This is a genomic window from Ilumatobacter sp. (assembly GCF_030065885.1).
Lineage (GTDB): Bacteria > Actinomycetota > Acidimicrobiia > Acidimicrobiales > Ilumatobacteraceae > Ilumatobacter.
On sequence record NZ_JASJCS010000032.1, the window covers coordinates 1 to 48,042 of the forward strand.

The 48,042-nt window shown below is 69.5% G+C and carries 50 protein-coding genes and 2 pseudogenes; 25 read left to right on the plus strand and 27 right to left on the minus strand.

The annotated features are described in order from the left end of the window. The first annotated feature begins 115 nt into the window (after positions 1-115). Positions 116-1,351 (plus strand): IS256 family transposase, encoded by a 1,236-nt coding sequence (locus tag QNJ12_RS09220; protein ID WP_300621968.1) that lies wholly within the window; start codon positions 116-118, stop codon positions 1,349-1,351. Positions 1,352-1,941: 590 nt separating this feature from the next. On the opposite strand, the gene QNJ12_RS09225 is transcribed toward QNJ12_RS09220, so the two are convergent. Next, positions 1,942-3,627: an ABC transporter ATP-binding protein gene (locus QNJ12_RS09225; protein WP_300621971.1), complete on the minus strand. Its 1,686-nt coding sequence runs from the start codon at positions 3,625-3,627 to the stop codon at positions 1,942-1,944. After that, the gene (locus QNJ12_RS09230; RefSeq protein ID WP_300621974.1) at positions 3,624-4,742 is read right to left on the minus strand and encodes a hypothetical protein; all 1,119 of its coding nucleotides are present in this window, start codon (positions 4,740-4,742) and stop codon (positions 3,624-3,626) included. Before QNJ12_RS09230 ends, QNJ12_RS09225 begins: the two co-directional genes overlap by 4 nt. A gap of 836 nt (positions 4,743-5,578) precedes the next feature. Here QNJ12_RS09230 and QNJ12_RS09235 point away from each other — a divergent pair. Both QNJ12_RS09235 and QNJ12_RS09240 read left to right on the plus strand, forming a co-directional pair. Continuing rightward, complete coding sequence (locus QNJ12_RS09235) at positions 5,579-6,916, plus strand: cell wall metabolism sensor histidine kinase WalK (RefSeq protein ID WP_300621977.1); 1,338 nt, start codon at positions 5,579-5,581, stop codon at positions 6,914-6,916. A 34-nt stretch (positions 6,917-6,950) separates the two neighbouring features. Then, the gene (locus QNJ12_RS09240) at positions 6,951-7,613 is read left to right on the plus strand and encodes a response regulator transcription factor (protein ID WP_300621980.1); all 663 of its coding nucleotides are present in this window, start codon (positions 6,951-6,953) and stop codon (positions 7,611-7,613) included. A gap of 65 nt (positions 7,614-7,678) precedes the next feature. On the opposite strand, the gene QNJ12_RS09245 is transcribed toward QNJ12_RS09240, so the two are convergent. Both QNJ12_RS09245 and QNJ12_RS09250 read right to left on the minus strand, forming a co-directional pair. Beyond that, on the minus strand, positions 7,679-7,996 hold the full coding sequence (locus QNJ12_RS09245) for a hypothetical protein (RefSeq protein WP_300621983.1): 318 nt from the start codon (positions 7,994-7,996) through the stop codon (positions 7,679-7,681). Between the two features lie 35 nt (positions 7,997-8,031). Continuing rightward, positions 8,032-8,160 (minus strand): hypothetical protein, encoded by a 129-nt coding sequence (locus tag QNJ12_RS09250; protein ID WP_300621986.1) that lies wholly within the window; start codon positions 8,158-8,160, stop codon positions 8,032-8,034. Here QNJ12_RS09250 and QNJ12_RS09255 point away from each other — a divergent pair. Further along, on the plus strand, positions 8,110-8,385 hold the full coding sequence (locus tag QNJ12_RS09255; RefSeq protein WP_367281771.1) for a DUF6880 family protein: 276 nt from the start codon (positions 8,110-8,112) through the stop codon (positions 8,383-8,385). The two genes, QNJ12_RS09250 and QNJ12_RS09255, sit on opposite strands and share 51 nt — an antisense overlap. Positions 8,386-8,599: 214 nt before the next feature. On the opposite strand, the gene QNJ12_RS09260 is transcribed toward QNJ12_RS09255, so the two are convergent. Then, positions 8,600-9,298 carry a hypothetical protein gene (locus QNJ12_RS09260; RefSeq protein WP_300621992.1) on the minus strand — a complete coding sequence of 233 codons (699 nt, stop codon included), beginning with the start codon at positions 9,296-9,298 and terminating at the stop codon, positions 8,600-8,602. 383 nt (positions 9,299-9,681) lie between these two features. On the opposite strand from QNJ12_RS09260, the gene QNJ12_RS09265 reads away from it, so the two are divergent. Continuing rightward, positions 9,682-10,176, plus strand: coding sequence for a hypothetical protein (locus tag QNJ12_RS09265; protein WP_300621995.1), 495 nt, complete (start codon positions 9,682-9,684; stop codon positions 10,174-10,176). Between the two features lie 52 nt (positions 10,177-10,228). Here QNJ12_RS09265 and QNJ12_RS09270 read toward each other — a convergent pair whose 3' ends face one another. Continuing rightward, entirely contained in the window at positions 10,229-12,655 is a 2,427-nt protein-coding gene (locus QNJ12_RS09270; RefSeq protein WP_300621997.1) for a winged helix-turn-helix domain-containing protein, read from the minus strand. Between the two features lie 204 nt (positions 12,656-12,859). Here QNJ12_RS09270 and QNJ12_RS09275 point away from each other — a divergent pair, with 204 nt between their 5' ends. From QNJ12_RS09275 to QNJ12_RS09290, 4 genes are all read left to right on the plus strand, one after another. Beyond that, on the plus strand, positions 12,860-13,447 hold the full coding sequence (locus QNJ12_RS09275) for a hypothetical protein (protein ID WP_300622000.1): 588 nt from the start codon (positions 12,860-12,862) through the stop codon (positions 13,445-13,447). Positions 13,448-13,527: 80 nt separating this feature from the next. Beyond that, a complete protein-coding gene (locus QNJ12_RS09280; protein WP_300622003.1) occupies positions 13,528-14,361 on the plus strand; it encodes a phytanoyl-CoA dioxygenase family protein in 834 nt (277 codons plus the stop codon). A 46-nt stretch (positions 14,362-14,407) separates the two neighbouring features. Beyond that, the gene (locus QNJ12_RS09285) at positions 14,408-15,364 is read left to right on the plus strand and encodes a homocysteine S-methyltransferase family protein (protein WP_300622005.1); all 957 of its coding nucleotides are present in this window, start codon (positions 14,408-14,410) and stop codon (positions 15,362-15,364) included. A gap of 202 nt (positions 15,365-15,566) precedes the next feature. Continuing rightward, positions 15,567-15,923 carry a hypothetical protein gene (locus QNJ12_RS09290; protein ID WP_300622007.1) on the plus strand — a complete coding sequence of 119 codons (357 nt, stop codon included), beginning with the start codon at positions 15,567-15,569 and terminating at the stop codon, positions 15,921-15,923. 7 nt (positions 15,924-15,930) lie between these two features. Here QNJ12_RS09290 and QNJ12_RS09295 read toward each other — a convergent pair whose 3' ends face one another. The 3 genes from QNJ12_RS09295 to QNJ12_RS09305 all read right to left on the minus strand — a co-directional run bounded on the left by QNJ12_RS09295 (position 15,931) and on the right by QNJ12_RS09305 (position 20,507). Continuing rightward, complete coding sequence (locus tag QNJ12_RS09295) at positions 15,931-16,908, minus strand: hypothetical protein (RefSeq protein ID WP_300622010.1); 978 nt, start codon at positions 16,906-16,908, stop codon at positions 15,931-15,933. A gap of 68 nt (positions 16,909-16,976) precedes the next feature. After that, positions 16,977-17,981 carry a M14 family zinc carboxypeptidase gene (locus tag QNJ12_RS09300; protein WP_300622012.1) on the minus strand — a complete coding sequence of 335 codons (1,005 nt, stop codon included), beginning with the start codon at positions 17,979-17,981 and terminating at the stop codon, positions 16,977-16,979. Between the two features lie 60 nt (positions 17,982-18,041). Further along, complete coding sequence (locus QNJ12_RS09305; protein ID WP_300622014.1) at positions 18,042-20,507, minus strand: efflux RND transporter permease subunit; 2,466 nt, start codon at positions 20,505-20,507, stop codon at positions 18,042-18,044. Positions 20,508-20,665: 158 nt separating this feature from the next. On the opposite strand from QNJ12_RS09305, the gene QNJ12_RS09310 reads away from it, so the two are divergent. After that, positions 20,666-21,019 carry a potassium channel family protein gene (locus QNJ12_RS09310; RefSeq protein ID WP_300622017.1) on the plus strand — a complete coding sequence of 118 codons (354 nt, stop codon included), beginning with the start codon at positions 20,666-20,668 and terminating at the stop codon, positions 21,017-21,019. A gap of 24 nt (positions 21,020-21,043) precedes the next feature. On the opposite strand, the gene QNJ12_RS09315 is transcribed toward QNJ12_RS09310, so the two are convergent. Beyond that, complete coding sequence (locus tag QNJ12_RS09315) at positions 21,044-21,535, minus strand: hypothetical protein (protein ID WP_300622020.1); 492 nt, start codon at positions 21,533-21,535, stop codon at positions 21,044-21,046. Further along, positions 21,532-22,149, minus strand: coding sequence for a TetR/AcrR family transcriptional regulator (locus QNJ12_RS09320; RefSeq protein WP_300622022.1), 618 nt, complete (start codon positions 22,147-22,149; stop codon positions 21,532-21,534). The genes QNJ12_RS09315 and QNJ12_RS09320 overlap by 4 nt, the downstream gene beginning before the upstream one ends. A gap of 83 nt (positions 22,150-22,232) precedes the next feature. Here QNJ12_RS09320 and QNJ12_RS09325 point away from each other — a divergent pair, with 83 nt between their 5' ends. From QNJ12_RS09325 to QNJ12_RS09345, 6 genes and pseudogenes are all read left to right on the plus strand, one after another. Then, a complete protein-coding gene (locus QNJ12_RS09325) occupies positions 22,233-24,512 on the plus strand; it encodes an arylsulfatase (protein ID WP_300622025.1) in 2,280 nt (759 codons plus the stop codon). Continuing rightward, positions 24,509-25,378: a ribonuclease Z gene (locus QNJ12_RS09330; RefSeq protein WP_300622028.1), complete on the plus strand. Its 870-nt coding sequence runs from the start codon at positions 24,509-24,511 to the stop codon at positions 25,376-25,378. Before QNJ12_RS09325 ends, QNJ12_RS09330 begins: the two co-directional genes overlap by 4 nt. Next, on the plus strand, positions 25,375-25,845 hold the full coding sequence (locus tag QNJ12_RS09335) for an SRPBCC family protein (protein ID WP_300622031.1): 471 nt from the start codon (positions 25,375-25,377) through the stop codon (positions 25,843-25,845). The genes QNJ12_RS09330 and QNJ12_RS09335 overlap by 4 nt, the downstream gene beginning before the upstream one ends. Continuing rightward, positions 25,842-27,671, plus strand: a pseudogene (locus tag QNJ12_RS09340) (sulfatase-like hydrolase/transferase); the annotation flags it as partial. The gene QNJ12_RS09335 and the pseudogene QNJ12_RS09340, both read left to right, overlap by 4 nt. Positions 27,672-27,791: 120 nt before the next feature. After that, positions 27,792-28,412, plus strand: a complete 621-nt coding sequence (locus QNJ12_RS23720) for a type 1 glutamine amidotransferase domain-containing protein (protein ID WP_367281772.1) — start codon at positions 27,792-27,794, stop codon at positions 28,410-28,412. Then, entirely contained in the window at positions 28,409-29,236 is an 828-nt protein-coding gene (locus QNJ12_RS09345; protein ID WP_300622037.1) for a hypothetical protein, read from the plus strand. Before QNJ12_RS23720 ends, QNJ12_RS09345 begins: the two co-directional genes overlap by 4 nt. An 18-nt stretch (positions 29,237-29,254) precedes the next feature. Here the strand turns inward: QNJ12_RS09345 and QNJ12_RS09350 are convergent, their stop codons facing one another. The 8 genes from QNJ12_RS09350 to QNJ12_RS09385 all read right to left on the minus strand — a co-directional run bounded on the left by QNJ12_RS09350 (position 29,255) and on the right by QNJ12_RS09385 (position 34,233). Then, positions 29,255-29,539, minus strand: coding sequence for a hypothetical protein (locus tag QNJ12_RS09350; protein WP_300622039.1), 285 nt, complete (start codon positions 29,537-29,539; stop codon positions 29,255-29,257). A 7-nt stretch (positions 29,540-29,546) separates the two neighbouring features. Further along, positions 29,547-29,759, minus strand: coding sequence for a hypothetical protein (locus QNJ12_RS09355; RefSeq protein ID WP_300622041.1), 213 nt, complete (start codon positions 29,757-29,759; stop codon positions 29,547-29,549). A gap of 97 nt (positions 29,760-29,856) precedes the next feature. Continuing rightward, positions 29,857-30,597, minus strand: coding sequence for an SDR family oxidoreductase (locus QNJ12_RS09360; RefSeq protein WP_300622043.1), 741 nt, complete (start codon positions 30,595-30,597; stop codon positions 29,857-29,859). 99 nt (positions 30,598-30,696) lie between these two features. Further along, positions 30,697-31,281, minus strand: a complete 585-nt coding sequence (locus QNJ12_RS09365; protein WP_300622045.1) for a TetR/AcrR family transcriptional regulator — start codon at positions 31,279-31,281, stop codon at positions 30,697-30,699. A gap of 88 nt (positions 31,282-31,369) precedes the next feature. Further along, on the minus strand, positions 31,370-32,212 hold the full coding sequence (locus tag QNJ12_RS09370; protein WP_300622047.1) for a phytanoyl-CoA dioxygenase family protein: 843 nt from the start codon (positions 32,210-32,212) through the stop codon (positions 31,370-31,372). Between the two features lie 137 nt (positions 32,213-32,349). After that, the gene (locus tag QNJ12_RS09375; RefSeq protein ID WP_300622049.1) at positions 32,350-33,060 is read right to left on the minus strand and encodes a hypothetical protein; all 711 of its coding nucleotides are present in this window, start codon (positions 33,058-33,060) and stop codon (positions 32,350-32,352) included. An 18-nt stretch (positions 33,061-33,078) separates the two neighbouring features. Beyond that, positions 33,079-33,696, minus strand: coding sequence for a maleylpyruvate isomerase family mycothiol-dependent enzyme (locus QNJ12_RS09380; RefSeq protein ID WP_300622051.1), 618 nt, complete (start codon positions 33,694-33,696; stop codon positions 33,079-33,081). A 99-nt stretch (positions 33,697-33,795) separates the two neighbouring features. Next, complete coding sequence (locus QNJ12_RS09385) at positions 33,796-34,233, minus strand: MerR family transcriptional regulator (RefSeq protein WP_300622055.1); 438 nt, start codon at positions 34,231-34,233, stop codon at positions 33,796-33,798. A 66-nt stretch (positions 34,234-34,299) separates the two neighbouring features. On the opposite strand from QNJ12_RS09385, the gene QNJ12_RS09390 reads away from it, so the two are divergent. From QNJ12_RS09390 to QNJ12_RS09405, 4 genes are all read left to right on the plus strand, one after another. Next, complete coding sequence (locus QNJ12_RS09390; protein WP_300622058.1) at positions 34,300-35,367, plus strand: molybdopterin-dependent oxidoreductase; 1,068 nt, start codon at positions 34,300-34,302, stop codon at positions 35,365-35,367. Between the two features lie 95 nt (positions 35,368-35,462). Continuing rightward, positions 35,463-35,801: a helix-turn-helix transcriptional regulator gene (locus QNJ12_RS09395; RefSeq protein ID WP_300622063.1), complete on the plus strand. Its 339-nt coding sequence runs from the start codon at positions 35,463-35,465 to the stop codon at positions 35,799-35,801. Further along, complete coding sequence (locus QNJ12_RS09400; protein ID WP_300622067.1) at positions 35,801-36,313, plus strand: hypothetical protein; 513 nt, start codon at positions 35,801-35,803, stop codon at positions 36,311-36,313. The genes QNJ12_RS09395 and QNJ12_RS09400 overlap by 1 nt, the downstream gene beginning before the upstream one ends. A gap of 86 nt (positions 36,314-36,399) precedes the next feature. Then, positions 36,400-37,719, plus strand: coding sequence for a 3-hydroxyacyl-CoA dehydrogenase (locus tag QNJ12_RS09405; protein ID WP_300622070.1), 1,320 nt, complete (start codon positions 36,400-36,402; stop codon positions 37,717-37,719). 23 nt (positions 37,720-37,742) lie between these two features. Here the strand turns inward: QNJ12_RS09405 and QNJ12_RS09410 are convergent, their stop codons facing one another. Then, positions 37,743-38,516, minus strand: a complete 774-nt coding sequence (locus QNJ12_RS09410; protein ID WP_300622072.1) for a trans-aconitate 2-methyltransferase — start codon at positions 38,514-38,516, stop codon at positions 37,743-37,745. A gap of 72 nt (positions 38,517-38,588) precedes the next feature. Here QNJ12_RS09410 and QNJ12_RS09415 point away from each other — a divergent pair, with 72 nt between their 5' ends. Both QNJ12_RS09415 and QNJ12_RS09420 read left to right on the plus strand, forming a co-directional pair. Further along, the gene (locus QNJ12_RS09415) at positions 38,589-39,017 is read left to right on the plus strand and encodes a GNAT family N-acetyltransferase (RefSeq protein WP_300622075.1); all 429 of its coding nucleotides are present in this window, start codon (positions 38,589-38,591) and stop codon (positions 39,015-39,017) included. Positions 39,018-39,484: 467 nt separating this feature from the next. Next, positions 39,485-39,898, plus strand: coding sequence for a hypothetical protein (locus tag QNJ12_RS09420; RefSeq protein WP_300622078.1), 414 nt, complete (start codon positions 39,485-39,487; stop codon positions 39,896-39,898). A 105-nt stretch (positions 39,899-40,003) separates the two neighbouring features. Here QNJ12_RS09420 and QNJ12_RS09425 read toward each other — a convergent pair whose 3' ends face one another. Both QNJ12_RS09425 and QNJ12_RS09430 read right to left on the minus strand, forming a co-directional pair. Then, positions 40,004-40,243 (minus strand): HNH endonuclease signature motif containing protein, encoded by a 240-nt coding sequence (locus tag QNJ12_RS09425; RefSeq protein WP_300622102.1) that lies wholly within the window; start codon positions 40,241-40,243, stop codon positions 40,004-40,006. A 45-nt stretch (positions 40,244-40,288) separates the two neighbouring features. Next, a pseudogene (locus tag QNJ12_RS09430) lies at positions 40,289-41,260 on the minus strand (DUF222 domain-containing protein); the annotation flags it as partial. Between the two features lie 192 nt (positions 41,261-41,452). Between QNJ12_RS09430 and QNJ12_RS09435 the strand changes: the two are divergent. Both QNJ12_RS09435 and QNJ12_RS09440 read left to right on the plus strand, forming a co-directional pair. Further along, positions 41,453-41,644, plus strand: coding sequence for a hypothetical protein (locus QNJ12_RS09435; RefSeq protein WP_300622080.1), 192 nt, complete (start codon positions 41,453-41,455; stop codon positions 41,642-41,644). Positions 41,645-41,674: 30 nt separating this feature from the next. Next, positions 41,675-41,938, plus strand: coding sequence for a hypothetical protein (locus tag QNJ12_RS09440; protein ID WP_300622083.1), 264 nt, complete (start codon positions 41,675-41,677; stop codon positions 41,936-41,938). 9 nt (positions 41,939-41,947) lie between these two features. Here the strand turns inward: QNJ12_RS09440 and QNJ12_RS09445 are convergent, their stop codons facing one another. Next, positions 41,948-42,469, minus strand: a complete 522-nt coding sequence (locus tag QNJ12_RS09445) for a VOC family protein (RefSeq protein WP_300622085.1) — start codon at positions 42,467-42,469, stop codon at positions 41,948-41,950. 74 nt (positions 42,470-42,543) lie between these two features. Here QNJ12_RS09445 and QNJ12_RS09450 point away from each other — a divergent pair, with 74 nt between their 5' ends. Next, complete coding sequence (locus QNJ12_RS09450) at positions 42,544-42,960, plus strand: DUF1801 domain-containing protein (RefSeq protein WP_300622087.1); 417 nt, start codon at positions 42,544-42,546, stop codon at positions 42,958-42,960. A gap of 28 nt (positions 42,961-42,988) precedes the next feature. Here the strand turns inward: QNJ12_RS09450 and QNJ12_RS09455 are convergent, their stop codons facing one another. The 4 genes from QNJ12_RS09455 to QNJ12_RS09470 all read right to left on the minus strand — a co-directional run. Further along, a complete protein-coding gene (locus tag QNJ12_RS09455) occupies positions 42,989-43,783 on the minus strand; it encodes an alpha/beta hydrolase (RefSeq protein WP_300622090.1) in 795 nt (264 codons plus the stop codon). Then, positions 43,780-45,072 carry an O-acetylhomoserine aminocarboxypropyltransferase gene (locus QNJ12_RS09460; RefSeq protein ID WP_300622093.1) on the minus strand — a complete coding sequence of 431 codons (1,293 nt, stop codon included), beginning with the start codon at positions 45,070-45,072 and terminating at the stop codon, positions 43,780-43,782. Before QNJ12_RS09460 ends, QNJ12_RS09455 begins: the two co-directional genes overlap by 4 nt. A 284-nt stretch (positions 45,073-45,356) precedes the next feature. Continuing rightward, on the minus strand, positions 45,357-46,736 hold the full coding sequence (locus tag QNJ12_RS09465; RefSeq protein WP_300622096.1) for a hypothetical protein: 1,380 nt from the start codon (positions 46,734-46,736) through the stop codon (positions 45,357-45,359). Between the two features lie 67 nt (positions 46,737-46,803). Then, positions 46,804-48,042: cytochrome P450 (locus tag QNJ12_RS09470; RefSeq protein ID WP_300622099.1), on the minus strand; the 1,239-nt coding region annotated here is incomplete at its 5' end.

The window sequence follows — 48,042 nt, forward strand, 5'->3', positions numbered from 1 at the left end:
GTGGTTGGCGTCTCGTGAGGTGGTGGAAGTAGTGGAGGTGGTCCACCGGTGAGGTGGGCCATCGCGTGACCCTTGGTGAGAACGACCAAGAACTCACTGAGGAAGAGGACACGCGATGACCCAACACGATGATGCCCGCCTTGACGCGCTGCTGGCGCAACTCGGCGACGGTGACACCAAGGATCTGTTCCGGCTGCTACTCGAGCGCGGGATGCAAGAACTGATCGACGCCGAGCTCACCGCCACGATCGGCGCCGAACTCCACGAACGCACCGACACCCGCACGAACCAGCGCAATGGTGGCCGATCGCGCACCCTGTCGACGCCGGCGGGTGACATCGAGCTGCGGATCCCGAAGCTGCGGGTCGGCTCGTTCTTCCCGTCTCTGCTCGAGCCGCGTCGGCGAGTGGATCAGGCGTTGTGGGCAGTGATCATGACCGCGTACATCACCGGCACTTCGACGAGGAAGGTCGATGATCTGGTGCGGGCGTTGGGATGCGAGTCGGGGGTGTCGAAGTCGACCGTCAGCCGGATCTGCAAGGGCATCGACGACGAGGTCGCCGTGTTCCGCACCCGGCCACTCGGCCACATGGCGATGCCCTACGTGTACCTCGACGCCACCTACGTCAAAGCTCGCAACAACCATCGCATCGTCTCCCGAGCGGTCGTGGTCGCCACCGCCGTCACCAGTGATGGGAACCGTGAAGTGCTCGGCGTCGACGTCGGCGACTCCGAAGACGAAGTGTTCTGGACGGCCTTCCTGCGCAGTCTGCGAGCGCGCGGCCTCGACGGTGTTCGCCTCGTGATCTCCGACGCTCACTCAGGCTTGAAAGCGTCAATCGCCCGTGTGTTCACCGGCGCCACCTGGCAGCGCTGCAAGGTACACCTCGCCCGCAACCTGTTGGCCACGGTCAACCACGCCCACAAAGACATGGTCGCCGCGACGGTGCGCACGATCCATGCTCAACCCGACGCCGACGCGACCAGAGCCCAGCTGCACACCGTGGTCGCCATGCTCGAAGACCGGTTCCCGGCCGCCGCTGAGATCCTCGCCGGCGCCGAAGGCGACGTCACCGCCTACGCCGCGTTCCCACGAGCGCACTGGCGCAAGATCTCGAGCACGAACCCACTGGAGCGCATCAACAAGGAACTGAAGCGTCGCTCGAACGTCGTGGGGATCTTCCCCGACGACGCCTCGGTGATCCGTCTCGTCGGTGCCGTCCTGCTCGAACAACACGACGAATGGGCCGTCGCCGAACGCCGCTACCTCAGCGAAGAATCCATGGCCCGCATCGACCAACACCTCCAGGAGGCAACCACCACCGAACAACCCGAACTCCCGGCCGCCTAACATCGGCCAACGAAGCCAAGGGTCAACGACCTACTTCCACCACACCACGGGACACGGCCGCGGCGTGGGAGTGCCGTGGTCCGTACAACACGTGTACAACGCAACGCAGACCGACTTGCGCCGACGAGTGCAGACGAACCCGCGGTTGTCGTGAGCCTGGAGGCTGGCTGAGCAGGACCGATGCCACCGAGCGCCGACGTGGGCAGACAGCAGACTCGTTTCTCATAACCCGAAGGTCGCAGGTTCAAATCCTGCCCCCGCCACCAACTGAAAGACCAGGTCAGAGGCCCTTTCCGAGAGATCGGACGGGGCCTCTTTCTGTTGGACCGCGAACACCGCGCGAACAAGCGAGAGCACGATTTCGCCGGCCAGGACACCCGAGGGGGCGTGTCTGCGTCATCAGGGAAGCCCACACCCTGGGACTTCGCGAATCGACCGTCGTCGCGTGAGGCCATGGCGGGCTGACCTTCGGGTCGACAAACCGCAGCCGGCGGGTGCGCAAAGCGTTGACCAGGGGTGCGTGATCGCGCCCGCCACGTCGGCGACTGCAGCGGGCTGACCTTCGGGCGGGGGACCCGACGCTGTCTCGGTCAGGCTGCGCAGCCGTCCGTCGACTCGTCGAAACCGAAGAGCGCGGCGGTTCGTGTGCCGGGACGGAGGAGGTCGCAGCTGGGTCCGTGTTCGATGAGTTGTCCGTTGTCGACGTGCCAGATGAGGTCGGCGGCGGCGGCTCGTTCGGCTCGGTGGGTGACGATGATGCACGAGCCGTGATGAGCCTCGATGACGCGGTCGACGACGGAGGCGCTGGTGGCGTCGAGGTTGGCGTCGGCTTCGTCGAGGAGCAGGAGCCGTGGCCGGCCGAGAATGGCTCGGGCGAGCATCAGTCGCTGGCGCTGCCCGGACGAGAGGTTGCTGCCGCTCTCGCTGATGCGGTGGTCGACTCCGGCGGGGAGTGCTGCGATGAGTGGTCGCAGGTCGCACAGGTCGATGACGTGGTCGATCTCGGTGTCGGAGGCGTCGCGTCGGCGGTAGGTGAGGTTGCGTCGGAGCGACCCTCGCATGAGCGGGAGGTCGGGTGCGCTGATGCCGACGGCGGTGTGGGCGTCGCTGAAGGTCACGTGGGCGAGGTCGACTCCGTCGAGTTCGATCGAGCCGCCGTCGACGTCGACGAGCCGGGCGATCGCGGCGAGCAGCGTCGTCTTGCCGGCGCCGTTGGGGCCGACGAGCGCGACGGTCTGTCCTGCGTGGAGGGTGGCGCTGACGTCGGCGACAGGTCCGATCGACACGTTTCGCAGTGCGAGTTCGCCGGGTCCGTCGGGGAGAGGTCGGGGGTCTGTCGGTGGGGTGAGCATGGTGGGGCGGTCGACGAAGCGCCCGATGGCGTCGACGGCGACGTTGCGGTGTTGGCGGTACTCCTGCACTCGGGCGAGTCCTCGCAGCTGCGGGACGAGCAGCCCGACGACGGTCATCGCGGCGGCGACTTGCGGTCCGCCGAGACCGGTGGCCAGAGCGACGACGAGCAGGCTGGCGGTGGCTGCCGATGTCGTGGCTTCGGCGATCGCCTGGAGGCGGCCGAGACGTTTGGCCCGGTCGATCATCGCGTTGCGGAGCCGTTCGGAGCCTCGTCGGATACGGCGACGCTCTCGGTCGACGGCGTTGTTGGCGTGGATGGCGCCGACGGCATTGATCGCCTCGGTGACGCGTCCGGCGAGGCGTGCCCGACGTCGTCGCGCCTCGTGGCTCGCTCGACGCAGCGCCGGGCCCTGTGCGATCGCGCCGACCCCGCCGAGAACGCAGGCGGCACCGACCGCGACGGAGAGCCGCCGGTCGATCAACGCAAGCGCGGCGAGGGTGCCCGTGATCATGGTTCCGGCGACGGCGAGGCGTGCCAGGCCGAGGCTGACCCAGTTGCGGATCGCGGTGAGATCACCGACGAAGCGCAGTGCTGTCGCCCCGGTGCTTCTCAGGTGGAGGGACCGCGGCGACATCGCGGTCAGCCGGTCGACGAGGTGCATTCGCAGGTCGTGGCAGTAGCTCTGGCCGAGTCGTTCGGCGTCGATACGTTCGCGTCCTCTGAGCGCTGCGGCGATCGTCGCAACACCGAGCAGTGAGGCGGCGACCTGCGCAACGCTTCCAATGGTCTGGGGTTGACCGAGCTGCGAAAACGCGGACTCGACCACGACCGCGGCGGCGATCGCGGCGGCCGCCTGGCCGATCCCGTTGGCAACGAGGATGGCGAGGAGGCCGACTCGGTGTGCCGTCGAAACGCGGATCACGACGCCAACTTGGCCGGCGACACGCTGACGTTCTCGAGTTTGGTCGCTGCCGGGACGGCCCGGAGCCGATGGGCCCACGCTGCCCGGTCGAGGAGTGTGTGGTCGGCTGCCCAGAGTTCGGGCAGCGTGAGCACCGGCACATCGACGCATGACTGTGTTTCGCGAACGGCGAGGGGCGATGCGGTGAGCAGGCCGGAGACGGCGAGCACGTCGTGGCCGAGAGAGCGGAGGAGGCCGACGCCGTTCTGTGCGCCTGCGGCGTCACCGGCGGCGAAGACGATGCCGTCACAGCGCGCTCGGAGTTCGTCGCTGGCGAGGAGGGCGGCGGTCTCGGAGAGGAACAGTCCGTCGGCGATCTCGATGACAGCGACGTCGACGCCAGCATCGGCGAGGTGGTGGTGGAGCGACACGAAGGAGTCGACGATGCGTTCGTGTCCCATCATGAACGTGGATGGCATACCGACCGCGGTGAAGTCGACGACGGGTCGCGCCCCGGCGTCGGCCATCAACCACAGGTCGTTGCCGGCGCCGGTCCCGGTGACCTTCGCCGCTCCGACTGACAACCCGGTCGTGACGAGCCCCTTGACGATGCCGGCAGCGGTCGTGGTCTTGCCGGAGTCCATCGATGTGCCCGCGATCACGATCGTGAACGGCCGGGCGGCGGCGTCGCCGCACGTGTTCGGCGTCGGCACGGTGCGGTGATCGGCGATGTTGATGCGTCGTCCGTCGTGATCGGTGGCGAAGCCGAGCACGTCGATCGCGGTCGGCTCATCTTTGGAAGCGTGTCGGCTGAGCGCAGTGGCTGCGACGCCGCCCGCAGCGACGAGATCGCAGCGGCCCAGCGTGGTGGGGACGACTGCTTCGTACTGCGCAGGCGCGTACCGGTTGGCGTAGCAGACGACGATCTCGTCGCCGGGGAACAACGTCGCCCTGCGGCTGTCGGTGCATTCGAGACGTTGGTGTTGGCCGATCTCCACCACCCGGGCGATCACGACATCGCCGGCTCGAGGTGACCCCTCGGTCGTCATGCCGGCGACGAGGCCCGGGCGAAGGTGGCGGGTGGTGTAGGCGAACTTGAGCTGCGAGATCCTGGCCGGATCGAACACGATGGACATGGGAGGACTCCGTTCTTGACGGATGGTGGTTGGTGGAACGGACGCCAGAGTGCGGTCCGGCGATGAACCCGCGGTGAAGGTCACGTGAGGGAGCGTTCATCTCGAGACCGGCGGCGCGGGCGGAAGCCCGGCTGACCCACCGACACTCGACAGTGGAGTCGCCGTCCGTGGTCGGGCAGATGAAAGATTCCTCATCTCTGCTTCATCCTCACTGCGTCGTGGCAGGTCATGCTGGCCGAGTGACGACCTGCGATGGTGTCGACCGGCGGCCCCGAGACCGTTGGATGGCTCCGGAGAGCGCCCTGCGATGAGTACGGCCGGGCGAGTCGCGCTCGGGCTGCTCATCGCGGGCTCAGCGTTCGCGATTGGTTGGCTTGCAGCGTCGCTCGGCAGTGATGCGCCGCTGGAACCCATCCCGGCGATCCAACTCGATCCGCAACCACCGACACCGACCCCGACCTCGAGTTCTGCGACGACGACGACCGTCGTCGAGCCCGGCGCTTCGGTCGTGCCGCCGCCGATCATCGGCCCGACACCTCCGACCCCAGCAACGACCCTGCCCCCGCCGAATCAACCTGCCGAGACCACGCCACCGATCTCGACCGCGCCGCCGCCACCACCGACGACGCCGCCAGCAACGACCCCGCCCCCGCCCCCGCCACCGTCAGCGCCGCCCTCGGACGACGACGGCGACGACGGGGACGACGGGGACGACGACGATCATGATGGGGACGACGGAGGCGACGATGACTGACCGGCGCCGTCGGAGTGTCGGGTTCCGGGGACGCGTTCTCGGTGTCGTCGCCGTCCTGCTTGTCGGAGGGACCAGCCTCGCCGTGGTACTGCAGCGCGCCATCCTCCTGGGCGAACTGGCGAACGAGGTCGAGAAATCGCTGGAACAGGAACGCCAGGAGATCATCCGACTCGCCGACGGTCGCAACCCGCTGACCGGTGATCCGTTCGGCTCCGACGTCGCTGCGATCTTCGACACGTTCCTCAGTCGCAACGTCCCCGGCGAGGGTGAGGTGTACATCACCCTCGTCGACGGCGAGCCGTATCGCACCACGATCGCGCCGGAGGGCGTCCGTCTCGATCAGGACGTCGCGTTGGTCGAACAGTGGGCTGCGCTGACCGAGGGTGAGCGGGGCGCGCTCGACACCGACGCCGGCCCGGTCCGCTACCTCGCCGTGCCCCTCGCCGCCAACGGGTCGACCGCCGGGGTATTCGTCGTAGCCAACTTCGAGCGACAAGAACGCGAGGAGGTCGAGAACTTCATCCGCACCGAGGCAATCGTGAGCGGGCTGGTCATGCTGATCGCACTGTCGACGGCGTGGCTGCTCGCAGGACGCCTGCTGCGACCGGTACGTGAGGTGACCGACACCGCGCAGGCGATCACCGAGACCGACCTGTCGCGCCGCATCCCGGTCGAGTCGAACGACGAGATCGGCCGGCTCGCTGCGACGTTCAACGACATGCTCGATCGGCTCGACACGGCGTTCGCCACGCAACGTCGCTTCGTCGACGATGCGGGCCATGAACTGCGCACCCCCATCACCGTGGTCCGCGGTCACCTGGAGCTGCTCGGCGACGATCCCGCCGATCGAGCCGAGACCGTTGCGATCGTCACCGACGAACTCGACCGGATGGCGCGCATCGTCAACGACCTGCTCCTGCTGGCGAAAGCCGAGCAGCCGGACTTCATCACTCCCGAGCCGACCGAGTTGAGCGAACTCACCGCTGAACTCGTGATGAAGGCGCGAACACTCGGGGACCGGCGCTGGCGGCTCGCGGCCGGCGACGGCATCGTGCAGCTCGATCAGCAGCGCATCACCCAGGCTGTCTTGAATCTCATCCGCAACGCTGTCGAACACACCTCACCCGGCGACGAGATCTCCGTCGGAAGCTCCAGCGACGACACGACCGTCAGCCTGTGGGTCGCAGACCACGGACCGGGCGTCCCGCCCGACGACCGGGAGCGGGTCTTCGAGCGCTTCGATCGCGGTGCAGCCGATCCCCGCACCGAAGGTGTCGGGCTCGGGCTGTCGATCGTGCGCGCCGTTGTCGACGGTCACCACGGCAGCGTCGAGGTCATCGAGACGCCTGGTGGCGGCGCCACGTTCACCATCACCCTGCCCCGATCCGGTCCCGCACGGCGGGGCTCGGACCACACATGAGCCAACACGTCAGTACCCCCGAGAGGACCGTGACATGACCCGCATTCTGGTGGCCGAAGACCAGGCCCGCATCGCCGCGTTCGTCCGCAAGGGCCTCGAGGCTGCCGGGTTCACGACGATGGTCGTCGACGACGGTACGACCGCTGCCAGTGTCGCCCGCGACGACAACTTCGACCTGATGATCCTCGACCTCGGACTCCCAGGGCTCGACGGCATCGAGGTGCTCAACCGCATCCGAGCGCGCGGGGAGCGCATGCCGGTGATCGTGCTGACCGCACGAGACTCGATCCCCGATCGCGTCCGCGGCCTCGAACAGGGCGCCGACGACTACATCACGAAACCGTTCAGCTTCGAAGAACTGCTGGCCCGAGTCCGAGTGCGACTCCGCGACACCGGCACCGGCGATGTCACCACGCTCAACGCGGCCGGCGTCGTGCTCGACATCCGTACTCGTCGGGCGAGCATCGCAGGCTCGACCGTCGAGCTCACCGCCCGCGAGTACCAGGTGCTCGAGTTCCTGATGCGTCACGCCGGACAGGTGATCTCTCGCGAGCAACTGCTGAGTCACATCTGGGGCTACGACTTCGACCCGGGCAGCAACGTCGTCGACGTCTACATCCGAAACCTTCGCAAGAAGCTCGGTGCCGAGCGCATCGAGACCGTCCGCAACATGGGCTACCGATTCGGCGATCGGTAGCGCGCGTCCGGCCGGGAAAGAACTCGAGCGGACGGACCGGGACGTGGCGTATCCGTCCGGTCCGATCAGGCTGCGGTCGTGGACATCGCTTGCCCGACGAGCACGAGGCGTATCACCTGATCGTTCGCGTCCTCGACGTGCTTCGCGCACTCGGCGATCGCGTCACTCAGGGCCATCGGTCGGTGTATCGAGCTGATCCATCCGACGATCCCCGTGTTCAGATTCTCCTCGACGCCCGGCCCGATCGCGAACGCCGGGCGCTCGGCCACGCCGGATCGTTTCGCGCCCGCCGTGACCACGAATGCGCCGACCAGCAGCCACACCGTCGAGCCCGTGAAGGACACCGTCACATCGGCGAGGCTCGACCCGCCGATCGCCACCAACGCAGCGAGCGTCGCGGTACAGATGGCGACCTCGTTCAGCTTCGTGACTCGCCGACGGCGACACCGACGCCGCCTGGACCGCAGCGACCGACGCCGACGCCGACGCCGAGGCGATCGGCGATCAGCGGTGGGGGCGCCTCGCCGAGGAACGAGAAGCGACCCACCCGGCCGCAGCGCTCAACGTCTACCTCCGCCTCGTCGACTCGACCTTGCAGCAGGCCGATCGTCGCAACTACCGCACGGCGGCCAAGCAGCTCGAGCGAGCCCAGAATGCGGCAGCAGCCGCCGACCTCTCCGACGAGTTCGCCGAACATCTCGCCGCGCTGCGCGAACAACACCGCCGCCGTCCGACCCTCATCGGCATCCTCGACAAGGCAGGCCTGCGGTAGCGACGGATCACCTGCTGTCGTCGACCCCGTCGACGTCAGGCTCACCCTGCGAAAGGGGTTCTCGGAGCTCGGCATGCTTGGTCCGAGTGTGTTCGTCGGTCCAGCGGGTGTCGGTGCGTGTGGGCCGACCATGCAGTCGAGCAGTGGTGAACCGCTGAGGACACAACTGGGTTCAACTTGCAGCGGTGCAGTTGAACTCTGCGAGCGCTTGGGCTCAATTGTACTGAGCTGTGGAATCGGGCTCGGCACCGGTCAGGTCCCGGTCCTCGAGCTCCCAGGCGTGGTCGAGCATGTGCCAGGCACAGCGTCGGATCAGGAACTGCAACGCCCACGAGCGCGCTGGTTCACCGCGAGCGTGATGTTCGCGGATCGCATCGGCGAAGGCGTCGCGGTAGGCGCGCAGGGCCGTGGGGTCGTCCCTCGTCTCCAACGGCACCTTCACACCGACCTTCGGCGCGAACTCGTGGATCTCCGCGCCGTTCACGTGCTGGATGATCAGGTCCTTCTCCCGGCCTCCACCTCGCGGGCCCTTGCGAAGGTCGGACGACACGCGTGCCGCCGTGTCGTCGAAGGAGGTCCACGAGGCCCGAAGCAGCGCGAGCTTTCGGTCGAGCTCGGCTTCGGTCATGGGACCGCGTTCCGCCGTCGCGGCCCGTCCCGAGACACCGTAGTAGTCGGTCATGCCGATGCCCTCGACCTGCTCGACCACCTCGAGATCACCCAGACGCCCGAACTCGTCACCGTAGCCAGCACGTTCGGCGACCTTGGCGAAGCGGTGTCGATAGGAATCCAGCACGGCCAGCACGTCGCCACCCAACTTGGTGCTGCGGTCCCACCCGGGCCAGTCGAAGGCGCTCGCCACCACACGCTTCTTCTTGCCACTCTCGAGCATCACCCGGACGGGTTCGGTCATGCCCAACCATACGGCTACCGACGAGCGCCGAACGGCGCACGCGTCGATCCAGTCCGACACCGGCACGCCCTCGTCGCCAGGCGCGAGCACTCGCGAACACGAGAACACGGCCCCCTCCGACGTGCGCCCATGGAGACGGGCGAGGCATACGGCGACCGCAATGACACCCCCGCTCGCAGGACTGATGCGTCGAACGCCCACCATCCAGCACGAGCCTGCCGACAGCCTCCTCCACCACGTGATGGGACGCACCCGCACCGGCGTCGCGATCCCTTGCTGGTGTGCCGGTCGGGAGGCACAGTGCCAACGGCTCTTGCGGTTCTGCGCCGACGCTCTGATGATGGAGTCGGAGGGAAGTCCTCGCCGGGTGGAAGGAGATGGTCATGAGCACACTGACCCCCGAGGCCCCCGCATCCGACCGCACCCGTCGTTCCCGCAAGTGGCTGGTGCCACTCGTTGCGACGCTCGCAGTGGTCGCTGTCGCCGTGGGCCTGTGGGGCGCCACGAGGTCCGACGAGGCCGACGATGAGGCGGTGGCAACCGAACTGGTCGACACGTGGATCCGCACCGGGAACGAGTGGACGGGTGACGAGCAGGACGCAGAGGAGCTTCGCTCGGTCTTCACGGACGACGCCCGGTTCGTGCTGAGGGCCGCGACCGTGACCCTGGATCAGCACATCGTCGCCATCGCGGCCGGTTGGCTGACGAACGCAGCCCGCGTCAGCGAGTTGACCCCCACAGGTGACGATGCGTTCACCTTCGTCATCGAGCTCGATCGAGGGGGCAGCCGGTGGACCGGCGAGCTCGAGGTCGAGCTGGACGGCGATCTGATCTCACGAGTCCAAGAACTCGAGGAGTACACCGAAGTCGTGTCGTAGCCGGTGTCGCACTCGTGTGCGCGAAGTGGCGCGGCTCGGCGACCGTCCGGGCTCATCCGCGATCGAGCACGTCGATGGCGTAGTCGATGGCCCACGCCGGCGTTCGCGCGGCGCCCTCGGCCAGCCACGCCTCGACCGGGCCGGCGCCGACACGCTCGACCACCGTCTCGCGAGCGCTCACGAGACGTTCCGACTCGATGCCGTACGTCGACTTCACGTCCGGGTTCGACAGCGCGCCGAGCAGCACCATCGCCGGCTCGTCGTCGCCCGCTCTGACGAGCAGCCCGATCAGGTTGCGCAACGCCGTGATGCCGTGGGTGAGGCTGCGCGTCCTGCGGTAGTGGGCGAGCACGGGGACGAACGCGGCCATCGCCGCCTCCGTGTCGCCGGTCCTCGTCAGGGCGGCGAGCGTCGAGACCTGCGCAACGCTGACGACGAAGCGGCTCCCGACCGATGTGCCCAGCTCGACCGCTCGATCGAATCGTTCGATCGCCTCGGGTTCCCGCTCCGTGGCGGCGAGCACCTCGGCGTGTGCGTACGCGGCCCAGGCGGCGCTGGTCGGGCTCAAGGCGGCGCCGGTCTCGAGCAGGCCGAGCGCCTCGCCGGCGTCGTCGTGCCGCTCCCCGTAGAGGTGGGCCAGGATCACGCCCAGGGCACCGGCGATCCGGATCGACGAATCGCCGGTCCGCTCGCCGATCGCGATCAGGGACGATCCGTGCCGCAGCGTGGCGTCGACGTCGCCGGTGTACATCCCGACGTTGGCCAGCGTGTCGTGTGCGCTGGCGGCAACTCGAGGGTCGTCGCAGTCCTGCGCTGCTGCGGCGTGGCGAGCCGCTCGTTCGTAGTCGCCGCGGTTCGATGCGTCGGCGGCCAGTGCTGCGTGGGCGGCGAGGGGGACGTCCTGATCGGACGGGTACCGGTCGACCAACTCCTGCGCCCATGCTGCCGGTTCGGTCCACTGCCGCTCGTGCGCGTAATGCAGCAAGCCTGCGGTCAGCTCGGCGGCGAGGAGCGGCTCGTGTCGCCGGGCCCACAGGTGCGCGAGCCGGATCTCGGCGACGAGTCCGTCGAGGCGCCTCGCGCTCGCCAGCTCGTCGGCCGTGCGCAGCGAGATGTCGCTCTGCGACACGACGTCGGCGACGTGATGGGCGTGTCGGGCGTCGACGTCAGCCGTCCGCCGCTTCGACGCGCTGGCGCGCACCGTGTCGAGCAGCCGGTAGCGGGTCGGCTGTTCGACCGCCTCGGCCACGACGAGTGACTTGTCGACGAGTGCGGCGAGCGGGCCGACGGACAACCCTGCCGCGTCGGCATCGACCACCGCCGCGATGTCGACGACCGGCACGGGCCCGGCGAACACCGAGAGTGTCGCGAGCAGCTCGCGCTCGTCCGCCTCCAGGAGATCCTCCGACCAGGCGATGAGCGCGCTGATCGTCCGGTGCCGGTCGTCGGCGGTTCGGTCGGTCGATCGGAGGAGGTCGAGGCGATCGGCGAGCACGTCGGCCAGGTCGGCGGCACCGATCGACGGGAGACGGGCGGCCGCCATCTCGATGGCGAGCGGGAGGCGGTCGACCGTACTCAGGATGCGGTCGATGCTCGTCTCGTCCTCGGACGCCCATGAGTACCCGGGCTGCACCGCCCGCGCCCGCTCGAGCAGGAGACGACGGGCCGGTTCGTCGCCGAGGGGAGCGACCGGCCAGAGCTGCTCGGCGTTGATGCCGAGCCGCTCGCGGCTGGTCGCGAGGAGACGGACGTTGCCGGCGGCGTCCACGATCTCGGCGATGATCCTGGTCGCCTCGTCGAGGACGTGCTCGCAGTTGTCGACGACGACCAGTGCGTCCAGCTCGGCGATCGAGGCGATCAGCCCGTCCCCGTCCCCCGCATCGAGCAGCCCCGTGTCGCGTCGAAAGGCATGGACCACGCCGTGGTCGTCGCGGATCCGGGCGAGTCGCACCACCTTGACGCCGTCGGCGTGCCGGTCCCGTGCGGCTCGACCGATCTCGCGCGCCAGCGACGTCTTGCCGACGCCGCCCGGGCCGACGAGCGTGATCAGGCCCGCCGTGTCGAGCAGATCGACGATCGAGCGGATGTCGTCGTCACGCCCGAGCAAGCTGGTGACCACGACCGGGGATGCAGGCGATGCCGCGGTCTCGCCCGTGGCGGCGCCGGTTGCGGCGGCGGCGTCGACGTCGACGACGAACCGGTAGCCCCGCCCGCGGTAGTTCTTGACGACCCCCTGCCGGGCGCCGTCGTCCCCGACGGCCTGGCGAACCTCCTTGATGCGCGTGGTGAGGGCCGACTCCGACACGAACTGGTCGCCCCAGATCTCGTCGAGCAGCTCGGCCTTCGGCACCACGCGGTCCCGATGCGAGATCAGATACGCGAGCACGTCGAAGGCCTGCGGCTCGAGGTGCTGTTCGTGCCCGTCGCGCACGAGGCTTCGAGCGGCCACATCGACGGTGCACGAGCCGAACCGGAGCATGCCGACATTCTCGCCCGATCCGAGCGCGCCGTGCCGAGGCGTTCTCGCAACGGGCGGCCGAGCCGCTGGGCGATCTGCCGGGCGATCTCCAGCCAGTCCCCACGTGGCCCCCAAGCTCCTCAGCCGGCGGCTCCGCAGGATGGCTCGTGTTCGCCAGCAACCGCGAACGACAACCCACCCACACGTTTCACCAAGGAGCACACCATGTCCCCCCGCACCATCGCCGTCGGCGCTGCCGCCGTCGCAGCCCTCGGAGTCCTCGGCTTCGGCGTCGTGAACGCCGCTTCCGACGACCGCCCCGACGAGACCGCCGAACTCCTCGAGTTCGAAGTCGCCGAAGACGCGACGCGCTTCGTCTTCGACGACGCACCGGTCTTCGACGACGGACTCCCGGCGTACGGCAACCCCTTCGTCACGCAGGGCTACATCTACGAGCCCGGCACCCTTGCAGACGGCGGCGGCGTCAACCCCGACGGCAGCCCGACCCATCCCGACGCGGTCATCGGCACCTGGACCTGTGAGGGCTTCCTCATCGGGGACGGCGCCCGCACCGAGTCGGGGCCCTGGGTCATCAGCACCCAGGTGTTCGACTTCGGCGAGTTCGACGGCGACGACATCGTCATCAGCCACGGCATCGAGACACCGGTCGTCGGCGAAGACGTCCAGCGGGCGATCATCGGTGGCACCGGCGAGCACGCGGGCGCCGTCGGCACCCAGACGCAGACCCTCGAGGCGTTCAACGACAGCGAGGGCGTCAACCTCACCGTCACGCTCGAGCCCGCCGAGAGCTGACCATGGCCCCGTCACCGACCACCGGCGCGACCGTGCGCCCATGCGTACCGACGCTCCCGTCGACCGCACGCGTCGCCGACGTGAACACGGCGATCGACGAGGTCGGTGCCGTCATCGTCGCCGACCTCGTCGACCCCGCCGTTCTCGACCGGCTGCGCTCGGACCTCGCCCCCTGGGTCGAGCGCACGCCGGCCGGGAGCCGGTCGGGCGACCCCGAATGGGAGCTCTTCCACGGCCGCAACACGGTGCGCATCAACGGCATCGCCGCGAAGAGCACGGCCTTCCTCGACGTCTGCCTCGACGAGACGGTCCTCGGAGTCGCCGACCGGCGGCTGATCCCCGAGGGCGGCTCGACGCAGATCAGCGACACACAGTTGATCGCGATCGGACCGGGCGAGCCGGCCCAGTACCTGCACCGGGACCAGACCGGCTGGCCGTGGTTCAACGGCCTCCTCCCGGACGGCCCCGAGATCACCGTGATCGCCATGGTCGCAGTCACCGACTGCAGCGACGAGAACGGGGCCACCCGCGTCGTGCCGTACAGCCACCTCCGCCCCGACACCGACGACCTGTTCGATCCGGCCAACGCCGTCCCGGCCGAGATGTCAGCCGGGTCGGTCCTGTTCTTCAGCGGCAAGACGGTCCACGGCGGCGGCGCCAACCGAACGGTCGACGAGTGGCGATGCGCACTGCACCTGAGCTACCTCCTCGGATGGCTGCGACCGGAGGAAGCACACGCGTTCGCCCTGCCGCATCCCGTCGCCGCTGCGCTCCCGCGCCGCGCCAAGGAGCTACTCGGATTCGCCGAGTACAACCCCGCGCCACACGGTGGCGGACGCCTCTGGCTCGTCGACTTCGAGGATCCCGCACGGGTCCTCGAATCGGCGCACCGCGAACCCAACCCGCACCTCTGACGTACCGACAACAGCAAACGATTCGACACCGAAAGGAATCAACACCATGACGTACCACCTGCCCCACCTCGACGGCCCCATCTTCCTCAGCGAGGCCGGGCTCGAGACCGACCTGCTCTTCCACCACGGCATCGACCTGCCGCACTTCGCCAGCTTCCCGCTGCTCGAGACCGCCGAGGGACGAAGCACGTTGAACGACTACTTCCAATCCGTCGTGGACATCGCCCGGCGTGACCGCACCGGCGTCGTCCTCGAGACCCCGACCTGGCGAGCCAACCCCGACTGGGGCGACCTGCTGGGCTACTCCAGCGGCCGGCTCGCCCGAGCCAACCGCGACGCCGTCGCGTTCTTCGCGCAGCTCCGTGCCGCCAACGCCGACGTCGAGTTCGTCATCAGCGGCAACATCGGGCCCCGTGGCGACGGCTATGCCGTCAACGACGCGATGAGCGCCGAGGAGGCCGCCGCCTACCACGCGCCGCAGATCCGATCGTTCGCCGAGGCGGGCGCGGATCTGGTGTCGGCGCTCACGATCAACTACGCCGCCGAGGCGATCGGCATCGTCGACGCCGCACGTGCCGCCGGCGTCCCCGTCGTCATCTCGTTCACGGTGGAGACCGATGGCGCGCTGCCATCCGGCCAGTCACTGGCAGACGCCATCGAGGAGGTCGACGCGGCCACGGACGGTGCCGCCGCCTACTTCATGGTGAACTGCGCCCACCCGTCGCACTTCGCCGAGATCTTCGACGCACGGGGTCCCTGGGATCGCGTTCGCGGCATCCGGGCGAACGCGTCCCGCATGAGCCACGAAGAGCTCGACAACGCCGAAGAGCTCGACCGCGGCGACGAGGTCGAGCTCGCCGCGGGCTACGCCGACCTCGCCGCGAAGCTGCCGAACCTCGCCGTGGTCGGCGGGTGCTGCGGCACCGATCTGCGCCACCTCGATCACATCAGCGCCACCGTCGCCGGCAGCCGACGGCCGGTCGCGCCCGCCGGCGCGACGTGAGCCCGACGTCGACGCGAGCCGTGGCCGGTGAGGCGCTCGCGGTTCACCTCCGTCGACCTGTCGCTCCACGGCGTCGCCGCCCGGTGGGTGCTCCCCGGCACCCCCGGGCGAGCGCGCCGTATCACGCGAGTCATCGATCGCGATTGCGTGAGGACCAACGGACCTACCCGGACCACGACGTCGCAGTCATGATGGTCGCGCGATGAACGCTCGTGGCACGGTTCGGGTCAAGGACACGGACAAGACGAAGAACCTCGACGTTGCCGTCACCGGTGAGCTGTCGGTCGACGAGATGGAGGCCGTGCTCGACGAGGTCGCTTCGGCGCACGGGTTGCGGCTCTCCCATGTCACGACGCTGGGCAGGAAGCGCTACCCGGGCAACCGCCACTGGCACTTCACCCAGGACCCGCCCACGGGGGGCTGCCTCGACGTCACCTACTGGCCCGCGGGCCCGCTGATGTGGATCTCGATGCGGAACATCGAACCCGCCTGGGTCCACGAAGTGGGCCAGCGGCTCGGTCCAGCGCTCGAAGCGCGGCTGCTGGAACGTCACGGGTGAGGATCGGTCAGTACGAGGCGTACCGTTCTCGGACGCGCGCAGCTGATCGGCCCGGGAGCGCGCCCGTGTCGAGCAGATCCTCGAGCGTCGTGGATGTCCACGTGGACTCGTCGGTGAGCAACGCCCGGTAGCGGGCGCAGGCGTCGGCGACGTCGGCGTTGCCCGCTGGGTACACGACGACGGCGCGGCCCCACGTCCAGCGTCCGCCCTCGTGCTGGAGCATCGACAGCAGGAGGAGGTGCTCGAGCCACATCACGCACAGGTCCGAGCGTTCCAGCAGCGCGTCGACGGCGCCCGGCGCGAACGCGCCGGAACGGCTGGCGACCTCGATGTACCGCCCGCGGTTCTCGGGGCGGGGGGTCTCGGCCTTGTTCCGCTCGTGGTACCTCACGCCGACGGCGACGATGCCGTCGCCGCCGTCGGGCAGGTCGAGGACGAACGCCGCTGCGAAGGCCCGCAGGCTGCTGAGGTAGCCAGGGTCGAGCCGTCCGGGGGAGTGGGCGAAGCGCACCTCGCTGACCCGACCGTGGGTCCCGGGGAGCCACCGGCGCAGGGCGTCGTCGGCCAGAGCCGCGTCGGCGGCGAGGTCGCCGAACAGGTTGAAGGCAAGCGCCTGCGACGAGAGCAGGTCGGCCCACAGCCGTTGATGATCGAAGCTCTGGTGCGGCTCGGGGTGCTCGGTCCGCCAGTGCGCCGCGTCGACGGCCGCCGGTGTGAGGAAGTTCGCGCCGGTCTCACGGGCGTACTCGAGCGGGAGGCGGCTGCCGACCTCGCGGACCTTCCCGCCCGGCTTCGGCACGATCGGCTGGGTACCGATCGGATGCCCGTCCGCCTCGCGCCAGCGGGCCTGCTGCAGACGAGCGCGGCGGCGGAACGCGGTCATCGCCGGCCGGCGAGGCACGCGGTCGTCGGCCTCCCAGCAGTGCGCACCGAGCAGCTCGTCCTCGGTCGGCTCGGTCGTCGGCCCGGTCATCGGTTCGGCCATCGCTGCGTGAACCTAGCCCTCGTCCGGATCGGCCAGGTTCCTGAAACTCGCGGCACGCAAGCCTCGCGTCAGCCGAGCTCGGCGAGGACGGCCTCGAAACCTGCTCGGTGCGCCGCGACGGTCTCGGGCGTCGCCGACCACGAGTCGATCTCGATCAGCATCGATGGGCGACCCGCTACGAACGCCGTCCAGCTCTCGCCGCCGCCGTGCTGCGTCACGCCCGACCGAGCCTCGACGCCCGAGGCCTCGGCCCACGCCCGTTCGAACGCCCGGTCGGTGTCGCCGATCGACGCCGCGTAGCCGTAGGGCTGGTGCACCCACACGACGAGGTCCGGCTCGAGCCGCTCGACGAGCGCGGTCAGCGCCTGCGTCTCGGGCTCGGAGATCGGACCGGGCCCGCCGTCGGACGCGCGCCAGTCCCAGCTGAAGTTGCGGTTCAGGTCGACGCTATTGCCGTTCCAGCGCGTGCCGGCGGCGACGCCGTCCGGGTTCGCCTCCGGGACGAGCCACACGTCGACGTCATCGGCGAGGTCGGCCTCGACGAACCCGCGAACCGTCGGCGGCGAGACCGGCTCGTTGCCGTGGAGCCCGCCGATCACGAGCACGGTTCGGCGCGGCGCTTCAACGGTGCGGACGAGCGCCCCGATGCTGCGGCCCTGGACCGACGTGCCGATCGCCTCGGTCGTCCAGCCAGCCGGCAGGGGCGGTGGCTCGATGTCGGACGGCGGCCGGATGTCGTAGATCGACGAGCCCGACGCCGCCTGCGGCGGCGCCGGCGCGGCGACGACCGGGATGGTGGTGCTCGTTGTCGTGGATGTGGTGGTCGTCGTCGGGGTCGTCGTGGACGTTGTCGCCGCGCTCGTTGTCGTCGTCGCCGGCAGCGTGGTCGTCGTGACGGTGGTCGCCGGCTCGGGCACTGCGGACGTGCTGGGGAGGCGCGTGGATTCGTCGGTCGCCGGCGCGGCGTCGGCCCGAGTGCCGTCGGTCGTCGTCGCGCATCCGCTCAGGGCGAGCAGTGCGACTGCCGCCCACGCGGCGCACATCGTGCGCATACCGCCCGTCGCTCCGCCCACGAGGAGAGTGTGGCATCCGAGGGCGCACCGTCGCCGTCGCTCCAGTGCGCTCGGTGCGGGTCAGGCGCCGCCCGCGGGCGCAGCCGCTGCGGTCGGTTCGCCACCGACATCGCCGATGACGCCATGCCCGGACTCGGCTCGCCAGCGGTGGTAGGCGGCCCAGACGATCAGCATCGGCGGCACGACGACGATCGCCACGATCAGCGCATACAGGATCGTGATGCCGGTGACGAGGCCGAACTGCTGCATCGGCGTGAGTGGACTGAACAGCAGGACGGCGAACGCGAGGGCGGTGGTCAGCGCCGACCCGATCAGCGCCGACCCCGTCGTGGCCAGGGTCGTCGTGGTGGCGTCGATCAGCGATCTGCCGTGCTCGAGCTCCTCGGTGAACCGGTGGATCACGTGGATCGTGTAGTCGACGCCGATGCCGATCGACAGCGCCGTGATGAGTGCGGTGATCACGTTGTAGGGGATGCCGAGCAGCGTCATCGTGCCCAGCACCCAGAGCAGCACCAGCACGATCGGGAACACGGCGATCACCGCCAGCATCGGCTTGAACTCGGTGACCCAGAAGAACAGCATCAGCACGATCAGGGCGGCGACGATCGTGATGACGATCGACCCGGTCTGGCTGTCGGTCATCGCCGAGGTGACCTCGAGGCTGATGATCTCGCCTGACGTGACCGTGAGCTGGTCGCGGTCGCCGTACCACAGACCTTCGATGTCGTCGACCATCTGGGCGGTGCGGTCCTGGTCGCCGGTGAGCGCATTGAACTGCACGAGCGTCCGGTCGATGCCGTTCGAGTCGTTGACCGCGACCTGCCCGAACCCGATCGGGTCATCGGCCTCGAGCCGTTCGAGCAGCGCCTGCACGCCGTCGGGGTCGACCGTGATCCCCTGATCGATGCCCGCCGCGATCTCGGCCAGCCCCGGGTCGTAGTTGTCGCCGGGCTCCCCGCTGTCGGTGTTCCAGTCGGTGAACAGCGTGCCGAGCGACAGCGTGATGTCGCTGGCCGCCCCGGTCGGTCGTGACAGCTCGTCGGCGAACGACTCGGCGAGCGTCAGCAGGTTCCGGAGCGTCCGGTCGTCGGTGAGCTCTGCCTCGATGAGCACCGTGACGATCTCGGTCTGGCCACCCAACGCCTCCTCGAGTGCCTCGAGGTCGGTCAGCGAGTCGCCGCCCGACGGCAGGAAGTCGTTCGAGTCGAACTCGGTGCTGATGCCCGCCGCCAGGGCGCCGAGCACGACCGTCACGACGCCGGCGACGCCCAGCACCACCATCGGCTTGATCGCCGCGAAACCGCCGACCCGCTCGACGAGGTTGCCCGCGCCGGGGATCGCGTCGGTCATCAGCTTGGGTGCCGCCAGCTCGTCGGCGGCCTCCTTGCGCTGGTCGAGGATCGCGCGAGCGGCGGGCACGAGCGTCAGCATCGTGAGCAGCCCGAAGAACACGCCGAACGCCGCGACGATGCCGAAGTCCTGATTGGCGGGGATCGGCGATGTGACGTTCGTGAGGAAGCTGATGATCGTCGTGCCCGATGCCAGCCCGAGCGGCAGGAGGACGCCCCGGAGGCCCCGGCGCGCTGCCTCGGTGACGGTCGCACCTTCGGCCCGGATCTCGCGGTAGTGGGCGACCGACTGGATCGCGTAGTCGACGACCAGTCCGATCAGCATGATCGGCACCATCGTCGTGATCGAGTTCGGCAGGCCGATGATGCCGAGACCGTCGGGGCCCATCAGCCCCTGGAATCCGAACGTGCCGAGAATGGTGACGCCCAGGCCGGTCAACGTCAGGGCGACGTCGGAGCCCGACTTGAAGAAGACGAAGAGCAGCACGGCGATGACGACGAGCGCGACGACCATCAAGATCGACATCGACGACGAGGACGACTCGGCCGACTCGTCGTCGATGGTCGCGCCCGACAAGCTGCGCACCGTGAGCGGCCCGTTGACGTCCTCGACCAGCCGCGCGACGGTCAGCTCGGCGTCGTCGAGCGCGTCTGCATCGCCGAGCTCGCGGAGCTTGAGCGACGAGATCGCGAGGCCCTCGCCGTCGGCCTCGCCACTCAGGTTCGCCACGACGGGGGCGACGCGGGGGTCGGCGGTCACCGCGTCGATCTGCTGCTGGCCGACGCCGGCCAGGTCATCGACGCCGAGGGCACGCTCGTAGACCGCGGCGAGCGACACGACGGGGTCCGTCAGCGCCAGCCGTTCGGCCACCTCGGGTGTCGACACCGCAGCAGCGACGACGGCGTCGATCTGTGCGAGACCGGCGGGTGTCAGGACGTCGCCGCGGTGCAGGATCGTGATGTTGGTGAGCCCCGCCGAGTCCGGGAACGAACCCGAGAGAGTGTCCGCCGCTTCGGCGACGTCGCTGTCGTCGGGCAGGAAGACGGTGTTGTCGGCCTGCTCACCGAGGACGAGCATGCCCGATGCCAGAGCAACGGTGATGATGCCCAACCCGATCAGGGCGGCCCTCGGGCGGTCGATGACGAGCCCGGCGATCCGGTCGAAGACTGCAGACATGGCGAACTCCCTGATGGCGGTGCAGGCGGCTGGTCCCGCTCTTGTGAGAACAGTACTCTCATGTCGCGTCTATTGCGAGTGGTAATCTCATAATGTCGGGAGGCGGGCTAGAGTCGGCCCATGGACACCGCAGTACACGACGCCCGGCGAGCACCCTCATGATCGGGCTGATCGCCATCGCACGCACGATCGCCCGCGGGTGTGGCTCGCTCGTCCGCGATCCTCAGGCGCGGGGTCTGATGTTCGTCGTGCTCGGCCTGGTCTGGGGCGGTGCGTTCTTCTACCGGCAGGTCGAGGACCTGTCGTGGATCGACAGCTTCTACTTCACGATCGTCACGCTGACCACGGTCGGCTACGGCGACTTCACGCCCGAGACGACCGCCGGGAAGCTGTTCACGATGGCCTACCTGTTGATCGGCATCGGGATCGTCGTGGCGCTCGCAGGCGAGGTCGCGAGTCACCTGATCCGGGCGAACACCGAGCGTCGCGCCGAACGCACCGGCGAGGCCTGACGCAGCGGGGGTGCCGTCGCGCCGTCAGGCTGGCTGGGTCGTCTCGGGTGGCCCGAGGCATTCAAGTCGGGCGGTGAAGCCGATGTACTGCCACATCATGTGCGGGCCGTCGCGCCAGCGCTTGACCTCGATCGGCATGCCGGCCGGACGGAGCACGTGGACCCCATCCTCGTACGTGGCGACCACGTGGATCTCGGTGGCCTTGTCGAACTCGGCGACGTCGTGCACGCCGTTGGCCTCGGTGCCGTCGCAGCGCATGTCGTGGATGACGCCACCGCCGGTGACGACCAAGCGATCGGCCGCCTGCTCGACGCGCTGGACGTGGCCGACGCCGGGATGGCCGGGTTGCAGTTCGCCGTCGACCGTGACGTCGATGGTCCGCCAGAGCCCTCGGAGGTCGGGCGCACCCTCGACCAGTTCGTCGGCACACCCGGCCAGCACCGGCTCGGGCCACTCGGTCCAGCCGCCCGCCGGCGTGTGGGCGACCGGAATCTCGTCGACGCGCCGGGTGGTCATGGCGTCAGCAACCTGGTGAGGGCCGTCACCCAGGTGCGGCGGAGCTGGGCCGGGCTCCGCTCGTGATCGTGGCGGGCCTGGTCCCACGACTCGAACGAGGTCAGCGTGGCGATGATGGTCACCATGTCGTCCCGGGCTGCGGGCGTGAGACGAGCGAGCTCGTCGTCGAAGTGCCGGCGCACCTGGTCGGCTCGTTCGGCACGGAGCCGGTGGAGCGTGTCGTCGACCGCAGCAACTTCGGCGGCACGCCAACGAGCCAGCCTCGCGATCGGCGCGACGGTCTCGTACAGCGTCACACGCGCGTCGACGAACACCGCGATACGGGCGCCGACGTCTCCGTCGCGGGCATCGGGGATGTCGAACAGGTGGGCGTAGCGCTCGATGTAGCGGTTCGTGGTCTCCTGCCGGAGGTCGTCGAGCGTCTCGAAGTACCGGAACAGCGTGGCCATCGAGATGCCGGCCCGCTCGGCGACCAGCTCGGCCGGAGGCGGGGAGTGGCCCTCGAAGACCAGGTCGATCATCGCGTCGATCACGGCGACGCGGCCGCGCTCGCGGCGGGCCCGGCGACCGTCGGTCACCGGGACGTCTGCACTCCTTGCGGCCTGAACGTCCATCGCCGATCACCGTACCAAGGTCGTCTCGGTATTGATAGTCAAACTCTCACGAGTTATGGTCGCGGCGTCCGAGGGGAGGATGCATGTCAGGACCGAAGTCGACGTTTCACGGAACGATCGGCCGCACGCTCGCGGAGTCCGAGCCGTGGTACGACGAGCCGCCGCACCCGGGCGACGACGCGCCGAACGTCGTGCTGGTGCTGCTCGACGACACCGGTTTCGCCCAGTTCGGCTGCTACGGCTCGGACATCGACACGCCCCACGTCGACGCCCTCGCGGCGAACGGTCTGCAGTTCACGAACTTCCACGTCACGCCGCTGTGCTCGCCGACCCGTGCCTCGCTGCTGACCGGGCGCTCACAGCACACGGTCGGCATGCGCTCGGTCTCGAACGTCCAGACCGGCTTCCCGCACCAACTCGGCCACATCTCGAACCGCGCCGCGACCGTTGCCGAGGTGCTCGGCGCCGAGGGTTACGCAACGTTCTGTACCGGTAAGTGGCACCTGGCGCCGATGGAGCACTGCTCGCAGGCCGGACCGTTCGACCAGTGGCCGCTCGGCCGCGGGTTCGACCGCTTCTACGGCTTCCTCGAGGGCGAGACCGACCAGTTCCACCCCGAGCTCGTCTGCGACAACCACTCGATCGAGGCGCCCGGCAGGCCCGAGGACGGCTACCACGTCAGCGAGGACCTGATCGACCAGCTGCTGCTGATGATCAGCAACAGCAAGGGCATCCGCCCCGACCGACCCTTCTTCGCTTACCTGCCGTTCGGCGCCACCCACGCACCGCACCAGGCACCGGCCGACCATCTCGCCAAGTACCGCGGCGCCTTCGACGAGGGCTGGGACGTGGTGCGGCAGCGCTGGTACGAGCGGCAACTCGAGACCGGCGTCATCCCCGCCGGCACCCAGCTCGCGCCGCGCAACCCCGGGGTCGAGGCGTGGGACGACCTGCCCGAGAACCAGCAGCGGCTCGCCGCCAGGCTGCAGGAGGCGTTCGCCGCGTTCCTCGACCACACCGACGACCAGATCGGCCGGCTCGTCGAGGGCCTTCGGTCGCTCGGCGAGCTCGACAACACGCTGATGATCGTCCTCGCCGACAACGGCGCCTCGCAGGAGGGCGGGCCGTTCGGAGTGATGCACGAGATGAAGTTCTTCAACGGCATCCTCGAGACGCCCGACGAGGCGATCGACCGGATCGACGACATCGGCGGACCGCACAGCCACACCAACTACCCGTGGGGGTGGGCGCAGTGCGGCAACAGCCCGTTCAAGTGGTACAAGCAGAACACCCACGAGGGCGGTGTGCACGTCCCGATGATCGTGCACTGGCCCGCCCGGATCCACGGTGACCATGCCGGCACCAAGCGCGGCCAGTTCGTCAACGTCGCCGACATCGTGCCGACGATCTACGAGTTGCTGGGCGTCACGCCGCCGCAGACGTTCAAGGGCCTCGAACAGCTGCCCGTCACCGGCCACTCGTTCGTACCGGTCATCGACGACGCCGACGCACCGGCCACCAACACCGTCCAGTACTTCGAGATGGCAGGCAGCAGGGCGCTCGTGAGCGGCAACTGGAAGGCCGTCTGCAAGCACACCCAGGGCGCCGACTACGACGCTGAACCGTGGGAGCTGTACGACCTGAGCGTCGACTTCTCCGAGTGCCACGACCTCGCCGAGGCCGAGCCCGAGAAGCTGCACGAGCTGGTCGACCTCTGGTGGAGCGAGGCCGGGTGGCACGGGGTGCTGCCGCTCGACGACCGCATGGGCACGCTCTTCGCCAGCCGCTTCCGCGACCGCTCACCACACCCGGCCGGCCGGCGGTACGTGTACCGGCCGCCGATGTCGCCGATCGCCACGCAGGCCGCGGCAGCGATCGGTGGCCGCAGCTTCGACCTGACGGCGCAGGTCACCCGCGCTGCCGGTGACGACGGCGTCCTGTACGCCACCGGGACGCAGAATGCCGGCATCTCGGTCTTCGTCCAGGACGACCGACTGGTCGTCGACTACAACGCGTTCGACGACCACACGATCCTGTCCTCCAACATCGTCGTGCCCGCCGGCGAATCGGCACTGACGGTGAAGGTCCGCCGTGGCGACGACTGGGCCGGGTCGCTGGCCCTCGAGGTCGACGGGCAGCCCGCCGGCGCCGCCACGCTGCCGCTGTTCATGCGGATGATGTCGTCGGTCGGCGCCAGCGTCGGCTACGACAACGGTTCGCCCGTCTCGCAGCGCTACAGGGCGCCGTTCGCGTTCTCGGGCACGCTGCACGAGGTCGTCATCGAGCTGCGATCGCGACAGGACCTCGAGGCCGAGGCGCAGGCGACCGTGGCGACGGCGACCGCGGAGATGCACCGGCAGTGATCGCCATCACGCTGCTCGGTACCGGCAGCCCGATCCCCAGCCCCGACCGCGCCGGGCCGTCGACCCTGATCACCGCCGGCAGCGGCACCGACGCCGAGCACTACCTCGTCGACGCGGGCCGTGGCGTGCTGATGCGCATGGCGGCCGTCGGTGTCGGTGCACCGAATCTGGCGGCGGTGCTGATCACCCACCTCCACAGCGATCACATCACCGACCTCAACGACGTCATCACCACACGCTGGGTCATGACGTTCGAACCGACACCGCTCACGGTCGTCGGGCCGGTCGGCACGCAGGCCGTCGTCGACCATCTCCTCGCATCACTCGGCCCCGACATCGCGTACCGGATGGCCCACCACGACGACCTCGACCACCCGCCGCCGGTGACGGTGGTCGAGGTGGCCGACGGGCCGGTCGAGCTGCCCGGTCATGCCGACGGAGCGGTCCGGATCCGCTGCGCGCCGACCGACCACAGGCCGGTCGAGCCGAGCGTCGGCTACCGCTTCGACCACGCCGGTGCGTCGGTCGTGGCGGCCGGCGACACCGTGCCGTGCGATGGTCTCGACGAGCTGTGCGACGGCGCCGACGCGCTGGTCCACACCGTCATCCGCAAGGACATCATCGAGAACCTGCCGCTCCAGCGCATGCAGGACACGCTCGACTACCACTCGTCGCCGGCCGAGGCGGCGCAGACTGCGGCGCGCGGCGGCGTCGCCACGCTCGTCCTGACCCACTACGTGCCACCGATCTCGCCCGGGGACGCCGGCGACGACTGGCGGGGGCTGGCCGCCGAGCACTTCGACGGCACGGTCGAGATCGGCGACGACCTCCACCGCGTCGAGGTCGCCGGCTCGGGTGCGCTGTGACCACCGTCGAACGAGCCGCTCACCTCGACGCCCCGCCGGCCGAGGTCTGGGGCGTGCTGGCCGACTTCGCCGCGATCAGCTCGTGGGCGCCGAACGTCGACCACTCCTGCCTCCTCACCCACCAGGCCGACGGCGTCGGCGCCGTGAGGCGGATCCAGAGCGGCCGGATCACGCTCGTCGAGACGGTGACGGTCTGGGAGCACGAACGGGCGATCGGCTACACGATCGACGGTCTGCCGCCGAGGATCCGGTCGGTCATCAACACGTGGCGACTCTCGCCGAGCGGCTCGGGCACCGCGGTCCGACTCACGTCCGAGGTCGACGCCGGCCCGCGGCCGCCCCAGCAGCTGCTCGCGCGGGCGGTGGGCCGCCGGCTGGCACGCGCCTCGGATCAGATGCTCACGGGCCTCGCCGTGCGTGTCGCCGGTGTCGCCGGCAGATCGGCGGCGACAGGGAGCGCGCCATGACACCCGAACGACCCGACGTCGTGATCCTCATGACCGACGAAGAGCGCGCCGCGCCCCCATACGAGACCGACGAGCTCGCGGCCTGGCGCCGCGAGGCGCTGCCCGGTGCAGCGTGGTTCGACGAGCACGCCGTCAACTTCCAGCGCCACTACACCGGATCGCTGGCCTGCGTGCCGAGCCGTCCGACCCTCTTCACCGGTCACTACCCCGACCTGCACGGCGTCACCCAGACCGACGGGCTCGGGAAGACCGCCGACGACTCCCGCCTCCGCTGGCTGCCGGAGGGCGAGGTGCCGACGCTCGGCAACTGGTTCCGCGCCGCCGGCTACGACACGCACTATGACGGCAAGTGGCACATCTCCCACGCCGACCTGCACGACGAGACCGACCGGCGCATCCGCACCAACGACAGTGAGGGCAACGTCGACGCAGCCGCCGTCCAGCGCTACCTCGACGCCGACCCGCTCGCGCCGTACGGGTTCTCGGGTTGGGTCGGTCCCGAGCCGCACGGCGGCGCCGTCGCCGACTGCGGACTCCGCCGCGACCCGCTGATCGCCGCCCGCGTCGTCGACTGGCTGGAGGACCGCTACGCACGCCGGCGTGCCGGCGAGGAGGCGGCCCTCCGGCCGTTCCTGCTGGTCACGAGCTTCGTCAACCCGCACGACATCGTGCTGTTCCCGGCGTGGGTCCGCCGGGGCAGCCCGCTCGAGCCCTCACTGCTCGACCCGCCGCCCGTGCCCCCGGCTGCGACGGCCCACGAGGATCTCGCCAGCAAGCCCGCAGCACAGATCGCCTACCGCGAGACCTACCCCTCTGGCTACGGCGTGGCGCCGGCGGTCGCCCGGGCGTACCGCAAGAACGCCCAGCGGTATCGCGATCTCTACTACCGGCTCCACGCCGAGGTCGACGGCCCGCTCGACCGGGTCCGCCGGGCGGTCACCGAGCACGGTTCCGAGTCGGCGGTCGTCGTCAGGACGTCCGACCACGGCGACCTGCTCGGCGCGCACGGCGGCCTCCACCAGAAGTGGTTCACGCTCTACGACGAGGCGACCCGAGTCCCGTTCTCCATCGCCCGTGTCGGCCGGGCTGCGACGGCGGGCCGCCGCATCGACGGCGCACCCACCTCACACGTCGACGTCGTGCCGACGTTGCTCGCCGCGGCCGGCATCGACGAGGCCGCGACGGCCGACGTGCTCCGCCGGGACTTCAGTGAGGTGCATCCGCTCCCGGGGACGGACCTGATGCCCGTCGTCGACGGCGCCACCGACGCCGACCGCGACCGCGCCGTCTACCTGATGACGCGCGACAACGTCCTCGAGGGCGACTCGGGAGCATCTGCGATGGCCCGCCGCCTCGGTCGGACCGACAACCCGCCCCCGCCGATGCGGATCCGTGTCCCCGCACACGTCGGCTCGAACTTCGAGGGTCTCGTCCACCGGGTGCCACCCGAAGCCGGAGGCGCCGGCCACCTGTGGAAGCTGGTGCGCACGTTCGACGACCCGGCCGCATGGACCGAACCGGGGGTGCGCCACCTCGCCGCCAACGGGCCCGGAGGCGACCGGTACCGGACCGCCGCGCTGCCCGACCAGTGGGAGCTGTACGACCTCGACGACGACCCGATCGAGGCGGTCAACCGTTGGCACGACGAGTCGGCCCGCGACGTGTTCGACCACCTGCGCGCCGTACTGAAGGAGGAGCGGGCGCGAGCGGTCCCGGAACGCAACACGCCGTGGCCGTACGTCCCGCGCCGACCGACCGGGGTCCCACCGTCGAAGCGCCCGCCACCGCCTGCCCGCCTGCTCCGCAAGGTGCTGCAGCGAATTGGGCTGCACCCCGACGACGCCGAAGCGGTCGAGTTCGATCTCGCCGGCCGGCGCGCCCTCGTCGTCGCCACGAACACGGCGGTGATGGACGTCGGCAAGCCGACCGGCGTGTTCGCCAGCGAGATGACGGTGCCGTACTACGCATTCCTCGACGCCGGCATGGACGTCGATGTGGCGAGCCCGCTCGGCGGCGTGATCCCCGTCGACCCGATGTCGCTCAAACCCGCGATCCGCACCGAGCAGGACGACCGGTTCCTCGCCGACGACCGGCTCCGCAACAAGGTGACCGACTCGCTGGCGATCGGCGATCTCGACATGGTCGACTACGACCTCGTGTTCCTCGCCGGTGGATGGGGCGCGGCGTTCGACTTCGGATTCTCCGAAGCGTTGGCCGAGCAGATGACCGAGGCGAACGCCGTCGGCGCGATCATCGGCGGCGTCTGCCACGGTCCACTCGGCCTCCGCAACGCGAGGGGAGCGGACGGCGCTGCGCTCGTACGTGGCCGCAGGGTCACGGCGGTGACCGACAAGCAGGTCCGCGAGCTCGGGATCGATGCGACGCCGCACCATCCCGAGACCGAGCTCCGCGCGATGGGTGCCGAGTTCGAGAGCGAGACCAGGTTCCGCGACCCGCTCGCCAACCACTGGGTCGTCGACGGCAACCTCGTGACCGGCCAGAACCAGAACGCCGGGCCGATGGTGGCCCGCGAGATGATGCGACGCCTGCAGGAAGGAACGCCATGAGCACCGACGAACCCCGCTACGGCCGAGTCGACCGCGACTACGCGATCAAGCTGGCCACGATGCCACCCGACGACGACGGTCCGGTGTGGATGGTCAACCTCATGAAGTACCGCGAGATCGCTGCGTACGAGGACGGCCGCGAGGCGACCATCACCGGTCAGGAGGCCGATGACCTGTACTCGCCGACCGAATCGCTCCGGGCGGTCGGCGCGGAGGTCGTGTTCTTCGGTGACGTCGATCAGCACCTGCTCGGCGACGGTGTCGAGTGGGATCGCGTCGCGGTCGTCAAGTACCCGACCCGCCGGTCGTTCATCGAGATGCAGTCACGGCCCGACTTCCAGGAGAAGCATCCTCACAAGGAGGCGGGCATGGAACAGACCTTCGTCATCGGGTGCCAGCCGATGATGTCGCCCGACCCGCCGGCTGACGTCGAACTGCCCGACTGGGCCGACGTGCCCCACCCGCCCACCGCCGACGACGGCCCGGCGATGGTGCTCCACGTCATCCGCTACCACGACACCGAGGCCGCCGACCGGACGCCGCCCCACATGGAGGCGTACCAATCGGCCGCCGCCGAGGTCGCGCTGCGACACGGCGTGAGGATCTCGGCTTGGTTCGCCGCCGAGGGCACGATCGTCGGCGACGGTCGCCAGTGGCACCAGGTGCGCTGCAACCTGTTCCCGAGCAAGGCAGCGTTCATGGCGGTCGTCGCCGACCCCGATCGACTCGCAGCTCAGCACGATCACCGTGAGGTCGCGATCGCCGACACCTACGCCATGGTGGTCCGCCCCACGATCAACCAGCTCGCCGAGTCGTTGGTCTGACGCGCCGGCGTCAGGTGATCAGATTGATGGTGCGAGCCATGCGGCTCGTCGCAGACGCGTTCGCGCGCCCGTTCGTTCGAGGAGTCGCTCGGCGGGAATCGTCAGCATCAGGTCGACGGCGAACGCGCCGTCCTCGGTCTCGATCCGCCAGGGAAACGGAACCCCGTCGGGTGGCGCCACGATCTCAGGGGCGACCAGGACGCGGCCGGAGAGCTGTGCGAACCGCGAACTCGATGCGACCATCACGCGGTGCCGCTGCTCGTCGTTCAGCTCGGCGAGGTAGATGTCGCCGGGCTCGCTCATCGGAGTCTCATCTGATGCGGCGGAACGCCCGATCGACCGCCGCTCCGGCCTGTTCGCGTCGTTCGCGCTCTGCAGCCGGGAGATCCCGCCGCCACGCTGCAGCGGCTTCCGCCTCGGCCCAGAAGCGGTCCGCTTCGAGTGCGTCGAGGGCTTCGACGACAGTGTCCTCGTAGGTCGCCCCGCCGAGCTCTCGAAGGCGTTCTTGCGTCTCGACGCTCACCTTGATCGTCGTCTACATCTACCCGGAGTATGCCGCTCTCGCCGACGGCGGCAGGCCCCGGAGGCGTGGCCGCGACCGGGGCCCGTCACCCGTCGGCTCAGCTCATGCCGCCGTCGACGACGAGCTCCGTCCCGGTGACGAAGCTGGCGTCGTCGGACAGCAGGAACGCGGTCGCCGAGGCGATCTCGTCGGCGCTGCCGAAGCGGCCAAGCGGCACCTGGTCGAGGATCTGCTCGGCGAACCCCTGGATCTCCTCCTCGCTCAGCCCGGTCGCCGAGAAGAAGCCGGTCTCGATCGGACCGGGGCTCACTGCGTTCACGCGGATCTGGCGCGCAGCGAGCTCGTTCGAGAACACCTTCATCGCCGAGCGGACCGCTCCCTTCGTCGCCGCGTAGATGCCGGCGCCGGGCATGCCGACGTCGTTCACGATCGAGGTGTTCAGCACGACCGCACCGCCGTCGGCGACAGCCGGTTCGAGCGCCCTGAGCTGGAGCAACGGTCCGCGCACGTTCACGCCGAACTGGCGGTCGAACTCCTCTGACTCCAGCGCCTGGATCGGCTGGAACGCGCCGAGCCCGGCATTGAGGAACACGCCGTCGACGCTGCCGCCGAACACCTCGTCGACCGCAGCACGCAGCGCGTCTGCGGCGGCAGGGTCTGCCGAGTCGTTGGCGATTGCGGTGACGCCGTCGATCTCGTTGACCTCGGCGAGCCGGGCCTCGTCGCGCCCGGTGACGAGCGCCTGGCCGCCTTCGGCGACGACCCGCTTCGCGGTGGCGAGCCCGATGCCGCTGGTGCCGCCCGTGATGACGACCTTCTTGTCCTGGAACCTGTTCATCTTGGTGTCACTTTCTGTTGGGGGTGGGTTCAGCATTGGGAAACGATCGTTTCCCAATGAGATCGTGTTGGAGGGAGCGTGCGAGCGTGGTCATGCGGCTCAGCCCGCCCTGTCGAGGGCACTCAGCGCCATGTCGAGGATGTCGCGGGCCTCGTCGCGTCGGATGCCCTTCCGGGCCTCGACCTGCACGCCGTTGACCGCGGTCGTGAGCAGTCGTGCGCCCCGTTCGGGATCGCAGTCGAGCTGGCCGTCCGCCACCGCGTTGGCGAGTGCCCGGCGGACGGCCGCCCGCAGCTTCCGATCGTGCGCCCGAAGGCGTCGACGCACCGGCTCATCGGTCGCAGCCAGCTCCATGGCGACACCGACGGCGTAGCAGCCGCGCGTCGGCGAACGATCGCCGGCTCGGGTCGCAACGACATCGAGATAGGCGTTGATGCCGTCGAGCGGGGTGGGCCCTGACTCGAGCACGTCGATCGTCGCGGCCAGTCCCTCATCGAGGTACGTGTCGAGGGTTCGATGGCAGAGCGCCGCCTTGTTCTCGAACGCCTTGTAGATGCTGCCGACCGACAGCCCTGTCGCCTCGCTCAGGTCGGAGATCGACGTGGCGGCGATGCCGTTCGCCCAGAAGGCGTCGCGGGCCAGGTCGACCACCTGCTCCTCGTCGAACTCCCGCGGGCGTCCCATGTCGGTAGTCAACCCGGTTCGGGAACGAATATTTCCAAACCGCCCGGACTTCTCGGGCTGCTCGAGCTCTGCGGGGTAGCGGGGCCAGCTACGGGGTCGCCGACGGGTGGTGCCCTGCGCCCTCCCACTCGTCCCAGAACTCGGCCGACCGCCGACCGGCGGTCCCGTCGCTGAATGCCGGATCGAGGAGCTTTGCGGGGTGGCGCCCGTCCGCATGGCCCATGAAGGGCGGGTGGATCGAGTAGCCGAGCAGTTGCTGAACCCGCTCGGAGTAGCGCATCGCCATCTCCCGGCGGACCGACAGCATGAACGTCTCCTGTGGCCGGGCCCACGGCGCGCAGTACTGGGGCGTGATCGCGAGCCGGTCGCCGGCGGACCGGTTGGCGCCACCTCGGTGGAGCGTCGTGCCGAGAAAGACGACCGCCGAACCGGCCGGCATCTCGACCACCACGGCGTCATCGGGGTCGTGCGTCGCCTCGGCGCCCCACTTGTGGCTCCCGGGGATCACCTCGGTGGCGCCGTTGTCGGCGGTGAAGTCGTCGATCGCCCAGATCGTCGACACCGAGTAGGAGGGCCGCGGCAGCGGGATCGTGACGAACGCATCGTCGTAGTGCCACGCCTGCGCGGTCTCGCCGGGGTGGAGCTGGATCGCCAGGCACGCCGACAGCAGGTAGTTCGTCTCCATGACCGCATCGAGCAGCGGGAGGATCCGTTCGTTCGCGACGAGCTCGGCGACGGCGGGCGCCTTGTCGAGGAGTGCATAGACCCGCTCGCTCGCCAGGCCCTCGAACTCGTTGCGGCCGGGATACTCGCCCTGGAGGTACGGGTCGAGTTGTTCGCGAACCGCCGTGAGCGTGCTCGACGAGATTGCGTTCGGCACGACGACGTACCCCTCGTCACGCAGTTGCTCGAGTTCGGTAGGCGACGTCATGCGGGAGATCGTCGCGTGATCGCCGGCTCTCCGCCGAGCCGGTCAGCCGGCCGAGCCGCTGATACTCCCCTCGATGCTGAGCGCCCGCTGACGGTTGAGCCGGTCGATCAATTGCGCGCCCATCGCGGCTGCCGGTGTCAGGCGAGCGCCACGATCGCTTCGTGCTCGATCGTCGCCACCGGGGCGTCGTCGGCGAGGATCCGGATGTCGACGAGTGCCCGCTCGCCGGCGCGGGAGTCGAAGCGGTCGACCAGCGTCGACTCGACGCGGAGCAGCGCGCCGTCGCCGGCGACGCCCTCGTGGAAGATGCGGCTGCGGGTGTGGACCCACGGCCCGGTCACGAGGTTGTGCTTGAACACGGTGTTCGAGAGGTTGGCCCACACGACTGGGTGCACGATGTGCTGCTCCGCGTAGATGCCGAGGCCGTCGCCCGCCCGCGTGCCGTAGGTTCGTTGCGCCTCGGTCAGCCGGAGCTCGATGTCGGGGAATCGCTCGCCGTCACGAATCGGGGGAGCGTCCGCCCGCTCCCACAGTTCGAGCGACGCCTGCACGTCGTCGCCCACCCGTCCTTCGACGATCGGCCCCGCGTCGCCTGCGGCGATCACGCAGTCGACGCGATCGCCGTCGCAGACCGGGCGGCGGAGCCGGAGCTCGCCGCCGCCGTGGCCGAGCCACGCCGTCCCCCATGCCGCCATCGGCGGATGGGTGAGGTAGGCGTACACGGACGTGCCGGCGACGAGGGCGCGCTCGAAGCCGGCGGCCCGCGCACCCGCGTCGGTGTGGACCGCGTTGTCGCTGTGCTCGGGCAGGTTGATCGCCGTGGTCGACCACGACTGGAGCCCGCTCATCACCCCTCCCGGCGCGGCCTACCGCCAGCGCGCCGCACCCTCGCCCGAGATCTCGTCGAGCGCCACCGGCCGGTCGGCGAGCGCCATCATGATCGCCTCGGCCGGGCCGGTGATCTCGGCGCCGTCGCCGAACGCCCAGTCGATGTCGGACGGCGCGAGCTTCACGCCGTCGAGCGGCTTGCGATCGACCAGCGTGGTGGCGTGCTTGTGCGTCGTGAGGAAGTCGAGCGCATCGCGCAGCGTGTCGGGGCTCAGCGAGCCCTCGAGGCCGAGCGGTCGGCGCACGTCCTGCGTGTGGATCGCCATGTCGGTCAGCGTCATCTCTTCGGGGAACATCGGCAGCGGCGCGGACTTCGTGGCCTTCGCCCGGAGCTCGGCGATGACGTCGGCGACCGGTCGGTCGAGTTGGGTCCGGGCCATCGTCTGCGATGCCCGGCCGAAGTCGCCGCGGCTTCTGGCGACCGTGAACATGAACCGCGGCAGGCTCGTCGCCACGAAGCTCGTGACGTGACACAGCACGCCGCGCGCCGTCCACGCGTCGCACAGCGACTGCTGCTCGAGTTGCTCGGGTGAGAGCCCCTCGACCATGTCGGCGAAGTCACGCCGCAGCGCTCCGACGCGGTCCCACTCGGCCATCTCGATCCCCCGATCGTCTCGTCGAACTGATGTGCTCGAACGGGGAGGCACAGTAACCGTCCGATCGGGCGGCTGGAAAGGGCGGCGGCGTCCGCACCTTCACTCGAGGTCGATCGCCGCCGCCTGCAGCCGCTGGATCACCGGCTCCATGGCGCCGCAGTCGCACCGCTCGACGCTCGGGCAGGTGCACACGATCGACGCGGCCATCATGTCGCGAGCGAGCCCCAGGCGCTCGATCTGCTCGTCGATCGCGGCGACGCGCTGCCGTGCGATCTCGCGGGTCCGCTGCCGCTCCGGACTCGCATCGGTGACGACCTCGGCGATCTCGTCGAGGCTCAGACCGGCGACGCGGCAGAAGCGGATGACCATCAACCGCATCAGCACGTCGGGCCGATAGCGGCGCTTGCCGCCTTCCCGCTCGGGCGGTTCGATCAGGCCGCGTTGCTCGTAGTAGCGCAACGTCGTGATGGGCGTGGTCGAGAGCTGCGCCAGCTCGCCGATCGACAGCCGTCCGCCCGTCCCGTCACCGCTCAGCAACTGTTCACCGATTCGTTCGAAACTAGCGGTTGACCTTGACCCGGGTCGAGGTCGTACGGTCGAGCGATGACCGAGGTCGCCGAGCAGCAATCGAGGACGACAGCGGGTCGACGTTCGCTCTGGACGCGCACCGTCGGGTCGCTGTCGTCGCGGCAGGTGAACCTGTTGCTCGCCGCTGCCACGTCCGGCGCCGTTGTCACCGGACTCGTCTCATGGGCGGTCGGCACCGGCTGGAGCCGGTGGTGGACGGCACTGCACGCAACGTGCGGCGTGCTCGTGGTGGTGCTCGCCCCGGCCAAGGCCCGCCGATCGGTGCGCGCCGGCATGAGGCGCCGCCGCCCGACCCGCTGGATCTCGGTGGCGTTCGGCGTGATCGTCATGGCGACCGTCGCGCTCGGCTTCGCACACTCGACGGGCGTTTGGACGGGCGTCGGGTACTGGACGTCGCTGTGGACGCACTTCCTGCTGGCGTTCGCGTCGGTGCCGCTGCTGGTGTGGCATCTCTGGTCGCGGCCGGTTCGCCCGAAGGCGGTCGATCTCGATCGTCGGCTGCTGATCGGCGGTGGTGCCGCTGCCGCAGCTGCGGCCGTCACCGTCGCAGCGGTCGAGGGCGCCGTCCGTGTGGTCGGTCTCGACGGAGCCGAACGCCGGTTCACCGGTTCCCACGAGATCGGCTCGTTCGATCCGGACGTGATGCCGACGGTGTCGTGGATCGACGACAGGGCGCCCGCCACACGGCCCGAGGACTGGGAGCTGCGCGTCGACGGCCTGCTCGTCCCGCTCGACGATCTGCGATCCAGCGCCAGACCGGTCGACGCCGTGCTCGACTGCACCGGCGGTTGGTGGAGCGAGCAGCGATGGGACGTCGTGCCGATCTCGGAGCTGCTGGCCGGCGATGCGGCGAGCTTCGACGTGATGTCGGCCACCGGCTACGCCCGCCGATTCCCGATGCGCGATGCCGAGTCGGTCTTCGTGGCGGTTGGCTACGACGGACGTCGGCTCCGCCGCGGCCACGGAGCTCCTGTCCGGATCGTGGCGCCCGGTCGACGGGGGCCGTGGTGGGTCAAGTGGGTGGTGTCGATCGAGCCGACCGACCGCCCCTGGTGGTTCCAGCTGCCGTTCCCGCTGACCTGACCTGATCCGAAACGCGCCGGCCAGCGACGGCGTTCATAGCTGATACGCCGTACAGGGCATAGCGAAGAAGATGTTGTCGCCGCTAGGCTGGCGGGATGGTGAGGTCGACGGCGGTCACCGCCCATCGCAGCCCGGCGGCCGATCTGATCGTGCGGGCCCGCCGCGACGCCGGGCTGACCCAGACGGCGCTCGCCGCGCAGCTGGGCACCACCCAATCGGTGGTCTCGCGATGGGAACGTGGCCACGACGAGCCCCGCCTCACCACGCTGGCGTCCATCCTCCAGGCGTGCGGGCTGCGGCTCTCGCTGACGGTCGAACCCGACGACGTCGACCGGGCCCAGATCCGCCAGCAGCTGGAGATGACGCCGGCACAGCGGTTGGCGTCGGTGGTCAACGTCGGGAGGGCCGTCGCGTCGGCCCGGAAGGTCGGCTGATGCCCGCACCGTTCGACCCCTCGTGCATCTTCGGCGTGCTCGCCGAACACGACGTCGACTACGTCCTCATCGGCGGGTTGGCCGCGGTGCTCCGAGGTTCGACGGCGATGACCAACGATGCCGACATCGTCCCGGCACACGAGCCGGGCAACCTCGAGCGGCTGAGTGCGGCGCTCGTCGATCTTCGCGCACGGCTGCGCGTCGAGGACACGCCGAGCGGCATCGAGTTCGATCCGCACCCCGCCCTGATCGCCTCGATGGCGATGCTCAACACGACGACTCGGTGCGGCGACCTCGACCTCACGTTCGCGCCGCCTGCGCTCGACGACTACGGCTCGCTCGTCGAGAACAGCGACGTGTTCGACATCGAGGGTCGACTCGTTCGGGTCGCCGCGCTCGCCGACATCATCCGGTCGAAGCAAGCCTCCGGGCGTGCGAAGGATCGGGCCACGCTGCCCGTCCTGCTCGCGTTGCAGGAGGAGATCGACGCACAGGACGAAGCGCCGAGCTGAGCTTCCGGGGCGAGATCGACTACACCGGTGCGGATGAGGTTGTCTGACACGTTGCTCGACATGAGGTTGCCCGAGAGGAGCTGGTCATGAGCCGCCGGATCGAATCCGTCGCCGTCCTCGGTTGCGGCACGATGGGGTCGGGGATCGCCGCCGCCAGCGCCGCGGCCGGCTGCCGGGTGTTGATGCTCGACGTCGACGCCGAGGCGGTCGAGCGCGGGCTGCAGGCCGTCGATGACGAGCATCGCGCGCTCATCACGACCGGCACGTTCGACGACGATCTCGCCGCCATCGCCGACTACGACTGGATCTGCGAAGCGATCGTCGAGGACCTCGACACCAAGCGCCGGCTCTTCGGCGAGGCCGAGCCGCTCCGACGAGACGGGTCCGTGATCAGCTCGAACACGTCGGGCATCCCGCTGCGCGACATCTCGGAGGGCATGCCCGAGCGATTCCAGCGTGACGTCGCGATCACCCACTTCTTCAATCCGGTCAAGGTGATGAAGCTGTTCGAGCTGGTGCCGGGCGAGCGCACCGAACCCGACGTGATCGAGGCGTTCGCCGCCTTCGGCGAGGAGCAGCTCGGCAAGGGTGTCGTGCACGCCAAGGACACGGTCAACTTCATCGGCAACCGGATCGGCTGCTTCTTCATGCTCAGCGGTCTGCACCTCGCCAAGCCGTTCCTCGCCGAGGGCGTGACGCCCGAGACGGTCGACGCCGTGCTCGGAAAGCCGGTGGGTCTGCCGCCGACCGGCCTGTACGGGCTGATCGACCTGATCGGTCTCGACGTGATGGATCTCGTCGGCAAGAACCTCGCGGTCAACTTGCCCGACGGCGACGACGGCCACGCCTACACGTCGTTCCCGGATGTCGAGCAGCGGATGCTCGAGCGCGGCCAGCTCGGCCGCAAGGCGCGGGCGCTCGGTGGCTTCGGCCGGGTGCAGAAGCTCGACGACGGCACGAAGCGCAAGGAGACGTTCGACCTGGTCGCCGAGGAGTGGCGCGACGCCGTCGAGCCCGACCTCGCTGGCGTCTCGGGCGACGTGCTCGGCGCGATCGGCGAGGTGATGTTCGACGAGTCGCTCGCCGGACAGCTCGCGTGGCAGGTCTTCGGCGGCACGCTTCGCTACACAGCAGGGCTCATCCCCGAGATCGCCGACGACGTCGTCAACGTCGACAACGCGATCCGCTGGGGGTTCAACTGGGCCCACGGCCCGTTCGAGCTGCTCGACGAGGTCGGCCCCGCCCGGGTGATCGAGAGGATCCGCGACGAAGGTGGTGCGGGTGCCGAGCTGCCGGCGATGCTCCAGGTGCTCGCCGACTCGGGTAGCGAGACGTTCTATCGGGACGGTCCCGATGGTCGTCAGTACCTCGGTCGCAGCGGCGCGTGGCACGCCGTGCCGGACTGATCTCGCAGCGAGCGCGTCCGCTGTCAGATCCTCGTCGCCGACGTCAGCCGGGCGGTGTGGTCGACACGGATGGACCCGTCGGTGGCGGCCGACAGACCTCGTGCGAGTTCGTCGAAGAGGCGCGTCCGTGTCGACGCAGGCAGCGCGGCGATCGGGGAGTGCGTCGTCGCCTCGTCGATCCAGGCGTCGATCGTCACTGTCCGGTGGTGATCGAAGGCGTGGGTCTCGGGTGCACTGAACGCCGGTCCGAGCCGCGCGGCCGTCCGGGCCTCGAGCTCCTCGTGGTCGAGCCGGATGAGTCCGAGCGACACCGCGGCGTCGAGCAGTTCGGGCGCATGGCGTCCGAACACGTCGGCGAAGACCGCTGCAACATCCGCGTCGTACCCGTACGAGTTCCAGATCATGGCCAGTCGGCCGCCCGGCCGCAGCAGTGACGCAGCCTTGTCGTAGCCGATCGCCGGGTCGATCCAGTGCCATGCCTGTGCCGACGTGACGAGGTCGAACGGCCCCGTTCCCGACCACTCCTCGAACGCCGCGACCTGGACGTCGATCCCGTGGCCGCGTGCGACGTCGGCCATGCGCGGGTCGATCTCGACGCCGACGACGTTCCAGCCGGCATCGCGCAGCAGTCGCGACAGCTGACCGGTGCCACATCCGACGTCGACCGCGCGGCCCGGCGTGTCACCGGTGAGCCAGTCGACGAGTGCTTCGGGATAGCCCGGTCGGGTCCGGTCGTAGCGCTCGGCGTCGGCGCCGAAGCCCTCCGCCCGACCGCGCTCGCCGTGGATGTCGTCCATCGCCGGCAGCGTACGGCCAGGGACCGCCGCCACCGGCGGCCGCTCCGACGGCACGACTAGCGTCGTCCCCGAATGATCCGCCCGTTCACCGACGCTGATCTCGAGGCGGTGCTCGGCGTCTGGCACCGGGCCTCGCTGGTCGCCCACTCGTTCCTCCCCGACGAGTTCTTCGACCGCGAGCGGCAGGAGATCGCCGACCTGTGGCTTCCGGCCGCGGAGACGACGGTGGCGACGACCGATGACGACCACGTGGCCGGGTTCGTGTCGATGCTCGGCAACGAGGTCGGGGCGATCTTCGTCGACCCCGACCGGCAGCGCGAGGGAGTCGGTCGGGCGCTGCTGGACGCCGTGAGCGCCTCGCGGCCGTGCCTCGTGCTCGACGTGTTCGAGGCGAATGCGATCGGTCGCCGGTTCTACGAGGCGTACGGCTTCGAGGTCGTCGACCGGCACCTGAACGACGAGATCGGACACTGGGAGCTGCGCCTCCGATTCGAGCGCTGACGCTCCCACCGACCGAGTCGTCGAACTCAGCACGTTGCGCGCTGCCGTCTCCGTGCAGGCCGAGGCCGCCCGAGATCGCTCCGGGGCCCAGATGCTGCAATGGCGATGGGGCGGCGTGCGTCACGCCGCGGTTCGTCGCCGGTTGCGTGCTGCGCCCGGCGTTGGCGCCGGCCGGCCAGGTCGGGGCGACATCGGGCGAAGACGTTGCCGTCGGGTTGGTGGATGGAGAGCAGCCGATCGTCGGCCAGCTCGAGTCGCCAGCCGCCTTCGTGGACCACATGGTGATGCCTCGAACAGAGCGGTATGAGGTTGATCGTCACGCACCACGTGGCCATGTTCGCCACCTGGCACAGTGCTCCATGACCCGGCGATCAACGGCCGGCCTTCCGCTGCTACGCGTCCGGTCGGCAGATCGAATGGCTCGCGCGCGGCGCGGACGCACTGTGGTCTCGTGTCACGATGAGGTGGTGAGCGGGATGCCGGGTGCTGAGCAGGCGGGCTCGGCGTTTGGTGTCGCCATCGAGAAGCGCCTTCGGCGGAAGGCGATGGCGGCGCACTGGGGTGGCATTCTGATTCCCTGGTGGTGGCCGATGCTCGCCCGGCAGAGCCAACCCAGCCCCGGTTTCGTCGACGACCACCGTCGGGTTGCCCAGCGTGTTCAGGGCGCGTACTTGCTGGCGACTTGGCTGGCGGGCGTCGTGGCCATCGTCGTCCAGTTCCAGCCGGTCGTCTCACTGGTTGCGTTGGCGCTTCTGTTCTTCGCCTTGTGTGTCGTCGAGGTGCGGTTCGCCCGGCGCGCAGCCCACGGACAATCTGTTCTTCTCGTCGGTTGGCTACGAGTGCGCGTGCTGAGCGGTGCCCAAGACGAGACGACGCACTGAAGTCCTGGGTTCCAAGGGAGGGCGTCGGAGGCGCAGCCAGCGTCACTCGACCGTGGGCGTGCGAGAGCCCCGGTGGTGTTCAGTTCGGGGCTGGGGCGGCGCGCGTCACGCTGCGGTTCGTCGGCGCGTTCGCTGGTCGGCGATGTCGGGTCGACATCGGGTGAAGAGCGTGCCATCGGGTTGGGTGATGGTCAGCGTCCGATCGTCGGACAGCTCGAGTCGCCAGCCGCCTTCGTGAACGACGTGGTGATGTTGGCTGCAGAGTGGCAGGAGGTTGGCCAGATCGGTGGGGCCGCCGAGCTCCCACGGGAGGATGTGGTGGATCTCGCACCGCTCGAACGCCACGTCGCAGCCGCCGAAGGCGCAGCAGCGGTAGATCGCCCGCAGCGCCCGGCGCTGGCGACGGTTGGCGTGGCGGATCGTGCGTCCCATGTCGAACGGCTTGCCGTGCTGATCGACGACGACCGGCGTGACGCGGCCGTTGCAGAGCAGCCGAGCCACCGAAGCAGGGGGCAACGCCGCGCCGTCGCTCGTCTCGCACACGCCGTGCTCGCGCAGCTCACCGGTCGTGGCGGTCTGGTCGTCGACGACCAACGTGATGTCGGCCTCGAGGGGGCGCTGCTGCTGATGCCCGCCGGCCACGAGCCGGCCGAGCGCCTCGGCCGCCAGCCGGTTGCGGTCGACCGTTCGATCGACGAACTCAGCTTCGCCCCGGCGGGAGCCCTCGGCGATCATCGACGCGACCTCGTGGTCGACGGCACCGAAGACCTGGTTGGCGAGCTCGGGATGGAATGCGAATCGGCCCTCGATCATGCCGGAGGCGGCGTTCAGCTTGCGGGAGAGGAAGGTGTCGCGCCGCTGGCGCCGGTTGCGCTAGATGCCCTGATCGCGTTCGAGCTGACGGGCGAGGTCGCGGCACGACCGGCCGAACTGCTCGGGCGTCATGCGGGTCGCGTCGGCGAGCAGGTCGTCCTCGCGGTCGAGCAGACTCGTCTTCACCTCGTCGTCGAGCTTCGCCGTCACGTTGGCGAGTGCGTCGACGTGCTCGGCCCCGACAGCGCCGGCGGAGAGTGCCTCGCCGAACGACGGCGCGGTCTCGATGGTCTTCGAGCGCCGCTCCTTGCGCTTCCCCTCGGCCGCCGAGACGCCACCGCACTTCGAGTGCAGGTCGGCCGCCGGCGCTCCGCCCGCCTCGTGCAGCTCGCCGAGCCGAGTGCTCACCTGCGCCTCGAACGCGTCGAGCCACCCCCGCAGCTGCTTGATGCCGCCGAGCAGTTCGGAACACGCACGAGAGTCGGCACCCGTGACGACCACGCCGATGAGCGACCGAAGTGTCGCAGCGGGGTCGGGAGCGGGAGACATGGAAGCTCTCTAGTCGAACATATGTTCGATCAACGTGAATTGATCTGAAGACTCGCCAAGATCTGTCCCTGCCGACCGCTGGAGCGATCTGTCCCGATCAGTCGCCGATCGCGTCGAGCTCAGGGCCCGCGGCGTCGGACGACATCGATGCCGATCGGAATCATTGCGCTCGCTGAGGGGGTTGGTTCGGTCGTGCGCACTCGCCTCGTCATCGCCCTCGGCATCGTGCTGGCTGCGTGTGGTGGCGCGCCGACGTCGACCGCACCGGAGATCCCGGCCGAGCCGGTCTTCGTCGGCGAGTTCGAGACGCTGGCCGGCGAGACGTTCGAGCTCGGTTCGTTCGAAGGCCGCGACGTCGTGTTCTGGTTCTGGGCGCCGTGGTGACCGTTTTGACGTCGTGAAGCCCCCACGGTCGTGGAGGTCCAGCAGCACTACGGAGGCGAGGTCGAGATCATCGGCATTCCCGGCCTCAGCTCCGACATCGGTTCGATGCGCGACTTCGCCGAGGCGACGGGGACCGAGGGCATCACCCACCTCGTCGACGTCGACGGCGAGCTGTGGGCGCGCTTCGGCGTCACGTCGCAGCGGACCTACGTGTTCGTCAACGACGACGGGTCGCAGCGGCGCAGCGGCTACGGCAGCCTGCCGCAGGACGTGGAGGAGCTGCTCGCGATGTAGGTGTCGGGTTCAGCTCGAGGCCGGGTTGCGGTACGCGTCGTAGAGCTCGCGGGGCCAGTAACGGGTCGGCTCGACGTTGTCGGCGTCCACCAGCTCGTCCCGGATCCGGTCGTACTCGTAGCAGTTGAGCTCGTAGACGTTGCCCCACGGGTCCATGAGGTCGAACGCCCAGCACAGGTCGAAGTCGATCAGGTCGGCTGGCGTCAGGGGTTCGCCGTTCGGGTGATCGATCCCGCACGGGAGCGAGCGAGCGAACGCGACGAAGCTGTCGGCGTCGACACTGAACGCGACGCCGGTGCGCAGCGGCTCCATCGGGTGGCCGTCGGTGGCCTCGAACAGCGCCAGCGTGGTCGCGCCGTCGTCGGCCGAGATCTGGAGCGGGCCGCCCTCGAACCCCGTCGCCCAGAAGTCGAACGCCTCCACCGGCTCGAAGCCGAGGTGCTCGGCGTACCAGCGGGCCGCCTCGGCCCGATCCGGCACCCGGATGTGTACATGGTCGAGCCGCCCCATCTTGAACACCCCTGATCCCACGTCGGCAGCGTAGATGAGGTCTCCGTCGTTCGATTGCGGTCTCGCCGTCGGAGCGGGGCTGGCAGAATCGTTCGATGGCACCCGACCCGGAGCCCAAGCGCTCGTCGAGCGGCAACCCGATCATCCCGAAGGGCGAGGGTGACGGGCCCGTGCAGCAGTACATCGCGGCGATGCCCGGGTGGAAGCGTGCCATCGGCGAGCGCCTCGACGAGCTGATCGTGCAAACGGTCCCCGACGTCCAGAAATCGGTGAAGTGGAACACGCCGTTCTACGGCGTCGAGGGCGACGGTTGGTTCCTCGCGCTGTACTGCTACGCGAAGTACGTCCAGGTGACGTTCCTCCGCGGCACGTCGCTCGACCCGGCCCCGCCCGGCCCGTCCAAGACGCAGGAGGCCCGCTACCTCAACATCCACGAGGACGACGACCTCGACGAAGCCCAGTTCGTCGCCTGGGTCGAACAGGCCAGCGAACTCCCCGGCGAGCACCTCTGAGCCCACAGCCGGGAGGCCGATCCGACGGTCAGGCGGAAACGGCGTCGAGGATCGCCCGCTTCACGGCCCTCGGGTTCTCGATCATCATCGTGTGGCCGGTGGCGGGCAGTTCGACCACCGTCGCCGACGGCAGTGCCGCAGCGAGCGCCCGGCCGCTCTTGGCGGGCGTCATCTTGTCGCCGAGACCGATCACGACCGTCGCCGGGCACGACACCGACTTGGCCGCCACCTCGGCGTTCTCGTAGGCCATGCACGCAGCGAAGTCGGTGCTCAAGACACCCGGCTTGCTGCGCTCGACCAGCGCCCTCGCACCGCCGAGCATCCACAGGCCCGGCGTCGGGTTGAGGCCGACGTGGGCCGGCTTGGCATGCGCCCACGCCGCCATGAGCGCGGCGGCTCGTGGCAGGTCGTGCTCGGCCGCATCGAGCAGCTCGGGGTGCACCGGCATGCCGGTGGCCGTGCCGCACAGCGTGACCGAGTCGACGGCGTCCGGATACCGGCTCGCCAGCTCGAGCGCGATGAACGTTCCCATCGAATGGCCGGCCAGGTGCACCTGCCCGAACCCCGCCACCTCGACGAAGCGGGCGACCCAGTCGGCCATCGCCTCGATCGAGTCGAGCGCATCACCTCCGGACCGTCCATGCGCCGGCAGGTCCACGGCCACCGCCCGGAAGCCTCGGTGGGCCAGGTACCGGGTCTGGAGCTGCCAGACCGTCGAGTCCATCCCGGCACCGTGGATCAGGAGCACCACCGGATCGTCGCCGTCGAGCTCGACGCCGCCCGTCGATGCGTGCGCCTCGACCCCGTCGACCTCGGCGATCATCGCTGGCTGGCCTTCAGTGCACGTTCGAGGTCCTCGACGATGTCGTCCGGATCCTCCAACCCGACCGAGAGCCGCACGAGGTCCTCGCTGATGCCCGCCATCTCGAGCTGGTCGGGTGTCATCTGCCCGTGCGTCGTCGAGCCCGGGTGGATCACGAGCGTCTTGGCGTCACCGACGTTCGCGAGGTGCGACGCGAGCTGAACCGCCTCGATGAACTTGCGGCCGGCGTCGCGGCCACCCCGCACCCCGAAGCTCAGGATCGCCCCTGCGCCTTTCGGGTAGAGCCGAGCGGCGAGCTCGTGATCGGGGTGTGTCGGCACCCGCGGGTGCTTCACCCACGTCACGGCATCGTTGGCCTGCAGCATCTCGAGCACGCGGTCGGTGTTCTCGACGTGGCGCGCCATCCGCAGCGGCAGCGTCTCGATGCCCTGCAGCAGCGTGAACGCATTGTGTGGGCTCATGCACGCACCGAAGTCGCGCAGGCCCTCGGCGCGGGCGCGCATCCCGAGCGCGGCTGGGCCGAACTCCTCGGCGAACACGATGCCGTGGTAGCCGTCGTACGGCTCGGTCAGCGTCGGGAACTTGTCGGTCGCCGCCCAGTCGAAGCGGCCGCCGTCGACGACCACGCCGCCGAGCGCGACACCGTGACCCCCGAGGAACTTCGTGATCGAGTGCGTCACGATGTCGGCGCCGTGCTCGATCGGCCGGATGAGGTACGGCGTCGAGAACGTCGAGTCGACCATCAGTGGCAGCTCGTTGCGGTGGGCGACGCCGGCCACGGCCTCGATGTCCATGATCTCGATGCCCGGGTTGCCGAGCGTCTCGCCGTAGACGATCTTCGTGTTCGGCTGGATGGCCGCCTCGAACGCCGCCGGGTCGCGCGGGTCGACGAACGTCGTCGTGATCCCGAACCTCGGGAACGTGTGCTTCATCGCGTTGTACGAACCGCCGTAGAGGTTCTTCGACGAGACGATGTGGTCGCCGGCGTTCAGCAGCGAGGCGACGGCGAGGTGCAGCGCGGCCGTGCCGCTGGCGGTGCACACGGCACCGACCCCTCCCTCCATCGCGGCGATGCGCTCCTCGAGCACCGCGACGGTCGGGTTCGAGATGCGGCTGTAGATGTGGCCGGGCGCCTCGAGGTTGAACAGCGCCGCCGCCTCGTCGGTGTCGGGGAACGAGTACGACGTCGTGAAGTAGATCGGAACCGCTCGTGCGCCGGTCGTCGGGTCAGGGCGCTGGCCGGCGTGCAGGCTCAGCGTGTCGAAGCGCAAGAAGTCGGGCTCCACCATGCGGCGACACTACCGCTGACGTCTGGAAGGTCGCCGAGCCGGCTTCGCCGCGAGCAGCCAGCCAACGACGCCCATCTCGCCGGCCGGCCGCGACGCAGCACTCAGGTGGGCCAGCGTCGAAGCGGTAGCGGAGGCGGCGAGCTCGGGAGGCGCAGCCAGTCATCTCGCGGGAAGTCGGCCGCGCGCGTATGGGCAGGGAGGCGAGGAGCGCGGCGAGCGAGGCCCGCAGCTCCCGGTAGGCGAGAGTTACTCGCTCGAGCCCGTGCGCAGCCCGTTGAGAACGGTCACGTCGGCGACCAGAAGGCGACGTCGCCCTCGACCAGGAAGCTGGATGCGCCCGACGTGGTGGCGTCGTGGATCCACACCCCGGACTCGCCGGATTGCGACGCTCCGACGTGGGTGAAGTAGCGGCCGTCGGGCGACCACAGGGTCTGGCTCCGCACGTACTGATCCCAGAACGGGAGGTACCCGGTGAGCAGGGTGTCGTCGACGTCGAACATCGCGGTGCTGGTCCGGTTGCCGTCGAGGTCGTAGACGTCCCACTGGCCGAGGCCGGCGAACGCAGTCCTGACCAGCACCCGCGAGCCGGTCGGGTCGAACATGGGTGCGACGGTCGGTTCGCCGCTCAGTCGTCGCGTCGTCCGGTCGGCGGTGTTCACGATCCAGAGCCCGCGCGTCAAGCTCGTGGGCGTCGCCGAGGCCGGGGCACCGCGGAGGGCGTTGACGGCGTCGGGGTCGACCGGCGCGAACGACGCGACCGCGAGATGATCGCCGGTGTCGGCGATGTCGAAGAGCACGAACTGCTCGAACGACGCCAGCTCGGCGATCGAGCCGGTCGCGAGGTCGTAGGCGACGAGACCCCTGCGCTCATCGGACTCGGCGGTGAAGTAGACGATGTCGTCGGTCGGATGCCAGGCCGGCGCCTGATGCCCGCCGGAGACGAATCCGAGCGGCTCGAGACCGCCGTCGACGTCGACGATCCGCATGTCGGTGGCGACGTGGGAGACCAGCCGGTCGCCCTGGGGTGAGAAGTCCGAGTAGTACGGCAGGCCGAGATCGATCAGCGCGAACGGCGCGTCCCCGGCGTCGTCCGAATCGTTCGCGAGGTCGACGATCACCACGCCGAAGCCGTCGGGCGACGGCGTGAGCGCGAGCACGCTCGATGCGGTCGGGTCGAAGGTGATGTAGTCGGGCCGGCCGGGGAGTGGGTGGGTCGAGTGGTCGGCGCCGTCGACCGAGGCGGTCACGAGCTCCCACGTGGTGCCGTCGGGGCTGCTCGTCCAGGCGAGGCGGCGGCCGTCGGGCGACCAGATCGGCTGCCAGATGATCGCGTCCTCGTCGGTGGAGTAGGTGGCGACCTTCGTGCCGTCGGCGCGGTACGACGCGAGCGCGTCGGCGCCGCCGTCGCGATCGTGCACGATCACCAGGCTGTTCGCTGCGCCGTCGACGATGGGCTCGCCGGAGGGAACCCCGGGCGTCGGCGCCGCCGGGTTGCTGGGTTCGGCGGTGGTCGCCGGGGCGCCGGCGTCCTCGGCGGCCGCCGCACCGACCTCTGCCGTGGTCGACGGAACCGACCCGACCTCCCGCTCGGTGTAGCCGGCGGAGTCGCTACATGCGGCCGCGACCACAGCGGCGGCTGCGAGCAGGATCGATCGGTGCCTCACCGGGGGAGCTTCCCACGTAGCTCGCGGCGATGGCGCCTCGTCCGCCGGTCCGCAGCAACCGCCTCGATCAGTCGGCCGTCATCCTGTACCTGATCGGCAGCGACTTATGGCCGCCGACGAACGTGGTCTTCATCGTCGCGGGGTCACCTGCGAGCTCGATGTGCTCGATGCGGGGGACCAGCGCCCCGAACAGGCTCCGCATCTCGTTGCGAGCCAGCTGGGCGCCCAGGCAGAAGTGGATGCCGTAGCCGAAGCTGATGTTCTTGTCCGCGTTCGGGCGCTCGATGTCGAATCGCAACGGGTCGTCGAACACCTTCGGGTCGAGGTTGGCTGCCTTGTACGACAGGTAGAGCCAGTCCCCCTTGCGGACCTCCTGCCCGAGGATCTCGGTGTCCTCCTGCGCCGTGCGCATGAAGTGGCGGACCGGCGCCGTCCACCGGATCATCTCCTCGACGGCGTTGTTGAGCAGATCGGGCTGCCGCCGCAACATGGCGAGCTGGTCGGGGTTCTCGACCAGCGCGTGCATGCCACCCGCCATCGCCGACGACGTCGTGTCGTGCCCCGCGGTCGCGACGATCACGTAGTACCCCATCGTCTCGAGATCCGGCATCGGGGTGCCGTCGATCTGCCCGTTGGCGATCAGCGTGGCGAGGTCGTCGCCGGGGTTCGCACGGCGGTCGGCGGTGAGGCCGGTGAAGTACGCGTAGAAGTCGGCGAGGACTTCGGCGATCACCTCCGGGCTGATCTCGTCGCGCTGCAGGTCGGGATCCTGCCCTCCGAAGAGCTGCTGGGTGAGGGTGAGCATGCGCGGGTAGTCGTCCTCGGGCAGCCCGAGGATCTGCAGGATCACCTGGAGCGGGTAGGGCAGCGCAATGTCGACGGCGAAGTCGCACTCACCATCCATCGCCTCCATCGTCGCGACCGCCTGGCGGCTGAGCTCGGTGAGCCGATCGTCGAGGCGTTTGACGCTGGCCGGCTTGAACCAGTCGGCGGTCAGCCGCCTGTACTTCGGGTGCTCGGGCGGGTCCATGTGGATCAGCGTCTTGATGTCGAGCTGGCGGGCATCGATGGTCGCCTGGTCCTGCAGCACCGCCTCGGGGCCGTTCGTGAAGAGCCCGGGTTGTCGCTCGATGTCGAGCACTGCGCCATGGTCGATCACCGCCCAGAACGGCGCGAATCCTTCCCGCTCTATCCGGTGGATGCCGCCCTGTTCGTGCAGCGCGAGCGCGGTTCGGTTCCAGTCGTCCAGGTCGCCCCACCGGTGGTTGTCCGTGAAGATGTCGTGTGGCGCCGGCGCCCCGACCGT

Coding starts and splice junctions, on each gene's coding strand:
- QNJ12_RS09220 (WP_300621968.1), top strand. CDS start 116: ATGACCCAACACGATGATGCCCGCCTTGACGCGCTGCTGGCGCAACTC.
- QNJ12_RS09230 (WP_300621974.1), bottom strand. CDS start 4,742: ATGTCCATCGTGTTCGATCCGGCCAGGATCTCGCAGCTCAAGTTCGCC.
- QNJ12_RS09240 (WP_300621980.1), top strand. CDS start 6,951: ATGACCCGCATTCTGGTGGCCGAAGACCAGGCCCGCATCGCCGCGTTC.
- QNJ12_RS09260 (WP_300621992.1), bottom strand. CDS start 9,298: ATGACCGAACCCGTCCGGGTGATGCTCGAGAGTGGCAAGAAGAAGCGT.
- QNJ12_RS09265 (WP_300621995.1), top strand. CDS start 9,682: ATGAGCACACTGACCCCCGAGGCCCCCGCATCCGACCGCACCCGTCGT.
- QNJ12_RS09270 (WP_300621997.1), bottom strand. CDS start 12,655: ATGCTCCGGTTCGGCTCGTGCACCGTCGATGTGGCCGCTCGAAGCCTC.
- QNJ12_RS09275 (WP_300622000.1), top strand. CDS start 12,860: ATGTCCCCCCGCACCATCGCCGTCGGCGCTGCCGCCGTCGCAGCCCTC.
- QNJ12_RS09285 (WP_300622005.1), top strand. CDS start 14,408: ATGACGTACCACCTGCCCCACCTCGACGGCCCCATCTTCCTCAGCGAG.
- QNJ12_RS09290 (WP_300622007.1), top strand. CDS start 15,567: ATGAACGCTCGTGGCACGGTTCGGGTCAAGGACACGGACAAGACGAAG.
- QNJ12_RS09295 (WP_300622010.1), bottom strand. CDS start 16,908: ATGGCCGAACCGATGACCGGGCCGACGACCGAGCCGACCGAGGACGAG.
- QNJ12_RS09305 (WP_300622014.1), bottom strand. CDS start 20,507: ATGTCTGCAGTCTTCGACCGGATCGCCGGGCTCGTCATCGACCGCCCG.
- QNJ12_RS09310 (WP_300622017.1), top strand. CDS start 20,666: ATGATCGGGCTGATCGCCATCGCACGCACGATCGCCCGCGGGTGTGGC.
- QNJ12_RS09315 (WP_300622020.1), bottom strand. CDS start 21,535: ATGACCACCCGGCGCGTCGACGAGATTCCGGTCGCCCACACGCCGGCG.
- QNJ12_RS09320 (WP_300622022.1), bottom strand. CDS start 22,149: ATGGACGTTCAGGCCGCAAGGAGTGCAGACGTCCCGGTGACCGACGGT.
- QNJ12_RS09325 (WP_300622025.1), top strand. CDS start 22,233: ATGTCAGGACCGAAGTCGACGTTTCACGGAACGATCGGCCGCACGCTC.
- QNJ12_RS23720 (WP_367281772.1), top strand. CDS start 27,792: ATGACGGTGCCGTACTACGCATTCCTCGACGCCGGCATGGACGTCGAT.
- QNJ12_RS09345 (WP_300622037.1), top strand. CDS start 28,409: ATGAGCACCGACGAACCCCGCTACGGCCGAGTCGACCGCGACTACGCG.
- QNJ12_RS09350 (WP_300622039.1), bottom strand. CDS start 29,539: ATGAGCGAGCCCGGCGACATCTACCTCGCCGAGCTGAACGACGAGCAG.
- QNJ12_RS09360 (WP_300622043.1), bottom strand. CDS start 30,597: ATGAACAGGTTCCAGGACAAGAAGGTCGTCATCACGGGCGGCACCAGC.
- QNJ12_RS09365 (WP_300622045.1), bottom strand. CDS start 31,281: ATGGGACGCCCGCGGGAGTTCGACGAGGAGCAGGTGGTCGACCTGGCC.
- QNJ12_RS09370 (WP_300622047.1), bottom strand. CDS start 32,212: ATGACGTCGCCTACCGAACTCGAGCAACTGCGTGACGAGGGGTACGTC.
- QNJ12_RS09375 (WP_300622049.1), bottom strand. CDS start 33,060: ATGAGCGGGCTCCAGTCGTGGTCGACCACGGCGATCAACCTGCCCGAG.
- QNJ12_RS09380 (WP_300622051.1), bottom strand. CDS start 33,696: ATGGCCGAGTGGGACCGCGTCGGAGCGCTGCGGCGTGACTTCGCCGAC.
- QNJ12_RS09390 (WP_300622058.1), top strand. CDS start 34,300: ATGACCGAGGTCGCCGAGCAGCAATCGAGGACGACAGCGGGTCGACGT.
- QNJ12_RS09395 (WP_300622063.1), top strand. CDS start 35,463: ATGGTGAGGTCGACGGCGGTCACCGCCCATCGCAGCCCGGCGGCCGAT.
- QNJ12_RS09400 (WP_300622067.1), top strand. CDS start 35,801: ATGCCCGCACCGTTCGACCCCTCGTGCATCTTCGGCGTGCTCGCCGAA.
- QNJ12_RS09405 (WP_300622070.1), top strand. CDS start 36,400: ATGAGCCGCCGGATCGAATCCGTCGCCGTCCTCGGTTGCGGCACGATG.
- QNJ12_RS09410 (WP_300622072.1), bottom strand. CDS start 38,516: ATGGACGACATCCACGGCGAGCGCGGTCGGGCGGAGGGCTTCGGCGCC.
- QNJ12_RS09415 (WP_300622075.1), top strand. CDS start 38,589: ATGATCCGCCCGTTCACCGACGCTGATCTCGAGGCGGTGCTCGGCGTC.
- QNJ12_RS09450 (WP_300622087.1), top strand. CDS start 42,544: ATGGCACCCGACCCGGAGCCCAAGCGCTCGTCGAGCGGCAACCCGATC.
- QNJ12_RS09455 (WP_300622090.1), bottom strand. CDS start 43,783: ATGATCGCCGAGGTCGACGGGGTCGAGGCGCACGCATCGACGGGCGGC.
- QNJ12_RS09460 (WP_300622093.1), bottom strand. CDS start 45,072: ATGGTGGAGCCCGACTTCTTGCGCTTCGACACGCTGAGCCTGCACGCC.